This is a genomic window from Mammaliicoccus sp. J-M40 (genome assembly GCF_022386395.1).
GTDB lineage: Bacteria > Bacillota > Bacilli > Staphylococcales > Staphylococcaceae > Mammaliicoccus > Mammaliicoccus lentus.
This window is the reverse complement of record NZ_JAJNIQ010000001.1, coordinates 230,687-288,357: the sequence shown is the minus strand read 5'-3', so window position 1 is coordinate 288,357 and position 57,671 is coordinate 230,687. Positions and strand designations below refer to the sequence as shown.

Below are 57,671 nucleotides of genomic sequence, written 5' to 3'. Positions count from 1 at the left end.
TAGTGGATTTTCTGGGTCACCTTCTGGTGGTGGTACTATTTCAACGACTTTCTCTAATATTTCTTCTATACCAATATTAGCTTTCGCACTTGCAAGTACCGCATCACTCGCATCTAAACCAATAACATCTTCAACTTCTTGCTTTACCCGTTCCGGTTCAGCAGCAGGTAAATCGATTTTGTTTATTACTGGAATCAACTCTAAGTCATTGTCTAAAGCAAGATAAACGTTTGCTAAAGTTTGTGCTTCGATACCTTGAGCTGCATCTACGATAAGAATAGCCCCTTCACATGCAGCTAATGAACGTGATACTTCATAAGTAAAATCGACGTGTCCCGGTGTATCAATTAAATGTAGTATGTATGTTTCCCCATCTTTCGCTGTATAATTTAATTGAACAGCGTTTAATTTGATAGTTATACCACGTTCTCTTTCTAAATCCATTGAATCTAATAATTGAGACTTCATATCTCTCGTCTCAACACTTTTCGTATTTTCCAAAATTCTATCAGCTAATGTTGATTTTCCATGATCAATATGAGCAATAATAGAAAAGTTTCTTATTTTCTTTTGGCGCTCTAGGCGTTTCATTCTGTCCATTTGAACTCCAACTTTCTCGTTAATTTTACATCTTCAGATGTAAGTAGCATCTTTGATATGATACCTTCTTTATAGAATAAATGCAAACCAATTACCAAACTGTTCATAAAGTGTTAAGCTTTATAAGGAATATGTAAATAATGATTGCACTTAAGGCGTACATTTGATAAAATATTTTTTGTTGCAATCAAATTATTTGATCACGGACAACATATTTAGGAGGTGACTCTCATGCCAAACATTAAATCTGCAATTAAACGTGTTTCTGTAACTGAAAAGAAAGACGCTGCAAACATTTCACAAAAAAATGATATGCGTTCAGCTGTTAAATCTGCAAGAACTGCTATCGAAAATAATGCTGATAACAAAGGTGAATTAGTTTCATTAGCTATCAAAAAAGTTGATAAAGCTTCTAAAAAGAACTTAATTCATTCAAATAAAGCTAACAGAATTAAATCTAGCTTAATGTCTAAAGCTAACTAATTAACAAAAGCTACAGTTCATCTGTAGCTTTTTTATTTTTAAATTTTCAAGATAAACAACTCTAAAATTAAAACTTTATCCATGTATGAAGATTTTAATTCATAGTCAGTATCAGCACATATATCTATCGTCTTTAACAGTCTTTCTAAAGATAAATTTCTTATAATTCTTAAGGCTAATTTCACTCTATAAGGATGTACTCCTATTGTTTTAGCAATTTGTTGCTCACTGTAACTTTTGCCGGCTAATATTTTACATTGATAGTACAATCTATAATTACTTGTTATTAATGCTAACAACTTAATAGGCTCTTCTTTCAAATTTATTAAATCTTTTAGCAATTCAATAGACTTCTCTTTTTTTCCTTTTTGTATATACTCCGTTAATAAAAATACATTTTGTTCAAGAGAACGGCTAACTATTTCAGTAACATCTTTTTTATTAATAACTGGTTCATCACCAATAAATAAAATTAGTTTTTCTAATTCTGCATGTATAATATTAAATTGAATACCAGTTAACTCTAAAAATGCGACGAGTGCGTCTTCTTTAATGTCTTTATACTGCTCATTTAAATATGACTTAATCCATTGTTTCATTTCTTGTTCTGACATTTGCTCTATTTTATTTAGTGTTGCATTCTTTTTAACAGTTTTTACGAGTTTCTTTCTTTCGTCTAATTTTTCGTTACTTACATCAAAAACTACTAGCGTATCTCCATCATATTGCTCTATAAATTCAAGTAAAGCATCAGTACTATGGTTAATGCTATTATTCACTTTTTCACCTGTAAATAAGTAAGCATTTTTAATATGAACAACTTTCTTGTCTGAGAGGAAAGGTAAAGTTAACGCTTCTTCTATTGCATTAGAAATGGGTGTTTCGTATAAATCATATTTGGCGTAATTGAATTCATCACGCCCTTCTTTTAAATATTGATTGATAATTTCGTTAGATTTTTTCTCTATTAATGCATCTACTGCACCATAATTTAATACAATATTATCTTTCAAAATAAGTCTTCCTCTCTTATAAAGTTCTAATTAAGTATAGCATTTTTAAGCTTATTATCATATAATGAATGTAAGTATAGGAGGGAGTCATATGAACAGATTTGAAGGTGAAAATACTCAAGGGCGTAACAATGACGTTAAAGACTCTGGATTAGGTTTTATTGTAGGCTTCTTATTTTTAGCAGCGATTTATATCATTGCTCAAGTATTCAGCTTACTACCTAACTAATAGTACATATTTATATTTTTTAATCAAGGCTGGGACATAATAATGTCTCAGCCTGATTTATTGTAATCGTATAAACCATTAGTTGTTGATATCCCAGCTTTAGTCAATGTGATGGTTATTCCCCCTATATCTTGCGTGTTTAATATTTTACATTTATGGTTTTGAAGTTTTTTAATAGTTACTTTTTTAGGTAAGCCATATTTATTTCCTCTACCAGCACTTATAATACATAACCTAGGTTTCACTCGAGATAAAAATTCTTCAGTTGAACTCGTTGAACTACCATGATGTCCGACTTTTAAAATATCATATTGATGATCAATTTTATTTAAAACTGTTCGTTCATTATTCTGCGTTGCATCTCCTGTAGAAATTATCTTCTTATTGTAAACTTCTAATTCCGTTATGATTGAATTTTCATTTTTATCAGGATGACTTTTTGTATCTTGATTATAAAACCTATAAATCGCTTTACCTACTTTTATATTTTTCAACCCTACACTATCAATAATAGTTATTCCTTTTTGTTCAAGGCTACTAATTAGTAACTTCAATTCTTTGTTATCCCAAGTTCTTTTATTTATTATTAGATTTTTAATTTTTATTTTTTGGCTTAATTCTTCTAGTTCTCCCATATGATCTAAATGTGGATGTGATACAATTAAATAATCGATTTTTCGAATGCCTTTTTCATGAAGTTCAGGTATTAATACAGACTTTGTATAAGAAAGTTCATTATCTTTGATTTGCCAGTCTTTTTTATTTGATAACATTTTACCGCCTGTATCTATCATTACAATTTGATTTGTATCTTTATGATATGAAACCATTGCATCCCCTTGTCCCACATCCAAAAACCTTAATATCACTCTATCTTCTTTAAAATCATAAGTTACAGTTATAATAACTAATATAAAAATAATAATAGCTTTAAAAATTTTCTTTTTAAGAATATACATACTTATCATCACACAAATAATAAATATTAGAAAATACGATATATGAGAAAGATTCCTTACTACAATATCTTCTATATTGAAATTATTTATTATTTGTATAATATCAATAGTTATACTTAACATTAAATCTGTTAAATATATCAAAATATTAGGTACAAAGCCGATTGTTACATAGATAATCAAAAAAATCATAACTAGAGGGAATAATATTAATTCAAACCAAGGAATAAAAAAGAAGTTGGTTAATAAACCTAACCATTGAAAAGTATTAAAATGCATAATAAGAATAGGAAAAGTAGAAATTTGAGCTATTAAGTTAATACATATTAGTTTATAAATGAAATGAAATGTTTTAATAATGGGGATAGTAAGTAGTAAAAATGTAGAAACTAAATAAGATAATTGAAAACCTATGTCATAAATTATAAACGGTTTATACATGACAGACAAAATAAAGGTAATTAAAAGAATTTGTAGTGAATCAAGACGTGTAAACTTTTTAATCACAAGATATAACATTACAACAGCTACTGCTCTTATAACACTTGGACTTAATCCTGTTAATACTGCATATATAGGTAATAAAATAAAAATAATCAGTTCTGCCTGATGATATCTTAGCTTAAATTTCAACAATATATTAAACAAAAACACACTGAGTAAGGCAACATGTAAACCACTTACTGCATACAAGTGGTATATACCTAAATGTTTTAATTCTTCAATTCGTTCGCTAGATAAATACTTCGTTTCGCCTAAAGTCAATGCAATAATATCTTCAATATATTCTGAATTTAACTTTTTTAAATTTAAAATAAGATGTTCCCTATGAAACTGCAATTTTTCTAAAAGATTCAATTTACTATTAATACAAGATTTGAGAAACGGTTGTTTAATTTTAATGATGCCTTCAATATCTTGTTGGATAAGATATTCTTTATAGTTAAACTTCAAACTATTAGTATTAGGTAAAGGGTCACTATAATCATAATAAACTTCACATTTTTTAAATAAAGGTAAGTTATTAAGGATTTTATCTTTTTCTTCTTTAGATTTAATTGTGTAATAAACTTGATAAGTTTTACCTTTTTGTTGAGCAATTGATTTAAATAAATCACCGTCAATTACCATATCATCTTTAAATTCTATAAAATCATGTAACGGTGCTTTGTTACGCTTTTCATGATTAAACGAATCCAATTGTGGTAGTTGTATTGACGGTAAAATTAAATAACCAATTACGACAAAGATAATACCAAGTATCGCAATTCTATATGATTTCAATTTGATCATACAACTTAGTATGACTATACTTAAAAATATCATCCCGATATAAATATTAAAGACAATTAAAATACCTGATAATAAATATAAGGCTAAGTAGAAATACATAACGCTGCATAACCTATTATTTTAAATATTTCACAATATCTTCAGGATGGAAATCAATTCTTTCAAAATGAACACCTGATTGTTCTAATAACTGAATCGCATATGTATGATTGTGATAATCGTCTGCATAATAAATTTGTTTAATGCCAGCTTGTATTATAGATTTAGTACAGTTTAAACAAGGAAAGTGTGTTACATATATTGTTGCGTCTTCTGAAGATACACCCAATTTTGCGCACTGAATAATAGCGTTCATTTCAGCATGAATTGTTCTTATACAATGTCCGTCGACAACTAAACATCCATTATCAATACAATGTTCTTCACCTGAAACAGACCCATTGTATCCCCCTGCAATCACTCTATTATCTTTAACGATAGTTGCACCTACCGACAACCTTTCACATGTTGATCTTAGTGATAACAAATGGCTTTGAGCCATAAAATATTCCTTCCACTTGATTCTTTCCATATTAATCATCCAACCTTTCATATACTATTATTGTAAGTATTATGTTTATGAAATGCAATTTCAATTTAAAATGACATATTCTTTCAAAGATTCTACTGTTTTATCTCCAAATCCTTTTATCTTCTTCATATCGTCTATAGATTTAAAATCTCCTTTTGCTTCTCTATATTTTATAATTGCGTCGGCTTTACTTGGTCCTATCCCCGGTATTTTCTGTATTTGTTCTTTAGTTGCAGTATTAATATTTACTTCAACATTTTCATTTTGACTACTTTGCTTATTCAAATTTGAAGGTATTTGTTCACCTTTCATTGGAACATATATACTCATTTGATCTTTTAATTTCTCTGAAAGATTTAATTTAGATAAGTCAGCTTGCTCATTTATTTGTGCTTTCTTTAAAACATCATTTATTCTTTCTGAAGATTTCATTTCATATGTTTTTGGAAATTTAACAGCTCCTTTAACATCTACAATTACTTCTTTAATATTTTCTTTAGATGATATTTCTCTCCTATCTATTTCTTGCTTTGATTCTTTACTTTCTTCATTTTCAATCATTCCACTATTATTTTTATTTATAGTTTCTATTGGCTCTTCATCTGGTTCATTCATTCCAAAAATTAATTTCAGTATGATAATCAAAGCTATAAATCCAATTAAAATATAACGATAATATTGCGAAAAATACTCCTTAATCATTTTGATTTTATCCAAAAAAACACCTCCTACATATATAAACGTAAAAGGTGTCAAAAATTACTTATTCATTTTTTGAGCAACGATAAATTGTCTATCGCCTTGCTCACTATACGTATCTATATCAAAATCAGTGAATTTTGTTTTAATTTCAAATCCTGCTAGTTTTAATAATTCTTCGTATAAACTTATTTCAAAAGTACATTGGTAGTGCTCTTCATCAAATCGTTCGTATAAACCATCTTCGCGTTCTACGAAAAATGACATCTGATGATAAACGCTATTAGGTTCTTCTCCTGTTATAGCCTGCCAAATTAGCGTAAGGCGTTCTTCTTCATCGATATAATTTTGGTTATTAAATTGATGATTCATCTTATATATGCTATGGACATCAAAAATAAATATACCCTCGTCTTTTAAATATTTATCTATATAATTAAATACTTGTAATATATCTTCCGGTTCAGTCACATAGTTTAAACTATCACAAAATATAGTAATCATATCATATTGATTTGGTAGTTCTAAATCTCTCATATCTTGACAATACCAATTTATAGATGGATTACGAGACTCTGCTATTTCTAGCATTTCTTGACTAATGTCTACACCACTCACTTGACCATATTCAGTCAATTGCGAAGTTAATGTACCTGTTCCACAACCTATATCTAATATTTCATTTTCTGAGCTACTTATAAAATGCTCAACTATATATTTCCACTTATGATAAGGTTGATCAGCTGTCAACAAATCATAATAATCGCTCATTCTATTATAAGCCATTAAGACATAACCTCATTCAAGGTAATGATTGGTGCATCTTTGTATAATCTTTCCAAGTTATAATAATCTCTTTCTTCTCTATGGAATACATGTACGACTACATTACCTAAATCGATTAAAATCCATCTTGCTTCGTTAAAGCCTTCTAGTCTTTTGACATTAACTTCATTGATTTCCGCTTCGTCTTTAACATTTCTAGCGATAGCTTGTACTTGTTTATCACTATTACCATGACAAACTACAAAGTAATCAGCAACATCACTAATACCTTGCATATCGATTGCTATTATATCTTCTGCACGTTTATCATCACATGCAATTAAACTTTGTTTCATTAATTCATTCGAATTCATTTAATCATTCCTTTATTGTTCTGTATGCATATTATAATAATTTAAGCATTCAATTGTTTTTAAATGTACAGTTTTATCTTTACCAACTAAATGTAACACTGTTCGTTTAGATATTTCATAAATCGCTTTATCTAAATTTTTATCTTTAAACACGATATCTCTAATATCATCTACCCCAGGTTGCGTTCTTTTAGGTTCAATATAATCAGCGATAAAGATTATTTTCTCAGTTTTATTCATATGCGCTCTACCAGTAGTGTGGTTATATATCGCATAATATACTTCCTCATCATCAATTTCATATTCATCTTTTAATCTTGCAGCTGCCACTGGCCCATGTAAAATCTCAGATCCATAGCTTAATAAATCTTGACCTAAATCATACTTCGTTACACTTTGATACAACTCTGATAACTCTTCATATTTACATAAGTCATGTAGAATGCCTGCGAGCTCAACTTTTTTCGGATCTCCATCAAAAATTTCCGCCATTTTCTTACCAGTTTCTGCTACTCTTATTGAATGGTTATAACGTTTTGTGGGTAAAGTTTCTTCTACGAGTTTAACTGCTTTTTTAATCTTCATACAACCGTCCCCTTTTGATATATCTTTCAATTCTTGGTGTAACTAACATCTTGACTGAATGATGATTTTTACAACGATTTCGTATATCCGTCGAGCTTATATCCATCCTTGGGATATTTAGGGATAACATACCACTATCAACATTTTGTTTATCTACTTCTCTATTGACCACTACAAACGTAACCATTTCTCTCAATTTATCAATATTTCTCCATTTATCTAAATTTACATATTGATCTGTTCCGATGATTAAATAGATTTGATATTCTGGATATTCATTTTGAATTTCACTAATAGTATCAAAAGTATAACTTGTTCCTTGTCTGTTTATTTCTCTTTTATCAATTACGCCGAATTCTAAATCTTCAATTGCTAACTTTAGCATGTCAATTCTTTCATTTTCTAACAACTGAGATTCATTGTGGCTTTTTAAAGGTGATTGATAACTTGGTAAAAACACAAACTCATCTGGTTTAACAAATTGATAGGCTTCACTCGCAACTAACATATGGCCTACATGTATTGGATTGAATTGGCCACCGTATATCATGATTTTTTTCATTTTATTTAAGGTAATTCTATTTTTTTGTTTTCTTTAGATTCTTTATAAAGAATAATGATACTACCTATAAGTTGAACGAGTTCACTTTCAGTTTGTTCAGATATTGAATTTGCTACTTCTTTATGATCATCCATGTTGTTTTGTAAAATGTGTACTTTAATTAATTCTCTTTTTTCTAATGCCTCGTTTAATTGTTCTATCATGTTTTCACTTATTCCGCCTTTACCTATTTGGAATATTGGATCTAAGTGATGAGCTTCTTTTCTTAAATATCTCTTTTGTTTACCTGTTAACATATTTATCTCCTTTTAAGTTCTTCTATAACTTTATTTTTCATTGCTTTTATATCCGCAGTTTCACCTGTCCATATTTTAAAACTTTCTGCACCTTGGTATATAAACATATCTAAACCATTATATATAGTTAATCCTCTACTTTCACATGCTCGTAAAAGTGGTGTTTTGTCTGGGATATAAATAATATCACAGACTAAAGCATTTGCGTGAATTTCTTCTATAGGTATAATGAGTTCATCCGATGATTCATTCATACCAACTGGTGTCGTATTAATAATAATATCGAATTCGTTCAAAATAGGCTTTATTTTATCTAATTGATACTGATTAATATCTAAATTCCAATTTTCAAATCTTTCAAGACTGCGATTTGCTACAGAAATTTTCCTTTCAGTATACTTCATCATTTCAGCGACTATGCCTTTACTTGCACCGCCAGCACCTAGTACAAGTATATTTTTGCCTGCTATAGAACCATAATTATCTAGTAAACCTTTAACAAATCCAATACCATCTGTATTATAACCTGTCCATTTATCACCATCTATATGAACAGTATTAACAGCTCCTATATGCTCAGCATTTGTAGAAATTTCATCTAAGTATGGAATAATCGTTTCTTTATGTGGAATCGTAATATTAAATCCATCAAGTTCTTTTTCTTTTATGATATCTCTTATATGCTGCATATGTTTAGGGTCTATATCAAGTGCTATATATTCATCATCTCTTTCTAACGCTTCAAAGTTATTTAAATGCATAATTGGAGAAAGAGAATGTCCTATTGGATGTCCTATAACTGCAAATTTCATGTCGCTCACCTCTTATAAAATTGATTTTCTTGATGTAACCTCTACCTCTTTAGGTGCTATTACGTTTATTTCTGCGCCTTCGTCCACTGTAATAAAGCCTAACCCAGAAATCATAATATCACGTCTTTCATCTTTAACAAATATTTCATTGTTTTTCAAATTATTAAAATTAAAATTTTCTTTAGAATATGGTGGTTTTAATAATTCCCCAATTTGGCGTTCCCATAGATCATCAGCATTTTCTAGCTTTGTTCTATGAATATTCAAATCATTTGAAATGAAACAAGTTAATGAACGACGTCCACCTTTTTTATAATCAACTCTTACTAGCCCACCTAAGAATAAAGATTGTTCTTCATTCAATTGATAAACTTTAGGTTTAATTTCTTTTTTCGGCATTATTACTTTTAATTCTTTATCTGTAACATAATGAGTCATTTGATGACTTTGGATAATTCCAGGTGTATCGAACATATAAGAATCATCATCTAAAGGTATATCTATCATATCTAAAGTTGTACCTGGAAAATGACTTGTTGTGATAACATCTTTTTCTCCAACACTCTTTTCAATCAAACGATTTATAAGCGTAGATTTACCTACGTTTGTCGTACCTACAACAAAGACATCTTTTCTATCTCTGATTTCTTCTATTGTGCCTAATAGTTCATCAATTCCTTGATTTTTAGCGGCAGAAATAAGTACAACTTTGTCAGGATTTAAACCATAATCTTTCGCTCTTTGTCTCAGCCATATTTCTACTCTCTTTTTATTAATGGCTTTTGGTAAAATATCCATCTTGTTTGCAACTAAAATCACTTTTTTCTTTCCTACAATATCCTTTAGTCGATGTATCATTGAACCTTCCAAATCAAATACGTCCACTACGTTTACAATCAAACCATCTTCATTATGAAGTGATTTCAACATATTTAAAAAATCATCACTTGTTAAATCTACATCTTGTACTTCATTATAATTTTTTAGTCTGAAACACCTTTTACAAATTACATCTTCTTTATTCAAGCTGGATTTTGGAACGTAACCCGCTTCGTTCGGGTATTCTGATTGTAATGTTGCCCCACAACCAATACATTTTGCTGTTTCTGTCAAATTTATTCCTCCCAATTAATTAAACCTTTTCTTTTGAAACGATTTAATAATCTTCTTTCTATTAATCGATTAAATTTAGTAATTAAACCGTCTGTTTTTTTCACAGGAACAACCATAATTGTATATAAACCATTTCGGTTGCCTCCAAATACATCTGTTAACATTTGATCGCCTATTACAACCACTTCTGATTTTTGTACATTCATAAGATGAGAAGCTTGTCTAAACGCTTTACCTCTTGGCTTACGAGCTTTAAATATAAAATCAATGTTTAATGTTTTTGAAAATGATTCTACACGCTTTTGACCGTTATTAGAAACAATCGTTACAGTAATATCATTTTCTTTCATTCGTTCAAACCAATTTCTCACATCATCTGTTGGATCTTTAACATCCCAACCAACTAAAGTGTTATCTAAATCTGTAATAATAGCTTTAATGCCTTTACTTTTTAAATGCTCTGGACGAATATGATAAATTGATTCTACATATTCATTTGGTAAAAAATATTTTGTAAATATACCCATGTTTACACCTCTATATTATTTCTTATTCTAACATAAAAATAACTTAAATTTCTTTTACATAAAACAAAATAAAAGTGTTGCAAACCTTTAAAGATTTGCAACACTCAATATTATTCTGTAATTTCACGGTCAGAAGATTTTTCAACATCTGTATTCGCATAAATTACAAATCCAACAAGTGCTGTAGCAATGACAGCGATAGCCATTAATATTAACATTTTACTGCCTCCTTATGCCACTCTATTTAATAATAATTTTACAATTTTACTTGAGTTCACGCAAGCAACTTTTAAGAATTCATCAAAAGTCACATCTGATTCTTTATCAGCTAAATCTGAAACTGCTCTTGTTACTATAATCGGAACTTCATATTGATAACAAGTTTGCGCAATAGCGCCAGCTTCCATTTCAACGACACTAGCTGTAGGGAATGTTTCTTTTATTACTTTTCTTTGTTCTAAAGAACCAATAAAACTATCAGCTGTTGCAACTTCTCCAACAACTCCGTTTAATTCTAATTCTTCAATTGTTGAACGCGCACTTTTAATTAAATGATTTTCTATCGTATAAGATTCAGGCATACCAGGAACTTGTCCCATTTTATACCCAAATGCAGTAGCATTTACATCATGATAGTAAACTTTATTACTTATAATAATGTCACCTATATTTAAATTAGGATCAATAGCTCCAGCTGAACCAGTGTTAATAATTAGATCTGGTTTAAAATCATTAATCATTAAAGCGGTAGTAATTGCTGCGTTAACTTTACCAATACCACTTTGTGCAAGAACTATTTCTTTTCCTTCTAAATGTCCTTTATAGAATATAATATGTGCTTTTTTAATTGTTTCTTTATTTTCTATAGCGGATTTTAATATTTCAACTTCTTCTTCCATTGCTCCAATAATACCTATCATGTTAAATCACTCCATCATGTTCATTCTTATATATATTAACATAATAGACTTAATTATAGATATAAATTTAATTATTCCATAAATCTTGTAGACCTTGTAAAGATAAGACACCTGCTATCAATGTTGTTAATACAGCTATTACACCTATTACAAGCATCCAAGTTGGATGTCTATAATCTCCAACAATACTCTTTTTACGAGACGCTATTAAGATTGTTCCTAAAGTAACTGGTAATATTAATCCATTCATAGCACCTGCAATTATTAATAGCTTAACTGGTTTACCAATCGTTAAGAAAATAATAGAAGAAATTACAATAAATAATATAATTACTAAGTTTTTATGGTTTTTAATTGATGGATGTAGCGATTGTATAAAAGTAGTACTTGTATAAGCACAACCAATAACTGACGATAAAGCCGCTGCAAATAATACAACTCCAAAAACTTGTTTGCCAACTGGCCCTAGGACATGTTCAAATACCGATGCTGGAGGGTTATCTGGATTAAGTGTAAATCCAGTGACTACAACACCTAAAACAGCTAGAAATAAAAATGTTCTCATTACGCCTGTTGTTAAAATACCTGAAATTGCAGCTCTGTTAACAAAAGGAATGTAATGCTTACCAGTTATACCGGCCTCGAGTAATCTATGTGCTCCAGCAAATGTAATATAACCACCTACTGTACCACCAACTAATGTAATAATCGGTACTATCAGTTTGTTAATATCATCTGGCACTATCATTTTTTGAGCTGCTTCCATTACAGGCGGTTTTGTTAAAACCATAACATAAGCAACAATTGCTATCATTAGAACACCTAGTATTTGTGTAATAATGTCTACAACTTTCTGTGCATTTCTAACAATAAATATTAATATTGCTAATACACCAGTTATACCGGCACCTATCCGTACATCAATACCAAAAATTGCATTTAAACCTAGACCTGCACCTGCTACGTTACCAATGTTAAATGCAAGTCCACCAATAGCAATTAATACCGCAATAAATGTACCTAAACCTTTGAATACATCATTAGCAATATCTTGGCCGCCTTTACCGACTACTGTAATTACTCGCCATATATTAATTTGAGCACCTATGTCTATAATAATAGATGCTAAAATAGCAAAAGCAAAACTAGCCATAAACTGTTCTGTGAATACTGCCGTTTGTGTTAAAAATGCTGGGCCAATAGAAGATGTGGCCATCAAGAATACGGCACCCCATAGTATTCTACGATGTTTATTAGTATATTCAAATGGCTTGCTTAAATCATCATACCCCTTTTGTTCTTTCATGTACATTCCTCCTAGTTTAACGCTTTAATCTCAATACCTTCAGATTTAAATTGCTTTATTATTTCTTTTACAAAATTTAAAGCATGTTCACCATCACCATGAACACAAATTGTATCTGCTTCTATATCTATTTCTTTACCGTTTATAGATGTTACTTTCGATTCTTTTACCATTTTTAATACTTGATTAACCGCTTGTTGTGTATCGGTTATTAGAGCACCTTCTTTCTTTCTAGAAACCAACTGTGCATCGTCTTCATAAGCTCTATCAGCAAAAACTTCACTTTTATATTTAAGATCAAGACGCTTACAAGATTTAATAAGTTCACTGTTAGACAATCCTACGAGAAATAACTGGTCATCAAAGTCTTTTACAGCCTTAACAATAGCATCAGCTATCTTTGAATCCCTAGCACCCATTTGGTACAAAGCGCCATGAGGTTTTACATGATAAAGTTTTGTATCATGTATTTTACAAAATGCTGACAGTGCACCTAATTGATAAATAATCAAATCATATACTTCTTGCGGTGTTACATCAATATTTCTTCTTCCAAACCCTATTAAATCTTGGTAGCCCGGATGTGCACCGATATGAATATTATGTTGTTTAGCAATTTCAACTGTTTGATTCATAACATGTTGATCACCTGCGTGAAAACCACATGCTACGTTTGCTGAAGTTATTAAAGGTAATATCGTCTCATCATCACCTAATTTATAATTACCAAAACTTTCACCTAAATCACAATTTAAATCAACTTGCATGATTCCCATCTCCTTTATACTATTTTATGTTCATGTAAGAATTTAATTGTTATATCATTGTCTATGTATGGTTGATAACTTAAGACTCGATACAAGAAGTCTAATGTAGTAGGAAATCCTTCTATTACAGTTTCTTCAAGCGTACCTTTCATTTTTTCTATAGCTTCTTGACGATTAGCCCCTTTAACAAGTATTTTAGCAACTAATGAATCATAATAAGGCGGTATTTCATAGCCATTATATAACATGCTATCTATTCTTGTATTAAATCCATTAGGTAAGTGAAGCGCATTCACTTTACCAGCAGCCGGTCTAAATTTCTTCTCAGGATCCTCTGCATTAATTCGACATTCAATAACATGTCCAATAAAATTAATATCTTCTTGTTTGATTTTTAAATGTTCACCATTAGCCATTAATATCTGTTGTTTAATTAAATCAATATCAGTTAATAGTTCTGTGACAGTATGTTCTACTTGAATTCTTGTATTCATTTCTAAGAAATAATAACCATCATCTGTCAATAAAAATTCAATTGTTCCTGCCCCTTCATAATCACAAGCTAATGCAGCTTTTACAGCATCTTCATGTAGTGAATCTCGTGTGTCTTTGTCTAAGGCCGCACAAGGTGCTTCTTCTATTAATTTTTGGTTCTTTCTTTGTATAGAACAATCTCTTTCACCTAAATGGACAGCTTCTTTATGTTTACTTCCTAAAACTTGTACTTCCACATGTCTTGCTTTATCTATAAATGCTTCGATATATACTCGTTTATCATTAAAATATTTTTCACCTTCAGATTGTGCTTCTTTAAAATATTTTTCTACTTCGGTTTCATCATTTACGATTCGAATACCTTTACCACCACCACCGCTGGCAGCTTTAATCACAAATGGATAATTAATTTCTTTAGCTATATTTTTTGCATCAGCGACATCTGTAACTTCCCCAATAGATCCTGGGATAATTGGTACATCAGCATTATACATTGTTTCTCTAGCTTTAATTTTATCTCCCATCAAATCCATAGTGTTATAACTTGGACCTACAAATATAAGATTTTCTTCGTCTACTCTTTTTCTAAATGAAGTTGATTCAGATAAAAAGCCATAACCAGGATGTATTGCCTCAGCTTTACTCATTCTACATGCTTCTAAAATACGCTCGATATCCAAATAACTGTCTATAGATTGATTGGGTCCAATACAATACGCTTCATCTGCTAATTGTACATGTAAACTATCTTTATCTGCTTCTGAATAAATAGCTATGGTTGTGATGTTCATCATCCTACAAGTCCTGATAATTCTAACAGCAATTTCTCCTCTATTAGCTATTAATAAACGTTTAATCATTACAATTCCCCTTTTTTACTTTAATGTAAAGATTGTTTGTCCGTATTCAACTGGTTCTCCATGGTCAATATGTATTTCTTCAATAACGCCATCTTCATCACTCGTTATTTCATTAAGAACTTTCATCGATTCTATATATCCTACTACTTGTCCTTTGTTTACTTTATCTCCTATATTAACTAATGGATTAGATAACGTTTCTTCATCTTGAAGATAAAAAGTACCAATAATTTCAGCATTTATAGATTTTGGTTCAGATTCTTCATTAGTATTTTGTTTAGTTGTTTCTTTAGGTTGTTGTACTACTTCTGAATTATGAGAATTTAAATCTAATTCAACTTGAAACTGTTCTTCTTTATATTTCATATAAGGAATATCATTCGTTTTCATTAAATTGATTAATTGTTCTACTTTTTCTATACTCATTTTTATTTCCCCTTTATTAATTGTCCTAATTTTTTAGATTTAGGTCTAATAAAATCTAATGATTTGAATTTTTTAATCTTTATTAGGTCTAAATCACGTTTCACATTGTTTGAATATTCTTTGTATGATTCATTGGCTTCTTCGACTGAAATCCATTTAAATGTTATTTCATCATTTGCCTTTAATTGAGACAATCTTTCTCTGCCCACGAAACTAACTGTAGCTATCTTAGTGTAGCCACCTATTGTTTGTCTGTCGTTTAGAAGAATAATAGGTTGGCCATTGCTTGGTATTTGGACGCTACCAGGTGCAATTGGTTCAGATATAATATCCGCACTATCCAGATGTTCTAAGTTAGATTCTCCGATTATTCGATAGCCCATCCTATCTGACATATCCGAAATCTTATAAACTTGTTCTGTTAATAACCTTTTTGAAGCATCAGTAAACTGGTCGAATTGTAATCCTTTTATTATTGGTATAATATATTTTTCCTCGTCTTCTTCAACATTAAACTTATTACCTATGACGTCTTGGTTTAAATTTTTATCTTTAAAGCTTAAAGTGTCACCAGACTTTAATGTTCTACCTTTGTACCCACCTATACCACTACGTGTATGAGTTGATAAACTACCTAAAATAGGATCAATATTCAACAATTTATGAAATGCTAAGTATCCTCTTGTTCCTTTAGTGATTTGCTTAATATTTAAAACTTGACCTTTATCTACAAAAATTGCAGTATTTACCGGTACAGTTAAATCATCTAAATATATTTCAGCGTCATATGCGACAAATGTAATAATGTTTGATTCTGAAAATTTCAATGTCGGACCATTTAAAGTAACTTCTAACACAGCTGAATTTTCATTATCTACCAATGCAGTAGCTAATTTATAAAAATATTGATTCATAACGCCAGCAACTGAAAAACCATCTTTTTCATGTTTATACCTACCTAAATCTTGTACTGTTGTAAACAATCCAGGTTTTATTACTTTCATCTCACTTCACCAACTAACTGATTATAATCATACGTACCGTCTAATATCTCTTTCTCAATTTTGTTATAAGTTTCTTCGTCTATTGATTCAAAAGAAATATAGTCTCCAGCTTCATATAAAATCATTGGATTACGATTTAAATTAAATACATCTATAGGTGTCCTACCGATAATTTGCCATCCCCCTGGAGATTCTTTAGGGTATAAACCAGTTTGGTTATTAGCAATCCCAACAGATCCGGCTGCAATTTTCTTTCTCGGTGTTTCCTTTCTCGGTGTATGTATTTTCTTGTCTAATCCACCTAAAAATGGAAATCCTGGTAAAAATCCTATAGCATATATTAAATATTGCCCACCAGTGTGAATATTAATAACATCCTCTTTTGTTATATTTGCATGATCTGCAACTACATTTAAGTCCGGTCCATATTGCTCCCCATAAACAACTGGTAATGTAATGCACTTTTTAGATTGGTTAGATGATTTTTTAGTTTTTTCTATTTCGTTTAATTTCAAGTCTTCTAACAATTGCTCATATGTAAAATTCAAACCATCAAACTCAACCATAATAGAATTATACGAAGTTGTAACACTTAGTACACCTGGATGATTTAATTCTTCTAGTTGCATAGCTAAAAATGAAATTTTTTCTTTTACATCAGGATTAATTTCATTTTTATCATAAATCATGAAATGTGTTTCGCTAATCGCTTTTATATTCAATTTTACACCCCTTTTTATTAGCCATAATAATCAGACTATTTAAATTAATACTTCACTATAATAACATGAATTAAATCAAAACAAAAAGGCTGTTTATACATTTAATGGAAATGCGTAAACAGCCTTTTTATATTTTGTAAAAATATTTAGTCTATTTTTACTATTTTAACTTTCATTTCATTACCATTTGGTAATGGAACATTTACTTCTTGATTTAATTTTTTACCTATTAATGCTTTAGCAATTGGAGATTCGTTAGAAATTTTACCTTCAAATGGGTCTGCTTCAGCTGAACCTACTATTTTGTAGCTTTCTTCTTCGTCGCCTGGTATTTCTGTAAAAGTAACTGTTCTACCAATTTGAATTTCATTTTTAGCGCCATTATCTTCGATAATTTGAGCGTGACGAATCATATTTTCTATTTTTTGAATTTCTTGTTCAATAAAGCCTTGCTCATCTTTTGCTGCATCGTATTCTGAGTTCTCAGATAAGTCACCAAAGCTACGAGCAACTTTTATTTTTTCAACGACTTCTGGTCGTTTAACTGTTTTTAATTCTTCTAATTCTTGTTCTAATTTTTCAAAACCTTCCTGTGTCATAGGAAATTCTTTTTGTGTTTCCATTCTTCCATCTTCCTTTACTTTGTAATTATTTAGATATTTTGGACTAATGATTGAATCTTAGTCGTCATGATGTCTATTGCAACCTTATTACTACCACCTTCAGGGATAATGATGTCTGCATATTTTTTTGTAGGTTCTATAAATTGAATATGCATAGGTCTAACAACTGATAGGTATTGATCTATTACTGAATCCATTGTACGTCCACGCTCTTTAATATCTCTCGTTAAACGTCGAAGTATTCTAAGATCAGCGTCAGTATCAACATAAATCTTAACATCCATCAAATCTCTTAAATCTTCATTTTCTAAAGCGAATATACCTTCAAGTATAATTACGTCTTTAGGTTCGAACCTAATTGTCTTATCACTTCTAGTATGATTTGAATAATCATAAGTTGGAACTTCAATTACATTTCCCTCTTTAAGATTTTTTAAATCATTCACTAACCTTTCGTTATCGAAAGCAAATGGATGATCATAATTTGTCTTCAACCTATCTTCAAAAGACATATGTGATTGATCTTTATAATAGTAATCTTGTTCAATTAAAGCAACACTATATCCATCTAAATCTTTCATTATCTCGGATGTTACAGAAGTTTTCCCTGAACCAGAACCCCCTGCAATACCTATTATTGTTGTCTTTCCCATCAAACTAATCCCTTTCTCATCATATTATTTGGGTATATTGGATGATCCACTTTAATTTGTATTATTTGTAGTGGATGTCTCGCTGCATCTAATTCCACGCCATCTTCGTCATATATTTTATCAATAACTTGTGTGAAATTATCAATTTCAGGTCCAAAGAATTCAATTTTCTGACCAGGCTTAAAATAATTTCTTTGTTGAATAGTTGCAATTTGTGATTCTGGGTCATAGTCTATCACTAAACCACAAAAATCAAAAGGTGTTTTTTTATTTGCTTCGCGGCCAAACATTTGCTCTTCAAAATGAGGGACACCTTCAAAGAATGCTGGAGCTGTATCTCTATTAGCACATTTATCAAGTTCAACTAACCATTCTGGATCAATTTTAAAGTTCTCTGGATCTTCAGCGTAGCTATCGATAACTTTTCTATAAACGGATACAACTGTTGCGATATAGTGCATAGATTTCATACGACCTTCAATTTTTAAAGAATCAATACCGATGTCCATCATTTTAGGTATAGATTCGATTAATTTCAAGTCTTTTGGACTCATTGCAAACGGTGTAGTATCTTCACCGCCAAAATAAGGCTCTAATTCGCCATCTTCTTCAACTGTTATTAAATCATAATCCCAACGGCAACTTTGACAACAACCACCTCTATTTGAGTCTCTCGCTGTCATATGATTGCTTAATGTACATCTGCCAGAGTATGCAATACACATAGCACCGTGGATGAAAGTTTCTATTTCAATATCTACTTTTTCTTTCATTTCACGCATTTCTTCAGCACTAGTTTCACGAGCTAACACTACTCTTTCTAAGCCTTCTTCTTTCCAATATTGAACAGCGCGATAATTAGATAATGACTGTTGTGTACTTAAATGAATTTCTAAATTAGGCGCAACACGTTTACATGTTTCAATAATAAGTGGATCGGCAACTATTATGCCATGAGCACCTGTATTACTTAATCCTTTTAAGTAATCTTCCAAGCCTGGAATATTTTCATCATGAGCAAATATGTTTGTCGTAACGTATATTTTGGCACCATATTTATCAGCAAACTGAACACCTTCAGCTATCTCTTCCATAGTGAAATTATCAGCATTAGATCTCAACCCATATTCTTGTCCACCTAAAAAGACAGCGTCTGCACCATAATGGACAGCAATTTTTAATTTTTCTAAATTGCCTGCAGGTGCTAGTAATTCTGGTTTTTTCAATTTTGATTTACGACTAGCGCCAATAGGTTCTAATACTTTCATTTTAATCATTCCTTTAATCTAACTTAGTAAACTGTTTGTTTAAATAAGAAACCTTGATCCATTGGACGATGATCTTTTTGAACATCTTCAATAGGCTCTAATAACATAAATTTTTCATCTTCATACAATTCTGGGTCTTCGTTATATAAATCGATGGCTTGTCTATACTGCTCTGTAGCTACATTTATATATTCTTCTGTTTGTAAAACACCATCAATTTTTAAACTGTCAATATTTGCTTCTAATAGCTCTTCTAAATCTTCAATTAAACAAATATCATTAGGGCTCATAATATGCGTACCATTGCTATCTTCATAAATTGGATATTTATTACTTCGTGCTTCATCATACAATAGCATATCTTTATTTTCTTTTCTGTTTTCTATCTTCATTACTTTATCTTGATACATAAAGTAATTACCTAGCAGTTTACGTTTAGATTGGAACATACATGTCATTCCATGAACTTGCACTTCTATTTCCACATTGCTGTTTTTCTTTATTTCGATTACTTCTTCTATGCTTAGTTCACGTGCAAGAACTGCTCTATTAGCACCGCGTTCTCCCCAATAATTACATTGGAAATGATTTGTGACAATAGTTTCAGCATTCCAATTTAAAGGTATTGGGTTCTCTTGTTCTTTTACTGCCATCAATACTGCAGGATCTCCAAAAATAATGCGGTCAACGTTTAATTCATGTAATAAATCAATATATGCTTCTAGATCAGCTATATGTTCATTATGAAAAATAGCATTTACAGCTACATATGCTTTTTTACCATGTTCATGAATAATTTTAATAGCCTCACGTAATTCGGGTTCTTTAAATTCTCCTGCTAGTCTTAAGCCAAATTTTTCTTCACCAATGACAAACGCATCTGCACCTAATTCAATTAAAGTCTCAATGTGGTTGATTGACTTAGGCGTAACTAGTAATTCTGTCATACTTCTAACTCCTTTTTAGAAATAGCTATGCCATCTCCTACGTTCATTAAAGTTGTTTTATAGTCTTTGCGATTTATTAACCACTCATTATAATTTTTAACTTTTTTAACCATTTGTCTTACATTTCTACTTCTAACAATATCGATATCACTTACAAATCCATGATATAAAATATTATCAGTAATAATGACCCCATCATTTTTTAAAAATGGCTCATATAGCTCGAAAAACTTTTGTGATTGAGCCTTAGCTGCATCAATAAATATCATATCAAATTTAATTTCATTTGGAATGAATTTTTCTGCTTTTAAAGCATCAGCGAAAATGGGATGAACTTGATTTTCAAAACCATATTGTTTTATATTGCGAGCAGCTAGCTCATACATTTCTTCATTTCTTTCAATAGTCCAAACTTTAATATCGTTATGACATGAAGCGAAATGCATTGCACTATATCCAATAGCTGTACCAATTTCTAAAATATTTTTAGCTTCTTTTATTCTAATAATTTGTTTTACAAATTCGGTCGATATCTTATCCATAATTGGGACATTATGTTGAGCAGCATACGGTCTCAAATCATCAATTTGAGATGAGTTTTGAAATAACAATTGTTCAATATACTCTATATCTTTATCCATGTCATGACTTCCTTACACTTGAATATAATAAAAAACCCAACTAGTTTATATAACTAGTTAGTATGTCTCACTCATTTATTTATATGGTTTTATAAACATTAGATATTTTATCACATAATGACATAAATAGTAAGAGTAAATTTAAAACAAGAACGCTTATAATCAGTTTCAGCGTTCTTGCTTTAATATTTTATTTAGATTGGTTTTCTTTTTGTTCTTTTAAACTAGATGAGAATAATACTTTACCACTATTGTTTTTTGTAAAATAATAGTAATCCGTATCTGGTGGATTAATTGTTGTACTAGCTGTTTCTTCAGAAATATTGCTTATTGGTCCAATTGGAATACCCTTGTGTGTATAAGAGTTATATTTGGAGTCATTATTAAAGTCACTTTCTGACAAATCCTCATTTGGTTCTTTTCTAACTGCATATCTAACAGTCGCGTCAGAATCTAAAGCACTTTGCGGGTTATTTTCTATTCTGTTTATTAATAACGAAATATATCTTGATTTGTCAGTTATCTTCTTCATTTCCGACTCAACTATTGAAGATAATGTCATATATTCATGGAATGTAATTTCAGTTTCTTGGTAGTTTTTTGTTATCTTAAAAGCACCATTGTCTTTATATTTCTTAAATGTAGTGTCATAAGTATTCTTCAACATTTCATCTATAATATCATCTAATGATACATCACTTTCTGAATATTGATATGTATTCGGAGCTAAATACCCTTCTAAAGGATATCTAATATCTTTATTCATTATCTCGTCAGTTAACATGTCAGGATATTTTTTTTGGAATTTCTTTATGTAGTCTCTATCCCGCATTTTCTTCTTAAAAGTTTCTCTTGATATTGAAGTGTTCTCTTCTACTACTCCCGCTATTAGTTCAATTGTAGAACCTTCTTTTATTTCAAATTGAACAGCAGTTTTTAAATAAACTTTACCAGATTCTAAACTTTTCGCTATTTCTTTGAGCGTCATAGATGGCGAAAACTTATATTCACCTGCTTGAAAGCTAGAAATATTATTTAATTTTAAATAATATTTGAAAGTCGTAGCGTTTCTTATAATATTTTTATCTGCAAGTTGGTGACTTAACGTTTCAGTCGTAGTATTTGGATTAACAGTTATGATGATTTTTTCATTGCTGTCAGCATTTACTGGTCTCGTATTTACTCCTGCAACAATTAACCCTATTAAAACTGTTAGTATAAATAATAAGAAAAGGATGACTAAAATCGTTAAACTTATATACTTAGATAACAACCTTGCATCTTTATAAATACTATTTTTCTTCATAAGCCACTTTTACTCCTTAGATAAATAAATTGTCCCTAATGATTATATCACATTAGGGACAAAGTGTACTATTACAAGTGAAGTTTAGATATCATCCATTTCAGTGTTTACGATTTCTTCAATCATATCCCACTCTTCATCTGTTTCAACTGGTAATAATTTTCCGCCTTCACCGTCATCATTAGCTTCATTAATCATTGGAATCAGTTCAATTTCTTCGTCTTGGTCCGAACCTTCTTCTGCTAAGATGATATATTCTTTTTTGAATTCAGGATGGTAGAATTCTAACACTTTACGATAAAGAACTTCGTTATTATTCTCATCGATTAAAGTTAGTAATTCCTCTTCGTTATTAATTTCTAAATGTCCTTCATGATTTTGTTCACTCATTATTAATTCTCCTCTGTATGCGTTATTTAATAGAATCCAAATAACCTTGTAATATAAATACTGCAGCCATTTTATCTATTACTTTTTTTCTTTTTTTACGAGATACGTCCGCTTCAAGTAATGTTCGTTCAGCGCCGACAGTACTTAATCTTTCATCCCACAATTTCAACTTCAAATCAGGTCTTTTCTTCTCTAATAATTCTTTAAAGTAGATGGAAGCTTCACCACGTGGGCCGATTGAATTATTCATATTCTTAGGCAATCCAATAATGACAGTGTCAACATCATATTGATCTATAATTTTGATTAATTCATCAAAGCCAAAATCTTCTGTTTCTTCGTTAATTTGGAGTGTATCGATACCTTGAGCTGTCCATCCCATAGCGTCACTTACAGCTACACCTATAGTCTTACTTCCAACGTCTAAACCAATTATCCTCTTGTTAAGCATTGAATTCATTTTCTTGCTTTAAATAAGTTGATACTAGTTCTTCCATTATATCATCTCTGTCTAAGCGTCTTATTTGATTTCTAGCTTCATTGTGTCTAGGGATATACGCAGGATCACCAGAAAGTAAATATCCAACAATTTGATTTACTGGATTATATCCTCTTTCTTCTAAAGTGCGATAAACATTTTGTAGTACTGTTTTGACATCTTCTTTTGGAAATTCATCATAATTAAATTTCATTGTTTTATCAAAATTATTCATCTTTTTTTACACTCCTTAACTCCATTAACTTAGTATTAATTATATCATATTCCTTTAATACTTAAAATTATAGAGTTTTAATGTAGTTTTTAACAAACTGTAATGCTTCTGTTACTTTGGAAGGATCAGTACCGCCACCTTGTGCCATATCAGGACGACCGCCACCTTTACCATTTGTAATTTGAGCAGCTTCTTTAATGATATCTCCTGCTTTAACTTTATCTGTTAATGATTTTGGAACTGAAGCTACTAATGATACTTTTTCGCCGTTAACACTTGCTAACAACAATACGGTATCTTGCATTTTTGATTTATAGTCATCCATAATTGTTCTCAATACTTTTGGATTTTCTGCTTCAACTTGTGTAGACAATACTTTTATACCGTTAATTTCTTCTACACTTTCTTCAATATTACCTGTTTTTAAATCCGTAATAACTTTATTTTTATGTTGAAGTTCTTTTTCTAAGTCTTTAATTTGTTGTTGAATTTGATCAATTTTTTCTATTGTTCTATCTTGCTCTTTTACTTTAACATGACTCATTACATCGTTAAGAATTTGCTCTGTTTCTTTTAATGTTTCGTATGCTACCTTGCCAGTTACTGCTTCTATTCTTCTTACACCTGCACCAGTACCTGATTCTGAAACGATTTTAAACAATCCAATTTCGCTTGTGTTTTGGACATGTATACCACCACAAAGTTCAATAGAGAATGGCGACATATCTACAACGCGTACAATATCACCGTATTTTTCACCGAATAATGCCATTGCACCTTTTTCTTTAGCTTTATCGATAGACATTTCTTCAATTTGGACTGCAATGTTTTCCCAAATTTTTTCGTTCACTATTTGCTCTATTTGTTCTAATTCTTCAGCAGTTACTTGTCCAAAGTGAGAGAAATCAAATCTTAATCTTTCGCTTTCAACTAATGAACCAGCTTGGTTAACATGATTTCCTAATACTTCTTTTAATGCTGCATGTAATAAATGGGTAGCAGAATGATTTTTTGTAATACTTCTTCTTTCATCTTTATTTACAAATGAATCAACTGTAGTGCCTACATGAACTTGTCCAAATGTAACATGACCAGTGTGTAAGTTTTGACCATTTGGTGCTTTAGTAACTTCTGTCACTGCAATTTCGAATTGATCATGTCTAATGATTCCTGTATCGGCAACTTGTCCACCAGAAATTGCATAAAATGGCGTTTCTCTTAAAATAAATTGTATCGTTTCTCCACTTTCTGCTTCTTCACATATTTCACCGTTTAGAATAATATCTGTAATTTCTGTTTGTATTTCTGTTTTATCATAACCAACAAATGTGCTCGGTGTTGTTAATTTACTCAACACTTCATTTTGAACTTGCATAGATTGCGTTTTTTGACGAGCTGCTCTTGCTCTTTCTCTTTGCTGACGCATTTCATCCGCAAAGCCTTCTTCATCTATTGATATACCTTCTTGAGTTGTGATTTCTTCTGTTAACTCAATTGGGAAACCGTAAGTATCATAAAGTTTAAATGCATCTGAACCTGATAATATATGATTATTCTCTTTAGCTTTAAGCATCATCGTGTTAAGAATCGCAAGACCTTCTTCTAAAGTTTCATGGAAACGGTCTTCTTCTGATTTAACTACTTTCTTGATGAAATCACTTTGTTCTTTTACATTTGGATAGTATGGTTCCATTATTTCTGCAACAATATCAACTAGTTTATATAAGAATGGTTCATTAATTTTTAAACTTTGGCTAAAACGTACTGCTCTTCTTAATAACCTTCTTAATACGTATCCACGACCTTCGTTAGCAGGTAGTGCGCCATCACTAATAGCAAAACTAATCGTTCTAATATGATCAGAAATAACTTTGAATGCTGTATCTTGTTCTTTATTTTCTCGATATTTCAAACCACTAATAAGTTCTACTTGTTCAATAATTGGAATAAATAAATCAGTATCATAGTTTGTTGGAACATCTTGAGCAATAGATGTCATTCTTTCTAGACCCAATCCCGTATCAATATTTTGATTAGGTAATGGTGTATATGTGTGATCACTATTATGGTTAAACTCACTGAATACTAAATTCCAAACTTCTAAGTAACGCTCGTTTTCTCCACCTGGATACATTTCTTCTTCAGGATCTTCTTGTCCATATGTTTCACCGCGGTCATAAAAGATTTCAGTATTAGGTCCAGACGGTCCTTCACCTATATCCCAAAAGTTACCTTCGATTCTAATAATTCTACTCTCTTCCAAACCAATCATGTCACGCCACAAATCATAAGCTTCTGTATCTTCTGGATGTATCGTAACGTACAGTTTTTCAGGATCCATAGCCATCCAACGTTCGCTTGTTAAAAACTCCCATGCATATTGAATAGCTTCTTTTTTGAAATAGTTACCAATTGAGAAATTACCTAACATTTCAAAGAATGTATGATGTCTTGCCGTAAACCCTACATTTTCAATATCGTTTGTACGAATTGCCTTTTGAGCGTTAACAATTTTAGGATTTTTAGGTATTTCACGGCCATCGAAATACTTCTTCAATGTCGCAACCCCAGAATTTATCCATAATAACGTATCATCATCGATAGGTACTAAAGGTGCTGAGGGTTCAACCATATGCCCTTTTTCTACGAAGAAATCAATGTACATCTGTCTTATTTCACTAGCTTTTAAATTTTTCATTCAAATCACTCCTCAAAATAAATAAAAAACGCCCATCCCTAAAAAAGGGACGAACGTATCGCGGTACCACCCTAGTTATGACACAATGTCATCACTTTAAGTTTATTTGATTATAGTTCAAAGAAGCAGCGTTCAATAAATAATGTCATGTTTTTCACCAACCAACATGTCTCTCTAAGCGATTATTTATTTACTCCTCTTCTTTTTGTATTCTATTTGATTATAAGCAGAGTTATTTTGTATGTCAATTATTTCATGAAGTCATAAGGTGTTTTATTTTGCATGTTTATCATTGGATCAACTTCATACATATTTTCTTCAGTCAGTATCAAATTTTTGATTTCAGTTGGTTCCTCTGTATCATCATTACTAAAATACAGTTTAAGTTTTGTATCGAAAGACGTCATACGTCCATTTCCTAATGTTTTAATACCTTGATTAAAAGCATTTTCCTCACCACAGACAACTAAAGACTGTTTTGCTCTTGTTAAACCAGTATATAAAATGTTTTTCTGTAACATTCTAAAGTATTGTCTAACAATAGGCATGATAACAATCGGAAATTCCGAGCCTTGTGATTTATGAATTGAACAACAATATGCATGTGTAACCTCTGATAAATCTTGTTTCGTGTAAGTTATTTCATTTCCCTCATAATCAACGATAATAACATCTTTCCCTAAAGCATTTTCTTCAGCTTTATATACGCCTATAACAACACCAATATCACCATTAAACACGTTATCGTCCGGTCTATTAATAAGCTGTAGTACTTTATCCTGTTCACGATACTCTACTTCACCGTATTGTAAAAACCTTGTTTCTTCAGTTTTAGGATTTAAAATGTCTTGAAGTAATTGATTTAACTTATTGATACCTGCTGGACCACGATATATTGGCGCAAGAACTTGAATATCTTGCATATTATATCCTTTTTTAACTGCACCTTGAACAACTTTTTCAACCACTGAAGCAATTTGGTTACTGTTACAACTGATAAATGAGCGGTCATGATGTTTTTCATTAATAGAAACTGGAATATTATTTTTTATTTTATGTGCTAAATCAATGATTGATGAACCTTCTTGTTGCCTATATACTTCTGTTAAGTTCACACGTGGAATGACTTTTGAATCAATTAAATCTTTGAATATTTGACCAGGCCCAACTGAAGGTAATTGATCTTCATCACCTACAAAAATAATTTGCGCATAATCAGGTACTGCTCTTAAAAATTGGTACATTAACCATGTATCAACCATAGACATTTCATCCAATATAATTAAATGAGCATGTATATCATTATCTAATACATCATCAGGTTGAGTATCTTTACTCCAACCTATCAATCTATGGATAGTCATGGCTTCTAAACCAGTTGATTCACTTAATCTTTTAGCTGCTCTTCCTGTTGGAGCTGCTAAAACTATTGGAAAATCAGTTCCTTCTTGATAATCATCATAATCCAAACTAACGCCATGAATTTCAGAATATAGCTCACATATTCCTCTTATAACAGTCGTCTTTCCTGTACCAGGACCACCTGTTAATAACATCATTTTATTATTGATGGCTGTTTCGAGTGCATTCTTCTGCCCTTCAGCATAAGAAACGTCATTCATGTCTTCTATTTCACCAATATGAAGTTGTAAATCACTTTTTTCAATTTCTTTTAAATCTTCTTGGTGTTGATACAATCTATGCATAATTTGAACACTTTTAGCTTCTGAGTAATATAAAGATGGCATGAAACAATTATTGTCTTCTATTATAATTTTACTTTCTTCACTCATCTCAACGATAACATCATTAATTTGCTCTTTTGCTACAACTTCAGGTTGGTTATGATTTAATAATTCATATGCACCATTGATTAAAATATCAATCGGTAAAAATGTATGACCGTTTTGTAACGATTGCTGATCTAAATAGTAATTCACACCCGCCACAACACGTTCATTATGGTCTTTTGAAATACCAATTTGTTCAGCGATTTGGTCTGCTCTTTGAAAACCAATACCATTTATATCCATAACTAATCGATAAGGAGACTGTTTTATGATGTTCATTGTTTCTTCTTTATACGTTTGATAAATACTCATGGCTAGTTTAGGTCCAAACCCTAATTCATTTAACTTTATCATGATGCGTTCTATCGCTTGATTTTCTCTTATAGATTCTACTATAGTACTACGTTTTTGTTTGTTTAATTTAGGTATTCCTTCTAATACATCTGGATCATCCAATATTTTTTGTAGTGCATTTTCACCCAATTTATTGACGATTGTCTCTGCAGTTTTCTTACCTATTCCTTTAAATAAATCACTGGACAAATAATGAATGACACCTTGTTTCGTTTGAGGTAATTCTTTCTCGAAAGTGTCAGCTTGAAGTTGCTTTCCATATTTAGGATGTTCAATAACCTTACCTTTAAAAAGATAAGTTTCACCTTCTACAATTTGAGGAAAGTACCCTACTATAGTGACTTCATGGTCAAAATCTTCATTTGAATCCATCACATCAACTTTTATAACAGTGTAATAGTTATCACTATTTTGAAATAATATTCTAATAACTTCACCTTTAACATGTGAAAGATCAAATAAAGATAAATTTTCCAATGCTAGTCCTCCTCTGACATTTGTTCAAACATTTTAATTGCGTGTCCACTTAATAAATGGTCCGGTTGTATCTCTACTGCTTTATTGAAGTATTGTAACGCTTCTTCAGCATCTTCATTTTTCATATATTTTGCTAATCCTAAATTATATAATGCATCCACATGTTGTGGATCTTTTTCAAGCACATTTTCTAATTGGATTATGGCTTCTCCAAACATTTCTACTTGGCAAAGTGTTAAACCATATTGAAAAGCTATTTCTAAATCATCTGGTTTTAGTTCATGAGCTCTCATAACGTATGGCATTGCTTCAGTATGTGCTCCTAATTCGTTAAAACACATGCCTAACATAAAGTTAGTATCTGAATCATTTAAACCTTTTTGAATAGCAAATTGATATAGTTTAACAGCTTCATCAAATCTTTGTTGATTGTAATATAAATTCGCTAAACTATAATATGCACCACCGTGCTCTTCATTTATAGTAATAGCTTTTTGGAAGAATTTTTCTGCTTTTTCTAGTTCATCCGCTTCTGCCAAAATAGTACCCGCATTAATGTAATTCGTCACTTCATTTGGATTCTCTTCTATATTTTCAAATAAACATTTGAGTGCTTCATCAAATTTTTTATTTTCTATTAATTCTACGATTTCATTTTCGTTATGCATGATTTAACTCCTTTAAAATTATCATTGACTACCATTATAACAAAATTAAAAAGAGGTGTATCTTAAAAGATATCACCTCTAAAAATTTTATACCATATAGTCTAATTGCTTTTCAGTTTTATATACTTCATCAATTGTAGCGCCACCTAAACAAACTTCACCATCATATAATACGACAGCTTGTCCAGGTGTAATTGCTCTTACTGGTTCTTCAAAAATGACTTTAATTTGGTTATCTGAAATTTTTTCTACTGTAACATTTGTATCTTTTTGTCTATATCTAAATTTTGCAGAACACTGAATTGGTGTGCTGAAATCTAATTCATTGATGAAAGAAATATCAGAAGCGATTAAGTAATCACTATATAAAGCTTCATGGTGAAAGCCTTGTTCAACATATAACACATTATCTTTAAGGTTTTTACCTACAACAAACCATGGATCTCCGTCTCCGCCAATTCCTAGACCATGTCTTTGTCCAATTGTATAATACATTAAACCAGTATGTTCTCCCATATCTACGCCATCAAGTGTTTGCATTTTACCATTTTGAGCAGGTAAATATTGAGATAAAAATGTTTTAAAGTTTTTTTCGCCGATAAAACAAATCCCCGTAGAATCTTTCTTTTTAGCAGTTGCTAAATCTTGTTCTTCTGCAATTTTTCGTACTTCACTTTTTTCTAATTCTCCTAATGGGAACATAACTTTAGAAAGTTGTTCTTCTGTTAATTGGTTTAAGAAATAAGTTTGGTCCTTATTATTGTCTACGCCTCTAAGCATTTCTACTTTATCACCATCGCGTCTTACACGAGCATAATGACCTGTAGCAACATAATCTGCTCCAAGTTTTAAAGCATGATTTAAAAATGCTTTGAATTTAATTTCTTTATTACACATAACATCAGGGTTTGGTGTTCTTCCTTTTTTATACTCATCTAAGAAATACGTAAACACTTTATCCCAATATTCTTTTTCAAAATTTACTGCATAATAAGGAATATCTAATTGGTTACATACTGCAATAACATCATTATAGTCTTCAGTAGCTGTACAGACACCATTTTCATCAGTGTCATCCCAATTTTTCATAAATATGCCTACAACATCATAACCTTGTTCTTTTAATATATGCGCAGTTACAGAACTATCTACGCCCCCGCTCATACCTACGACTACACGGGTAGATTGATTATTCATTTTCTTCCTCCTTAAATTGATGATATATTTTCATAATTGCACTTACAATATAGTTAATCTCTTCTTCAGTTGTCTCTAATCCAAAACTAAATCTTACAGATTTTTTCGTTCTATCTTCATTGCCAAACATCGCTTGTAGTACATGAGATGGTAGTGTAGATCCAGCTGTACAAGCAGAACCACTTGAAACATAAATATTAGACATATCCAATAACGTAAGCATTGTTTCAACTTCTATAAATGGAAAGTATAAATTCGTTATATGGCCGGTTGTATCTGTCATACTCCCATTAAGTTCAAATGGTATCGCATTTTGTTGTAATCCTACGATTAAATTTTGCTTTAAATTCATTAAGTGTACATTGTGATAATCCATATTTTCATTAGCTTCAATTATAGCCGTTGCCATTCCACAAATATAAGGAACATTCTCAGTACCTGCTCTTCTCTTTAGTTCTTGTTCTCCACCTTGAATAAATGTATTAAACTGAATATCCTTTTTAACAAGCAAAGCACCTATACCTTTTGGACCACCAAATTTATGAGCTGTAATACTTAGCATATCCATAGGCATTTCATTAAAATCAATAGGCATATGTCCAATTGATTGAACAGCATCGACATGGAATGTAATTTCTTGTCCTTCAATTATTTCGGCAATCTCATATAAAGGTTGAACAGTTCCAACTTCATTATTAACAAGCATAATTGAAATTAAAGTTGTATCTGGTCTAATGCTCTCTTTTAAATGTTCTAAATCTACAACACCATTTGGATGAACATCTAAATAAGTGACTTCAAATCCTTCACGCTCAAGTTCTTCAAAGACATGCAATACAGAATGATGCTCTATACTGCTTGTGATAATATGCTTTCCTTGATTTTCTTTTTTTCTCGCAACGCCTTTTATTGCCGTATTGTTTGCTTCTGTCGCACCACTTGTAAATATAATTTCATTTGGTTGAGACCCTAAAACAGATGCAATGTCTCTTCTCGCTTGATCTAAATATTTCCTCCCATCTCTACCTATAGAATGTATAGAAGATGGATTTCCATAATGCTCTGATAATATTTCTGTTATTTTTTCAGTAACAATAGGTTTTACTGGCGTTGTCGCTGCATAATCTGCATATACTTTCATCTTGAACGTCCTTTCTTAGTTTTCAATGTCACTATTCTAGCACCATTTTATAAAATTGACTAGAAGTCTGTTTCTTTATTTCTTTCATCTGTATATTGCTCTAATATTTTTAACTCATCCTTCATCGATTCAGCATCAATAGGTGTATTAATAGATACATTTTCATGAATGAGCTTACAGTTTTCAATCTTCCAAACTTGGTCTCTTATTTCATCTTTAAAAATTTCATCATGCGACACAATAATTACTGCACCATTAAAACTTTGGATTAATTGTATGATTTTCTCTTGCATACCAATATCAAAATAATTAGTTGGTTCATCTAAAATTAAGATGTGTGGGTTAGAAAAATATAATTTTACAAATTGTAACCTGCATTTTTCTCCCATTGATAACTGACGAACTTTATCATTCATCCTGCTCTTATCAAAATAAAAACTCGCTAAAATAGTCCTCGCGTCTGTTATCGTCATATTCTCAATATCCATAACTTCTTCTAATACCGAGTTATTTGGGTTTAAATTTTGAAAATCTTGCGAGAAGTATCCTATGTCTAAGTCTGGGTGCTTTTTGACAGCTCCACTCATTGGTAATAAGTTACCTAAAATTAATTGTATCAATGTAGATTTACCGGACCCATTTTTACCTTCTATAATTACAGTTTGATTTCTCTTTATTTCAAAATAAGTGTCTTTAAAAATTTCTCGACTCTTATATGAAAATGAAACATTTTCGAATCTTACTAAATAATGTGATTTAAATTCATTATTTTCTATAGAAAAGGATTTATTTTCTTCTAACGGATTATCAGATTTTGATTCTTCTAATTTACGATTTAACTGATGTTCTTTTGATTTAAATCTTTTAGCTAATTTACTTAATTGTTTTTGAGCATATGGACTACGAACAGAAGCTTTCTGAGCAGCGCTTTGATACCATTCTTTGTATTTCTTAATACTTTCTTCTATTGCTTTTTGTTCTTTCTGTTCTTTTTCATATTTTAATTTTTCTGTTTCAATTTCAATATCTTTTTGATTTTTATAATCATCATAATGGCCTGAATACCGAGTTGCACCATCTTTTGTGAGTTCTAAAATAGCATCTGGTGTTTCATTTAAGAACTCTCTATCATGCGAAACGAATAGAATAGCTCTTTGTTCTGATTTAAAAGCTTTTATTAACCACACTTTCATCTCTTTATCCATATGGTTAGTTGGTTCGTCTATTAATAATAATGGTGCATCTGATAAAATAACTTTTAAAAATGCGACTTTAGTTTGCTCACCACCACTTAAAGTGCCTATCTTTTGCTCAAAATGCGTTGATGATAATCCTAATTTATTTCCTTCAATAATAATGTTATTTTCAACGTTATATCCGTCTAATTCTATATAACTATTTAAAGAATCAATGTCAGATAAATCTTTTCTCAATTCAACTAACTTTGGATATGCAGACATGACATAATCCATAACATCAATATCATCATGTTTACTTAAATCTTGTTCCATCATAGCTGTATCAATCAATTCATTTTTATGAATATGATGTAATAGCGTAGATTTACCAATACCATTAACACCGATAAGGGCTAAATGCTCATGGTCTTCGATATGAAATGACAAACGTTTTATAAGCTGTTTATTCTCAATTTCTAATGGTTTTTCTTCAAATAAAAATAGCATAATGTTGCCTCCCGATCCATGTATTACACATACAAGGACGCACCATTACACTATTCTCAGTAATGGTGGCTTACAATATTTAGACATATTTATCCAATCATCATTGTGTAATACAATGGTATTTTTACGTAATCAAATTAAGTGCGTAAAAATTATTGGATGTCCATGTCTAATATTGATGCCACCTTTCGCTAAATTTTCATATAGTATAACGAGAAGTTTTACATTAGTCAACTTTTAATGAGCAATTTCATAGAGCGCCTTCTTTACTATTGTTATACTTCGATTATATAAATAAGTAAGGAGAATTAAACATGCAATCACATTTCCCAATTTCTGCTTTGAATCTTGTTCCTTTAAGAAAAGGAGAATCAGAGCAAGAAGCGATTCAAAATATGGTACAACTTGCACAACATGTAGAAAAATTAGGTTACGAACGTTATTGGATAGCTGAACATCATAATGCACCTAATTTAGTAAGTTCTGCAACTGCTTTATTAATACAACATACTTTAGAACATACAGATTCAATCATGGTAGGTTCAGGTGGTATCATGCTTCCTAACCACGCTCCACTAGTCGTAGCAGAACAATTTGGTACAATGGCTACTATGTTTCCAAACCGCCTTAATTTAGGACTTGGTCGCGCTCCCGGCACTGATATGATGACTGCTTCTGCACTAAGACGTGATTCACATAAAGGTGTATATACATTCGGAGATGACATTAAACAATTATTAAAATATTTCGGTCCTGAAGAAGATCAATCATATGTAAGACCTTACCCTGGTGTAGATACAAATATCCCTATATACGTGTTAGGTTCATCAACAGATTCTGCACACTTAGCAGCTCGCCTTGGTCTACCTTATGTGTTTGCAGCTCATTTTGCACCACAACAAATGGCACAAGCTATAGAAATTTATCGTGATTTATTCGAACCATCTGAGTATTTAGATAAACCACGTGTGACAGTATGTTTAAATGTGATAATAGGAGAAACAGATGAAGAAGCAACATATTTATCATCCACTATGCATTTAATGTTCTTAGGTATTGTTAGAAATTCACGTTTACCATTACAACCACCAACAGATCAATTAGAAAACATTTGGTCACCTCAAGAAAAATATATGGCACAAGATAAAACAAACACTTCATTTATAGGTAGTGAAGAAACAGTTAAAAAACAATTTTTAGCATTCCAAGAAAAATATAAAGTAGATGAAATTATGGCAGTTAGTTATATTTATGATTTAGATAAACAGTATAAATCATTTGAATCATTCAAAAAAGTAGTAGACGAAATATACAGTGAGTAAATTAGATATAAAAACACACAGTCCGAGACATTTTTAAATGTCTCGGACTGTGTGTTTATGTTCTATTTTAAATTATTATTAATATATTCTTGTACACTTGAATTGAATAGGACTCCACTGTTATGTTCACCTGTAACGCCACCATAATGAATACCAATCAATTCTTTATTAGCGTTAAATATAGGTGAACCTGAGTTACCACCGTATGTGCTTAAATCATATGTAATGCTACTGCCTGAAGCGGATAATACATTACCTTTACTTTCCCATAAAGTAGCTAATGGCTTGTCACCAGGATAACCTGTAACTGTAATTGGATCACCTTTTTTCACAGATGATGTATCTACTGGACTTGAAGGTTGAACTACATCACCAATAGACTGTCCTTTACTATTCTTACCAACATGGACTACAGCTAAATCTTCTCCATCTGGAGCAGTTGTGTAATCAGTAGCTGTGAAAGTACCAAACGGGTAATTTCCTTCGCCATTTGCTCCTGGTGAGAATTTCAATTGAGATGCATCACCATTCGTAAAGTCTACTACATGTTTATTTGTTAAAATTGTATTTTTACCTACTACAACCCCAGATGCTATAGACGTACCGCCTATATCAGCAAATGCAACAGATTGGTAATGTCCAGAAGTCGTGTCTGTTATTTGCGTGCGGTCATTCTTAGGTAATATGACTCTTGGTTGTTTTGGTTCATTATGTGCATTTGCTTCTAATGGTGCACTAACTAAACCAACCATAATAACGGAGACTAAGGCCAACATAAATATTTTTAATCTATTCATTTAAAACACTCCTTTGTTGTAATGTACAATTATTTTAATATGAAATTAATATTCTAGGATAAAAATACCCTACTTTGATATTATTTATACCCAACTGTTAACTTTTATAGCAGTTTTTTACAGTTGGGCACTGAAATCGTACACTTAGGCATAAAAAAAGAGATTGAACGCTCGCGTTCAATCTCAATTTTTTTTAAATATAGAACATATAACCTTCTAATTCATCTTGGTTTGTATAGTTCGCTAAATATTCTAAAGTCGTATTATCCAGCACTTCTTTAACAGCGTCACGTATTCTTATCCATAACTGTTGTTGAGCTGGAGGTTCATCTTCTATTCCTTCGACTGGTGTAATTGGTCCTTCTAATAACCTTATAACATCCCCAGCAGTGATTTCAGATGGTGATTTTTGTAATTCATATCCCCCTTTTGCACCTCTGACACTTTTAATAAGACCAGCATTTCTTAATGGCCCTACCAATTGTTCTAAATATAAATCACTTAAATTATTTTCTTCGGCGATAGACTTCAATGATGTACATCCTTGACCATAACGCTTGGTCAACGATATCATTAGTGTTAAGCCATATCGTCCCTTAGTTGAAATTTTCATGTACTACACCTCTTGTTTTCTTTAAAAAGTATTGTTTAACTTATTTTATCATTTTTTTGACAGTTTGAGTAATTAGAAAGGTTGATCACAGATGAAAAACGAACCGTTAGCATATAGAATGCGTCCAAAAACGATAGATGATGTCATTAGTCAAGATCATTTAGTTGGACCTAAAGCCATTATTAGACGAATGGTAGAAACTAAAAGATTAACGTCTATGATTTTTTATGGCCCCCCAGGAATAGGAAAAACAAGCATTGCACAAGCTATTGCAGGTAGTACACAATATAAGTTTAGACAGCTTAACGCTGTTACAAACACGAAAAAAGATATGCAACTTGTCGTAGAAGAAGCTAAAATTTCTGGACAAGTTATATTACTGTTAGATGAGATTCACAGATTAGATAAAGCGAAGCAAGACTTTTTATTACCTCACTTAGAATCGGGCAAAATAGTTTTAATTGGTGCAACCACTTCAAATCCATATCATGCTATTAATCCAGCGATTAGAAGTAGAGCTCAAATTTTCGAATTATATCCGCTAGAAGAGGAAGACATTATAGAAGCTTTAAATCGTGCATTAAACGATGAAGAAAATGGATTATTATCATATCAACCTGAAGTAGATGAAGAAGCAATCGCTTATTTCGCACAAGCTAGTTATGGTGATGTAAGGAGCGCTTTGAATGCATTAGAACTAGCTGTATTAAGCGCAGATATCGAAAATGATACTCGACACGTTACGGTTGAAGACGCAAAAACATGTATACAAAAAAGCGCTTTTCAACATGACAAAGATGGTGATCAACACTACGATGTCATGAGCGCATTCCAAAAATCTATTAGAGGTAGTGATGTAGATGCTGCACTACATTACTTAGCACGACTTATAGAAGCTGGAGACTTACCTACCATAGCTAGGCGTTTATTAGTTATTAGCTATGAAGATATTGGTTTAGCTTCACCAGGCGCTGCAGCAAGAACATTATCAGCAATTGAGGCAAGTGAACGATTAGGATTTCCCGAAGCACGTATTCCATTAAGTCAGGCAGTTATAGAACTGTGCCTCTCTCCTAAATCTAACTCAGCTATTACCTCAATAGATTCAGCATTATCAGATATTAAAAATGGTAAAGCAGGTCTTGTGCCAAAACATTTAAAAGATGGACACTATCAAGGTGCCAAAGATTTAGGTAACGCAATAGGCTATAAATATCCTCATAACTATGAAAATAGTTATGTAAAACAACAATATTTACCTGATACATTAAAGCATAAACAATACTACCAACCAAAATTAACGTCCAAAGCAGAACAACAATTTGCAGAAGTCTACAAAAATTTAAAAAACAAAAACTAATTTATAATAAAGTCATCTAGAATATAAACGGAGTCAACATTATACAAAATCGCAGGAAATATCACTCTAACAGGCTTGTTTATCATCACTAGCTCGTTAGAAAATGTAACGAGCTTGTCATATGTTTCTTGCACGTTAGCGCTATGTATCGTATATATTTAGGGTGAAATTACATTGAAATGATGATGGATATTGCGCTAACGGGCTTGAATACAACCTCTAGCTCGTTAGAAAATGTAACGAGCTTGTCTTATATTTCTTGCACGTTAGAGCAGCGTATCATATATATTTAGGGTAAAATTACATTGAAATAATGATGGATATTGAGCTAACGGGCTTGTTTACAATCTCTAGCTCGTTAGAGAATGTAACGATCTTGTCATATGTTTCTTGCACGTTAGAGAATCCATTATTCTCTTATTCATTATAAACAATAAGCTACACGTGCTTATATAATAAAAACAGGCTGGGACATATAAATGTCTCAGCCTGTTGTTTTTACTTATCTTTAACTCTCTTAACATGAATATCTTTTAGTATGTCATTCACTACATAACTTGCACAAATCAATCCTACTGTACTTGGTACAAAAGCATTTGAAGATGGTGGCATTTGTGCTTTTCTAACTTTAGCATTTTTATCTCCGACGACTTCATTAACATCTTCTCTTATTACAATAGGACTTTCATCACTAAATACTACATTTATTCCTTTATGAATTCCCATTTTTCTAAGTTTAAGACGAATAATTTTTGCCATTGGATCAGTATGTGTTTTTGAAATATCAGCAATTTCAAATCTAGTAGGATCTGTTTTATTTGCAGCCCCCATACTTGAAATCACGTTGATGTTTCTTTCTAAACATTCTTTCATAAGATGTATTTTGTACATAATTGTATCACTAGCATCTAAAAAATAATCTATATCGTATTCATTAAATAATGCTTCGTATGTTTCTTCTGTATAAAACATATGTAATGAAGTGACTTTGCAATCTGGGTTGATTAATCTAATGCGTTCTTCCATTAAATCAACTTTAGATTGTCCAATTGTTGTAGTAAGTGCATGTAATTGTCTATTCACATTTGTAATATCTACATCATCTTTATCGATTAAAATTATATGTCCTATATTCGTTCTTGCTAGTGCTTCAGCAGCAAAAGAACCAACGCCGCCTACTCCTAGTACAACAACTGTTTTACTTTTAAGTAAATCTAATCCTTCTTTACCAATCGCTAACTCATTTCTTGAGAATTGATGTTTAGTCATATTTTTAACTCCTTTACACAAAAATACGCAAGACATAGAGTCTTGCGTACCGATAGAATCCAATTGTGCCGTAATATTGCGTGCTAGATCATTTTGGCCTGCTAAATACAGGTGGGTGCCCTGTTTCTTATTTTGCATGTCCTCCTTAAGAGGCGTATGCGCTATTAAGAAAACCCATTAGGCTCCCTTGATCGAAAGTGTTAGGTCAAAATACATAAAGCGTATCACGAACACTTCAGATGTCTACCTTATAAATTTATTTTATCATAATTCTTTTAAATAACAAGTATTTATACTTTTGTTATTCTTCGTCTAAATCTAATTGTAAATGTAATTCTTGTAATTGACTATTTGATACTTTGCTTGGTGCGTCAGTTAATAAACAAGATGCGCTTGCTGTTTTAGGGAAAGCAATTGTATCGCGTAAATTAGTTCTACCAGCCAATAACATAACAAGTCTATCCAACCCTAAAGCAATTCCACCATGTGGAGGTGCTCCATATTTAAACGCTTCTATTAAGAAACCGAATTGTTCTTGAGCCTCCTCATCTGTAAATCCTAAAGCTTTAAACATTTTTTCTTGTAAGTCAGATTTGTGGATTCTGATTGAACCCCCACCTAATTCAAACCCATTTAATACAATGTCATATGCATTTGCTTCAACATTTGTAGGATCTGTTTCTAACATATCTTCGTGTTCTTTTTTAGGAGCAGTGAATGGATGATGGGCAGCAACATAACGGTTAGTATCTTCATCATATTCAAATAATGGCCAATCTGTAACCCATAAGAAGTTATATTGATTAGGATCTATTAAGCCACGTTCTTTACCAAGTTTATTTCTTAATTGAGCTAAACTAGCTGCAACAACATCTTTTTTATCTGCAACAAATAGAATTAAATCACCAGATTTTGCTTCTGTTTCTTTTAATAATTCTTCTGTGTGTGATTCATTAAAGAATTTGCTAATTGGACCGTTTAATCCTTCATCAGTTACTTTAACCCAAGCTAAACCTTTAGCTCCGTATATACTTGCAAATGATTGTAATTGATCAATATCTTTTCTTGAATAGTCGTCTGCTCCATTTTCAACAACTATCGCTTTAACTTCCCCACCGTTTTCAACAGCGCCTTTAAATACTTTGAATTCCATTTGTGAAGCTAATTGTGATAAATTGATTAATTCCATACCGAAACGTGTATCTGGTTTATCAATACCATATCTCTCCATTGCTTCAGCGTAAGTCATACGAGGGAATGGTGTCGTAATATCGATTCCTTTAACGTCTTTCATAATACGTTTCATTAAACCTTCGTTCATTGTCATAACATCTTCTTGATCAACGAAACTCATTTCGATATCTATTTGAGTAAACTCAGGCTGTCTATCAGCTCTTAAATCTTCATCTCTGAAACATTTAACGATTTGATAATACTTATCAAAACCGCCTATCATTAATAACTGTTTAAAAATTTGTGGTGATTGAGGTAATGCATAAAATTCACCATCATGGACACGTGATGGAACTAGGTAGTCTCTAGCCCCTTCTGGTGTTGATTTCGTTAAAACAGGTGTTTCAACCTCAAAGAAATCTCCTTCATCTAAGTAGTTTCTAACAGATCGTGTAATTTGATGTCTCATTTTAAATGTTTGAGCTAAACTTTCTCTACGTAAATCTATATATCTATATTTAAGACGAACATTTTCATCTATATCATTTACATCTGTAATTGAGAAAGGTGGTGTTTCAGATTCATTTAATATTTCTATACTTGAAACTTGCACTTCTACTTTACCAGTTTTAATTTTATCATTAACTGATTTTTCATCTCTTTTAGTTACTTGACCTTTAACTTGTATAACATATTCAGAACGAACTTTATCAGCAATTTTTAAAGCTTCTTCTGAAAAATCTGGGTTAAAAACAATTTGTACTACGCCTTCACGGTCACGTAAGTCTATAAAAATAAGTCCGCCAAGGTCACGTCTTTTTTGTACCCATCCGTTTAAAGTTACTGTCTGTCCAATATATTCTTCTGTTACACTTCCACAATAAGTTGTTCTTTTATTCATTATGATTCCACCTTTAAATAATTCTCTAATTCTGAAAATGCTACTGGTTCAGTTTCGCCAGTTTTCATATTTTTTACTTCTACTTGCTCTTTTTGTAATTCATCTTCACCAATAACAATTGTATAAGTTGCATTTAATCTGTCGGCTTGTTTCATTTGGCCTTTTAATTTTCTACTTAAGTAATCTTTGTCACAACTAATACCTGCTAATCTTAGTTTATTAAGTAATTCTACTGAATAATGATCAGCTTGCTCTCCCATAGTAGCGATGAATAAATCTATAGAGTCTTCTTGTTCTATTTCAATGCCTTCCGCCTCTAGAGCGAGCAATAGTCTTTCAATACTTAAAGCAAATCCTATACCTGTTTCTTTTGGACCATCTAATAATTCTAATAATCCATTATAACGTCCACCGCCACATAGAGTTGTAATAGCTCCGAATCCTTCTGCATTGCTCATTACTTCAAATGCAGTGTGCGTATAATAATCTAAACCACGTACTAAATTGCTATCAATTTCATATTCAATACCAATTTCATCTAATAGTGTTTTAACTTCTTCGAAATAACTTTTTGAATAATCATTCAAGTATTCAGTAATTTTCGGCGCATTTTTTACAGCTTCTTTATCTCGATCAACTTTACAATCTAGAATGCGCATTGGATTTGTATAAAGTCTGTTTTGACAATCTTGACAAAATGTATCAATGACTGGCTCAAAATGTTCTTGTAATGCTTTAGAATAATCTGCTCTTGATTCAGCATCGCCAATACTGTTAATAACTAGTTTTAAGTTTTTCAAACCGAATGACTGATAAATGTGTACAAGCATTGCAATAATTTCAACATCGATTGCAGGATTTTCTGATCCAATTGCTTCTACTCCAAATTGAACGAATTGACGATAACGTCCTTTTTGTTTTCTTTCGTATCTAAACATAGGACCAGTATAATATAATTTTACAGGCTGATTCGCATTACCTTGCATTTTATTTTCTATGAAACTTCTCACTACACTAGCAGTACCCTCAGGTCTCAATGTGAGACTTCTATCACCTTTATCTTTAAATGTGTACATTTCTTTCTGTACGACATCAGTTGAATCTCCAACACCTCTACTAAATAAATCCGTGCTTTCAAATATAGGTGTTCTAATTTCTTTATAATTATAAATTTTCATCAGTTCGTGTAATTTGTTTTCAATATACTGCCATTTATAACTATCTTTCGGCAAAATATCTTGTGTGCCACGTGGTATATTTATCATTTAATTTCCTCCTTAAAATTAAAAAAGTCCCTTGTATGCTTAATAAACATACAAGGGACGAAGATTCCGTGTTGCCACCCTAATTAGTATTCTTTAAAAAGAATACTCACTTAACAACATTGTAACGGATGTCAATCGATCTTACTTTCATAAGATTCCCTCTTCTTGTGTTCAAAAGTATACGTGGCATCTTTATAACTTTCAGCACATGTTATAATCTCTGTGTTCAGCCTAAAGTGTATACTATTCAAGAATAAACGGTAAGTTTATATTTAGTAATTTATATTAATAGTAACCCCATACTTAATTTCAGTCAACATTTAATTTGAAAAGTAAACTTTCAAACCATCTACAATACCAGTTTCAATTATGTGTCTGTATTTGCGATCAACGATTAAGTTTTCATCAGTTGGGTTGCTTATATATCCAAGTTCTAATAATACAGCAGGTGACTTAGCTTGTCTAATAACTTGGAAGTTTTCATTTCTTACCCCTCTATCAGACAAGATAGACTTTTGATTGATTGAAGTGTGTAAAGTTTTTGCGAAATCTTTATGACTTTCATGATGATAATAAACTGTTAAACCATGTGGATTAGAAGATTCAAGTGCGTCATTATGCATGCTTATGAATACATCTCCATCAGCTTGTCTATCTTTTAATTTAACGTACTCATCTTTTGAACGTGTTAATTTTACTTTAGCACCTTCATCTTTTAACATTTTTTCCAATTCTTTAGCAGTTTTTAACGTCATTACTTTTTCTGTTACGTCTTTGTGTTTGGAGCTTGCCGCGCCTTGATCACTTCCACCATGCCCTGGATCAAGTACAATGGTTTTATCCTTTAATGGTTTTTGGACTGGATCCACATCTTCTTTAATATCTAAATTTGTATGCCAACCAGCAATCCAACCCTTTTCATTGTCACTATTAATGACTTCAAACCATTTACCTTCTCTATCTATGATTTCAAACTTATCTCCATCTTTAACATCAAATATAATTGGATAAAATGCAGCTGGACCGGTTCTCAGTTCACCATCTTCTATCATAGAAAGTGACTTAGGTTCTTCATCTTCTTGTGTTAAGAGTTTAATAATAATAATAATTAATGCTAATAATATTAATCCCGCGATAATAATCGGTATTGGCTTTAGTTTCTTTTTTTTAAACCATAAGCTTATTCGGTTCATTGAATAATACCATCCTTGCTTTCGAAAATAATCGTTATTGGACCATCATTAACAAGTGATATATCCATATGTGCACCAAATTCACCACTTTTGACAGGTATACCATAAGAAGCTAATTGTTCATTAAAATATCTATATATATTGTTAGCTTCGGTTGGTTCTTTAGCATTCGTAAACCCAGGTCTATTTCCTTTTTTTACTGAAGCATATATTGTGAATTGTGAAATAGATAGTATTTCCCCATCAACTTGATGTATATCTAAATTCATTTTACCTTGGTCATCTTCAAAAATTCGAGTTTTGGCGATTTTTTTAGCAATAGTGTCAGCATCTTTATACGTTGACTCTTCACCAACTCCTACTAGCAATAAAAAACCTTGTTTAATTTCATTTTGAATATTTTCAGATGTCACTTTAGCTTGACTTACTTTTTGTAAAACAACTTTCAAAATATCACCTCTTAATTCCATACACGGGTAACTGTATAGATATCGCCTAATTGTTTTATTTTATCAACAATTCGATAAACGTCATTAACGTTTTTAACCATAACACTTATGTTTATAACAGCATTTTTATCTATATCAGCTTTACCTGAAACTTTTACTAATTGTACTTTAATTGAATTTACAACTTGCAAGACTTCATTTAACAAGCCATTTCGATCGTATCCTGTAATTTCCAGATCAACTTGGTAACTTTTTTGTTCATTTGTATTTTTAACCCATTCTACATCGATTAATCTCTCGGTTTCATTAATAATATTAGGGCAATCTTTTCTATGTACTTTTACCCCGTGTCCTTTTGTAATGTAACCGATGATATCATCACCAGGGATAGGGTTACAGCACTTCGATAATTTGATTAGCATATTGTCCAAGCCTTCTACATAGACACCTGTTTCAGTACGTATATCATTTTTAATCGGCATAGACTTACTGACTTCTTGAACTTGGTTTAATGACTGTTTTTTACGTTCTATTCTAATTTTTTCAGATAATCTATTAACAGCTTGTAACGCGGTGATGCCTCCAAATCCTACTGCTGCATATAAATCATCTTCGTTCGAAAAATTATATTTCTCATTTACATTTTTGATATTCTCAGAAGTTAATACTTCATCTACGTTGAAACCTTGTTCTTTAATTTCAGCTTCAATCATAAACTTGCCTTTTTCAATGTTTGCAGATCTATCTTGTTTCTTAAAGAAACTGCGAATTTTGCTTTTAGCACTTGAAGAACGCACAATTTTCAACCAATCTCGACTCGGTCCATATGAATGTTTACTCGTTCTAATTTCAACTATATCTCCAGTAGATAATTTATAATCAATCGGCACGATTTTACCGTTTACTTTTGCTCCTATCATCTTATTCCCCACTTCACTGTGGACAGAGTAAGCAAAGTCTATTGGTACAGCACCATAAGGAAGTTCTACAACATCACTTTCTGGCGTAAAGACGTAAACTTTATCACTTTGTAAATCATATTTTAATGATTCCATAAATTCTTCAGCGTCTGGAGATGTGTTATCTGTTTCAGCTATCTCTTGTAACCAACTCATTTTTTGTAAATATTCTTCAGATTTATTGCTTAAGTTTTTACCTTCTTTATAAGCCCAATGAGCAGCAACACCGTGTTCCGCTATTTCATGCATCTCATAAGTTCTGATTTGAATTTCTAAAGGATCGCCATTTGGTCCAACTACCGTTGTATGCAATGATTGATACATATTTTGTTTTGGCATAGCTATATAGTCTTTAAATCTGCCAGGCATAGGTTTCCAAAGTGTGTGCACTAAGCCCAATACAGCATAACAATCTTTAATAGATGGCACTATGACTCTAATAGCTAATAAATCAAATATTTGTTCAAATTGCTTTTTCTGTTTAACCATTTTTCTATAGATGCTATATATATGTTTAGGTCGTCCGCTTATGTCGCCAGAAATATCCATAACTTCCATTTCTGATTCAATATCTTTAACAGCATTAGCAATATATGTTTCACGTTCACTTCTTTTTTTCTTCATAAGATTAACTATTCTGAAATATTGAACGCTATCTATATATCTTAAAGAAATATCCTCCAGTTCCCATTTAATCGTATTAATACCTAATCTATGAGCTAAAGGTGCGTATATTTCTAATGTTTCTTTTGCTATTCTTTTTTGCTTTTCTTTTGGCATGGCTTTTAAAGTTCTGACGTTATGAAGCCTATCTGCTAATTTCACAAGTATAACTCTTACGTCCTTAGCGATTGCTATAAATAGTTTACGATGGTTTTCAGCTTGCTGCGTTTCTTTTGATTTATATTTTACTTTTTTAAGTTTTGTCACACCATCTACTATAATTGCAACTTCTTCATTAAACATTTCAACCAAATCATCGTAAGTATAAGGTGTATCCTCAATTACATCATGTAAAAATCCAGCAACAATTGTTGGGCCATCTAACTTCATTTCAGTCAAAATACCTGCAACTTGTATTGGATGCATAATATAAGGTAAATTATTTTTTCTAATTTGGCCTTGATGTGCTTTAAAAGCTAAATCGTAACTTTTTTCAACTAATTGGTAAGCTTCTTCGGATAAGTAGCTTTTAGCTTTATATAAAACATCATCAGCACTATAAGGATATTCTTTATTCATAGGGACACCACCTCATCACAAATTTCTCTTTAATATTACTATTATAGCAATTAATATAAGTAATATGCCACATATAATTATTATATTTAATCTAAAAATAAAATAGTCACAAAAGTGACTATTTTATTTTAGTATTTATATACTATTCATCATATGAAATTAAAGATACAACATCGTATCCTTTTAGTTTATCTATTCCGTGTAAATATTTCAATTCTATTAAGAAAGCAATACCTACTACAATACCACCTAGTGATTCCACCAAATGGATAGCAGCTTCTATTGTACCGCCTGTTGCTAATAAATCATCAGTAATAAGCACACGTTGACCAGGTTTAATTGCGTCTCTATGCATTGTTAAAACGTTAGAGCCATATTCTAAATCATATTCATAACGAATAACTTCACGAGGTAATTTACCTTCTTTACGAACAGGTGCAAAACCAATTCCCATAGCATAAGACACAGGGCACCCTATAATGAATCCTCTTGCTTCAGGTCCAACTACTACATCTACTTGTTTGTTTTTAGCATAACTTACAATTTGGTCAGTTGCATATTTATATGCTTCCCCATTGTCCATAATTGTTGTAATATCTTTAAAATTAACCCCTTCTTTTGGCCAATCTTGTACTTCTGAAACATATTGTTTTAAATCCATTAAACTTCCTCCTCAACGTTGCCTATCAATGACTGAATCCATTTGATTAAAGATTGACTATCATTATATAACAATGTCTTTTCAATTTCTATTTGTCTTTTCTTCTCTTGATACAACGGCGCACTTTGAATGCTATTCTTTTCCGCTTCTTTATTCACTTTTATTATACCATCATTTATTGTAATAAAGTCTAATTCATAAAAGCAATTTAGTATGAATTTTAATTGATCAGGTTTAATTTTCAAAAATTGACAAAGTTGCATACCTTCAGTTTGAATATTTGTTTCTGCTTTACTGAGTAATGCTTTATATGTTTCTTTAAATTTTTGTTCATTAGGTAAACCTTCAAAGTATGAATTAGATTGACCTTTAAAAACTAAATAATATTTATCTGCATTAACTTGATTTAAAGTTGTTTTTAAATCATCTAAATCTTTTGGTAAATCTCTAAGCACACACGCTTCAACATTTCTTTCATATCCTTCTCCATAGAACACATATCTATCATTTAGTTTTTCTTCTGTTGAATTAACTACAAACAAAGCGTCTTTTTGATTAATTTTCAATAAGTCTTGTTTATTTTTACTTCTATAATCGAATACTGTATGTTCATTACCTAACTCTAAATCTTTTATGATTATTTGTGGAGATTGGTGTCCATTCCATTCGTTTACATTTAAGCTGCCTGCTATATTAATAGTTGTTTCATTTGTTATGTCGTGTTGAAGATGTCCGAAATTCCAATGAAGTGCTGCAATATTTTTGTCGGTTAATGTAAGTTTTAAATGTTTTTCACTTTGTCCAATACCTTTCACCGAATTAACCTGCACATTTTTCACTGCAAATAATGGTGCAGAAATATCAGTTCCAAAAGGTCGTAACCTCTCTAAGTCAAAAATATTTTCAACTGAAATGTCAGATACTTGAATTTCTGAATCCACAGTTAATTGCGGTAATAGTGGTTTACCTTCTGTTAACTTATACATTTCATCATTTAAAGCTTTTTTTAATGATTCTATAGCATCAATATCTAACGTCATACCTGCTGCCATATGATGACCACCAAACTTTTGTATAAGTTCAGAGTTATTTTGAAGAAATTCAAACATAGATACTTGTTCAATACTTCTAGCTGATCCTTTAGCATGATTTTGCTCTATATCCACATTTAACACGATAGTTGGTAAATGATATTGTTCAACAATTCTTGATGCTACTATTCCGAGAACACCCTCGTTCCAATCTTCTTTTGCTAAAACTAAAAATTGTGCGTTGGTGTCAATTTGTTCTTGAGCGAGCACAAGAGCTTCTTCTGTAATAGTTTCAACTATTGCTTTTCTTTCAGTATTAAAATGATCCACTTCTTCAGCAAGAAATGTCGCTTCATCGCTGTCTTCACACATCAATAATTCACATGCTAATCTAGCATCATCCAGACGACCAACCGCATTTAATCTTGGGCCAATTATAAATCCTACAGTTTGTTCACTGACTTCATCAGTGTAATCTGCGACTTCTAATAGTGCTTTAATACCTGGGGAAGGTTTTTCATTTAAAATGTTTAAACCTCTCTTGACCATATATCTATTCTCATCAGTTAAACTCACTAAATCTGCAATAGTACCGATTGCTACAAGTCCAAGAAAATAATCGGGCAAGTCCGCCTTAAGTGCTTTACATAATTTATAAGAAACCCCTACACCTGCTAAATATTCAAATGGATAGTCGAAGTCAGGGTGCATAGGATGGACGATAGCATATGCATTAGGTTTTGTAATACCAAATTCGTGATGATCTGTTACGATAACGTCTATCCCTAATTCATTAGCAATATCTATTTCATGATGCCCTTGAACACCATTGTCTACTGTAATGATTAAAGTAACGTCTTCATCATGAGCATTTCGAAATGCCCCTTCACTTGGACCATATCCTTCTGTAAATCTATTCGGAATATACCAACCGACTTGAGCTCCAAGTGATTCTAATGTTTTTACGAGAATTGTTGTTGATGTCACACCATCAGCATCATAATCACCATATACTAATATTTTCTCACTATTTTCTATAGCTTTATGTATTCTTGAAACAGCTTTCTCCATATCACTTAACAACATAGGATCATGAAAAAGTTCTTCTTTAGAAAGTAAATGTTCGATATCAGTTTGTGTTGTATAACCTTTAGAAACTAATGCTTTTTCTAATAGCGGGGAAATATTAAATTTTTTAATTATTTGCTTGTCTATTTCTATAGTTTGTCTAGGTATAGACCATTGATAACGTGCTTTAGTCATAACAAATCTCCTCATTTCTACTCAAAACATTATACATGAAAAATTAATGATTCTCTACTAAACAAATTAAGCATATCAAAATAAATATTTTTTGCATAGAATTGATAAACTTCAACTGCATAAAAAAGCACTTATCAAAGCAGACACATAAAGTGTAGCTTTGATAAGTGCTCATGAATTTTAAACGAGTATTTTTTCGTCGTTTGATTTTTTCTCTTCGTAGACAACTAATTTGCCGTCATCAGAATTTTTAAGTTGTTTCTTTTTCAACATGCCCCATAGCGGAACTGCCACGAACACAGATGAGAACACACCTGAAATCAGTCCTATAAGTAATGCTAATGAGAAGTTGAATATACTTGATGATCCAAAGATTAATAGTCCAATTACAACTATTACAACGGTTAACACTGTATTAATTGATCTCGTCATCGTTTGTCTAATAGATGAATTTACAATCATATCAATTGTTTCTGGGTCTTTTATAACTTTGATTTTACGTAAGTTTTCACGAACCCTATCAAATGTAACGATTGTATCGTTTATGGAATAACCGATTATCGTTAATACAGCAGCAATAAATGTAATATCTACTTCTAATCTAAATAAGCTAAACACTGTTACAATCATGAACACATCGTGTAGAAGTGCTAATACTGCAGTAGTTCCCATTCGCCATTCGAATCTAAATGTAACATAAATGACGATACCAAGCGCTGCAATGCCTAAAGCTTTCAATGCGTTTACTGCGAGCTCTTGGCCAACTACAGGAGATACTGTACTAACATTAGGGTCATGACCTAAAGTATCTTTAAAATCAGATTTAACTTTTTTTATCTCCGATTTATCTAAAGCATCTTTAAACTGTACAGTAGCCATTTTATTACCCGAACCGCTTGTCGTAACTTGAGAAGGTTCTAATCCCATATCTTTAAATTGTTTAGATACTTGTTCAGTTTTTATTGCATTATCAGATTGTAAATCAACTCTTGTACCACTTGTGAAGTCGATACCGAGATTTAATTTAAATATAGATATTATAATCGCACCAACAATAATAGTTATGATACTAAATGTTAAGAGCGGTTTTGCAAGTTTAACAAAATTAACTTTATCATAAGGTGTGCTTAAATCATGCACATCTAATTTTTCGCTAATATCATGTCTTGATTTTTTAGATACGCCGAACCAAGTATACTTTTTGTTAAAGTAATTTGAGTTAATCAAGATTGATAACAGTAATCTTGTTAAGAAGACTGATGCTACGAAACTCATCAGAATAGATAGTAATAACATTGTTGCGAAACCTTTAACGGAACTTTCACCAAATACAAATAATACTAATGCAGCTAATATTGTCGTTAAGTTAGCATCTAGTATTGTAACAAATGATGAACCCGAACCTTTTTTGAAGGCTTGTTTCAATGTCCTTCCGATTCTTAACTCATCCTTTATCCGTTCATACATAATAATATTCGCGTCTACAGCCATACCTACACCTAACACCAGAGCAGCTAGACCAGGTAGAGTAAGAACACCTGAAATAAAGTTGAATGCTAATAATGTTAAATAAACATAAGTGCTTAATGTAACAACAGCAACAACACCAGGTAATCTATAGTAGATTAACATGAATAAAAATACGATACCTACACCAATTGTAGAGGCAAAAATCGTTTCATCTAAAGCATCTTGACCAAACTGAGCACCTACTGAAGTAGAATAAACTTCATCTAATTTAACTGGTAAAGAACCTGAATTTAATAAGTCAGCGATTTGTTTTGCTTCTTTAACGCCTTCTTCACCTTTAAATCCGCCTGATATTTCTACATTTTCAGAATTGATAGGCTGACTAACTGTCGCTGCAGAAATATACTTAGGCTCTTTGCCTTCTTGTTCTTTCTTAGCTTCTTTTTCGTAGCTATCTCCATTTTCGTAATCCATCCAAATAACCATTAGGTTTGGATTCATTTTAGATACTTTTTCAGTTACTTCTTTAAATTTTTCTGCATCTTTTAATTTAAGTGTAACTGCTACTTCGTTTGTATTATCTTTAAAACCTTGTTTAGCGCCACCTTGTACTAAATCTTTACCTGATAATAGTACATTATCTTTAGCATCTCTAATTGTTAAGTTAGCTTGAGTCGAAAGTACTTCACGAGCCTCGTTTTGATCTTTAATACCCGCTAATTGTACTCTTATTCTATTGCCTTCCTCAACTTGAATCTTCGGTTCAGAAACACCCAATACGTTAACACGTGATTCCAAAGTTTTGGCGGTCGATTTAACAGCGTCTTTATCTATTTTGTCACCTTTATCTAAAGGATTGACTTGATAAAGAACTTCAAATCCACCTTGTAAGTCTAGACCTAAATTTACATTCTTCGTTATATTTTTACCGGTTGACCCTATTAAAGTAAAAATCAACACCGAGAGAAGTAAAAAGGCTATAATTCTACTACGCTTTTTCACGATAACACCTCTTACTTTTTTTAGTTCACTATATATGTTATAGCATACATTACCAGTTTTTGAATAGTCATAACGTACATGTATCAAAAAAAGACATGGATAACCATGTCTTTAACGTTAAATATATTAAACTAATTCCATCAAAATGTAAACTTTTTTATGAAGGGTCTACTTGTTTGATAGCAGGTTTTTCAAAAGTAATTTCTTGGCCTTTGTCATTTACAGTAACAACAACGATTGATTCGTCAACTGCTCTAACTGTACCTTTAATTCCACCAATTGAAGTAACTTTTTGACCTACTTCTAAGCGGTTTAATAATTCGCGATGCTCTTTTGCTCTTTTTTGTTGTGGTCTAATCATTAAGAACCAAACAAGTGCAAATATCAAAATAATTGGTAATAATTGTACTAATACTTCCATAATCATACTCCTTTAAAAGTTTTTGGGGTTATCTACATTTAGTCCATATTGTTCGAAAAATTCATCTTTGAAATCAAGTAATCGATCTTCTCTTATTGCTTGGCGAACATTCTCCATCAATTTTAACAAGAAATACAAATTATGATATGTAGTAAGACGAATTCCAAATGTTTCATCTGCTTTAATCAGATGACGCAAATAAGCTTTAGTATAGTTTCTACATGTGTAACAATCACATTCAGGATCTAATGGTGATAAATCTGTTTGATATTTCGCATTTTTTATCACTACTCTACCTTGTGAAGTCATACATGTACCATTTCTAGCTATACGTGTTGGTAAAACACAATCAAACATATCGATACCTCTAATTGAGCATTCGATTAATGCATCAGGTGAGCCAACGCCCATTAAATATCTTGGTTTATTAAATGGCATTAACGGTGTCGTATGTTCAACCATTCTGTACATCACAGGTTTCGGTTCTCCAACTGATAAACCGCCAATCGCATAACCAGGAAAATCAAGTGAAACTAAATCTTTAGCACTCTGCTCTCTAAGATCGTTGTATTCCCCACCTTGGATTATACCAAATAGAGCTTGATCTTCAGGACGTTTATGAGCTTCAAGACATCTTTCAGCCCATCTAGACGTTCTTTCAATTGATTTCTTTACATAATCATACTCAGATGGCATAGGAGGACACTCATCAAACGCCATCATAATGTCTGAACCAAGATCGTTTTGAATATGCGTTGCCTTTTCTGGACTTAAAAACAATTTAGAACCATTTAAATGATGTCTAAAATGCACACCTTCTTCTTCAATCTTTCTCATATCACTTAAACTGAATACTTGAAAGCCTCCTGAATCAGTTAATATTGGTCCATCCCAATTCATAAACTTATGTAATCCACCCACCTTAGAAATGATATCACTTCCAGGTTGTAACCACAAATGATAGGTATTGCTTAAAATGATTTTCGCTTCCATTTGTTTAAGTTCTTCTGGACTCATCGTTTTTACAGTTGCTTTTGTACCAACTGGCATGAACATTGGTGTCTCAAATGAACCATGTGGTGTATGAACGATTCCCAATCTTGCACCAGACTGTTTACAAGTTTTAATATGCTCATATGTTACTGCAGGCATGTCTTTTTCTCCTTCACTATATAATAATCATTGCATCCCCAAAACTAAAGAATCTATATTCAGATTCAACAGCATGACGATAAGCATTTAAAATATTTTCGCGCGATGACAGCGCTGAAACTAACATGATTAAAGTAGATTTTGGTAAATGGAAATTTGTAATTAAGCCATCAATCGCTTTAAATTCATACCCAGGATATATAAAGATATCTGTCCAGCCACTTTCGGCTATGAATTTATCATTCCTACTTCGTATTGTTTCTAACGTTCTTGTTGAAGTAGTACCAACTGAAATAATTTTTTTACCATCGGCTTTAACTTTATTTAATAATTCAGCAGTATCTTCAGACATTTGATAATACTCTGAATGCATTTCATGTTCGTCGATATTATCTACACTTACCGGTCTGAATGTACCTAATCCTACGTGTAAAGTTATAAATGCAACATGTACACCTCTATCTCTAATTTCTTGTAATAGATTTTTAGTGAAATGTAGTCCTGCAGTTGGTGCTGCAGCTGATCCAACAGCTTTAGCATAAACAGTTTGATATCGGTCTTGATCATCTAGTCTTTCTTTAATGTAAGGAGGTAATGGCATTTCACCAAGTTCATCCAAACGTTCTTGTAAAATGCCTTCATACGAAAGTTTCATAATTCTACCACCTTGGTCTAACTCTTTAACACAAGTAGCAATTATTTTACCTTCCCCAAAAGATACACTTTGATTTATCTTTATACGTTTTGCAGGTTTGATAAGTACTTCCCATTCGTCATTCTCTTGTTGTGTTAGCATTAACATTTCAACTTTCGCACCAGTTTCTTCTTTAATTCCAAACAATCTAGCAGGCATGACTTTTGTATCATTTAGTACTAAACAATCTCCCGGTGATAACTGATGTATAACATCTTTAAATGTTAAATCTTCTAATTCACCTGTAACTTTATCGCATTTTAGTAGTCGACTACTTTCTCTATTAAGCAATGGTGTTTGAGCGATCAAAGACTCAGGTAAATCAAAATCAAAATCTTCAATATTCACAGGCTTTGCCTCTTTCCTCATTCTAATATTATTTCTTTATCTCAAAATGGTCATAACTCACTGCAGTTGCTTTTCTACCACGAGGCGTTCGTTCTATAAAGCCTTTTTGAATGAGATATGGTTCGTACACATCTTCTAATGTAATACGTTCTTCCCCAATGGTAGCAGCAATTGCATCTAGGCCAACTGGTCCACCTTTATAATTATTCAATATACAGTGCATAATTTTATAGTCAATATGGTCTAACCCTTCTTTATCAACTTGTAATAAATCTAATGCATGTTTAGTTGTACCAATTGTTATTGAATCGTCACCTTCAACTTGAGCAAAATCTCTCACTCTTCTTAACAATCGGTTAGCAATTCTTGGTGTCCCTCTGCTTCGTTTTGATAACTCATTTGTACTTTGGTCATCTATTTCAACATTAAAGACTTCAGCAGTACGTTTAATGATTTCTTTTAAACTTCCATCATCATAATATTCTAAACGTAAATGAACGCCAAATCGATCTCTTAAAGGAGCTGATAGACTTCCTACTCTAGTCGTAGCACCCACTAATGTAAATGGCGGTAAATCAATTCTAATACTTCTTGCTTCTTCACCTTTACCAACTACTATGTCTAAGAAAAAGTCTTCCATAGCTGGGTATAAAACTTCTTCTACTACACGACTCAAACGATGTATTTCATCTATAAATAGCACATCACCGGGTTGTAAAGCTGATAAAATCGCAGCTAAATCTCCTGGTCTTTCTATAGAGGGTCCACTAGCTGTACGTAAATTAACGTCCATCTCATTAGAAATGATGTTAGCAAGAGTCGTTTTACCTAAACCTGGAGGACCATATAACAAACAATGATCAAGAGGTTCTTCTCTTAATTTCGCAGCTTTAATAAAAATATCTAAATTAGATTTAATATTATGTTGACCTATATACTGATTCAATGTGTCCGGTCTTAATGATAATTCATTTTGCAAATCTTCTTCAAGTTCATGTTCATCAACTACACGATCATCCAAAAAATCACCTCATTTATTGAATAAGTAGTGCTAAAGCCCTTTTAACACATGCATCTACAGTATCGAATGTTTCTTTTTCTAAAGATTTTTTAACCTTAGTAATTTCACGTTTAGAATAACCTAATGCTTCTAACGCTAATACCGCTTCTTCTAATACATCATTTTTACTTTCGTCAGCTTGAGCAAAGAGCTCTGATTCTTCGGTAATAGTTAATTTACCTTTTAAATCTAATATAATTTGTCTAGCTGTTTTCTTTCCTATACCAGGGAATTTTGTTAAATATGCTTCATTTTCATTCTCAATAGCAATTTTAACTTCATTCGGTGTACTGGCTGCTAATATTGCTAGTGCAGATTTAGGACCAATACCGGTAACTTTAATAAGATTTAAAAACATGTCTTTCTCTTCTAAATCTATAAAACCATATAATAGATGCGCGTCTTCACGTACAATTAGTTGTGTAAAGACTTGCGCCTCTTCTTCTAATTGAGATTGAAAACGATATGAATTTGGTGTTTGTATTTCATAACCTATACCGTTATTTTCAACTACTATATGTGTTGGATATAATTGAGAAATTTTACCTTTTATATATGCATACATTAGATAACTCCCTTTACATGCTCATTCCAATAACTTCAACTTCATCTACGTGTGGACTTTCTTTAATAGCATCCATCAATTCTTCTAGAGATAATTCTATATTAGAGGCATTTAATGAAATCGTTATAGTAGCTCTGTCTTTCATAGGTAAACTTTGATGAATCGTTAAAACAGACCCTTTTAATTCAGCAATTTTATTTAATACAAAAGCAAGCATACCTACTTCATCTTGAACATACAAAATTAAAGTTAAATTTCGTGTTTGTTCCTCTAATCTATCTATAGGGAAAATCGTATCCTTATATTTATAAAATGCACTTCTAGAAAGATTAAACTCTTTCACTGCATCATAAATAGTCAAATTGTTATTTTTCATGAGCGCATTTTTTACTTTTATAGTTTTTTGAACAGATTCTGGCAATACATCTTCCCTAATTAAATAAAACTTCTTTGTTGATTCATTTGATTTTTTCAATTAGAACACGCCCTATTCGACAAATTCAAATTCTCCACCTAATATTCTTACAATATCACCATTAGAAGCGCCTTTTTCTCTCAAGGCATCATCGATACCCATTGATCTCATCTGTCTAGCAAAACGTCTAACAGCTGCATCACGATTGAAGTCAGTCATCATGAATAATCTTTCAATTGAATCACCTGTAACAACATAAGCTCCATCGTCATCACGAGAAATAACAAAATGGTCTCTTGATTTTTCATGTTTATAGACAACTCTATGAATACCTGTTTCTTCTTCTATACTATCGAAATCTACACCTTCAGTTTCATCGAGTAAGTCAGCGATTTGATATAATAATTGATCAACATTTTCGCGTGTAACTGTACTAATAGGAACAATTTTTACATCTTCCTCAAGCTGTTCTTTAAACATCTCTAATTGTGCTTCTGAATCTGGTAAGTCCATCTTATTTGCAACAACTATCTGCGGTCTTCTTGATAAGTTTTCATTGTAAGATTCCAACTCTTGATTAATTGTAACATAATCTTCATAAGGGTCTCTGCCTTCCATTCCACTCATATCAATAATGTGAACTATCACTCTCGTACGTTCAACATGACGTAAAAATTGATGACCTAGACCTACACCTTCTGAGGCTCCTTCAATTAAACCAGGTAAATCTGCCATTACAAATCCTCTGCCGTCTTTAGTTTGTACAACACCTAAATTAGGCTTAATAGTTGTGAAATGATAAGCACCTATTTTAGGTTTAGCTTTAGATACAATTGATAGGAGTGTCGATTTTCCTACGCTTGGGTAACCTACTAAACCTACATCAGCCATTAATTTCAATTCTAGAATAACTTCAATTTCTTCTCCAGGCTCACCATTTTCACAAAAGTCTGGTGCTGGGTTACTCGGTGATGCAAACCTTGAATTGCCTCGACCACCACGGCCACCTTTTGCTACTGTAGCACGTTGTCCATGCTCTACTAAATCGGCTAGTACTTCTTCATTTTCTACTTTTTTTATAATTGTGCCAGGTGGAACTTTTAATACTAAATCA

General features: G+C 31.6%; 57 protein-coding genes, 1 other RNA gene and 1 other annotated feature (2 of these 59 running past the window's edge). Of the genes, 4 read left to right on the top strand and 54 right to left on the bottom strand.

Annotated elements, in window-relative coordinates; all coding sequences use genetic code 11:
• A protein-coding gene (lepA, locus tag LQ688_RS01535; protein WP_016998555.1) for a translation elongation factor 4 crosses the window boundary here: on the bottom strand, positions 1–600 show its 5' portion. Its footprint begins 1,224 nt before the window's first position; 600 of the gene's 1,824 nt are visible here — the first part of the coding sequence; its start codon is at positions 598–600; its stop codon lies off the left edge, out of view.
• Between the two features lie 231 nt (positions 601–831).
• On the opposite strand from lepA, the gene rpsT reads away from it, so the two are divergent.
• Entirely contained in the window at positions 832–1,083 is a 252-nt protein-coding gene (rpsT, locus tag LQ688_RS01530; protein WP_064204513.1) for a 30S ribosomal protein S20, read from the top strand.
• A gap of 38 nt (positions 1,084–1,121) precedes the next feature.
• Here the strand turns inward: rpsT and holA are convergent, their stop codons facing one another.
• Positions 1,122–2,096 (bottom strand): DNA polymerase III subunit delta, encoded by a 975-nt coding sequence (gene holA / locus LQ688_RS01525; protein ID WP_016998553.1) that lies wholly within the window; start codon positions 2,094–2,096, stop codon positions 1,122–1,124.
• A 91-nt stretch (positions 2,097–2,187) separates the two neighbouring features.
• On the opposite strand from holA, the gene LQ688_RS01520 reads away from it, so the two are divergent.
• Positions 2,188–2,325, top strand: coding sequence for a YqzM family protein (locus tag LQ688_RS01520; RefSeq protein WP_016998552.1), 138 nt, complete (start codon positions 2,188–2,190; stop codon positions 2,323–2,325).
• Positions 2,326–2,372: 47 nt separating this feature from the next.
• On the opposite strand, the gene LQ688_RS01515 is transcribed toward LQ688_RS01520, so the two are convergent.
• From LQ688_RS01515 to sal(B), 33 genes are all read right to left on the bottom strand, one after another.
• Complete coding sequence (locus tag LQ688_RS01515) at positions 2,373–4,577, bottom strand: DNA internalization-related competence protein ComEC/Rec2 (protein ID WP_239752591.1); 2,205 nt, start codon at positions 4,575–4,577, stop codon at positions 2,373–2,375.
• Between the two features lie 115 nt (positions 4,578–4,692).
• A complete protein-coding gene (locus tag LQ688_RS01510; RefSeq protein ID WP_026023586.1) occupies positions 4,693–5,148 on the bottom strand; it encodes a ComE operon protein 2 in 456 nt (151 codons plus the stop codon).
• Between the two features lie 60 nt (positions 5,149–5,208).
• Positions 5,209–5,850, bottom strand: coding sequence for a helix-hairpin-helix domain-containing protein (locus LQ688_RS01505; protein WP_037539188.1), 642 nt, complete (start codon positions 5,848–5,850; stop codon positions 5,209–5,211).
• A 57-nt stretch (positions 5,851–5,907) separates the two neighbouring features.
• Positions 5,908–6,633: a class I SAM-dependent DNA methyltransferase gene (locus LQ688_RS01500; RefSeq protein ID WP_070045616.1), complete on the bottom strand. Its 726-nt coding sequence runs from the start codon at positions 6,631–6,633 to the stop codon at positions 5,908–5,910.
• On the bottom strand, positions 6,633–6,986 hold the full coding sequence (rsfS, locus tag LQ688_RS01495; RefSeq protein ID WP_016998547.1) for a ribosome silencing factor: 354 nt from the start codon (positions 6,984–6,986) through the stop codon (positions 6,633–6,635). The genes LQ688_RS01500 and rsfS overlap by 1 nt, the downstream gene beginning before the upstream one ends.
• A 12-nt stretch (positions 6,987–6,998) precedes the next feature.
• On the bottom strand, positions 6,999–7,571 hold the full coding sequence (yqeK, locus tag LQ688_RS01490) for a bis(5'-nucleosyl)-tetraphosphatase (symmetrical) YqeK (protein ID WP_016998546.1): 573 nt from the start codon (positions 7,569–7,571) through the stop codon (positions 6,999–7,001).
• Positions 7,561–8,133, bottom strand: coding sequence for a nicotinate (nicotinamide) nucleotide adenylyltransferase (gene nadD / locus LQ688_RS01485; RefSeq protein ID WP_239752560.1), 573 nt, complete (start codon positions 8,131–8,133; stop codon positions 7,561–7,563). The genes yqeK and nadD overlap by 11 nt, the downstream gene beginning before the upstream one ends.
• Before the next feature lie 5 nt (positions 8,134–8,138).
• Positions 8,139–8,429, bottom strand: a complete 291-nt coding sequence (gene yhbY / locus LQ688_RS01480) for a ribosome assembly RNA-binding protein YhbY (protein ID WP_016998544.1) — start codon at positions 8,427–8,429, stop codon at positions 8,139–8,141.
• 2 nt (positions 8,430–8,431) lie between these two features.
• Positions 8,432–9,241 carry a shikimate dehydrogenase gene (aroE, locus tag LQ688_RS01475; protein ID WP_016998542.1) on the bottom strand — a complete coding sequence of 270 codons (810 nt, stop codon included), beginning with the start codon at positions 9,239–9,241 and terminating at the stop codon, positions 8,432–8,434.
• A gap of 12 nt (positions 9,242–9,253) precedes the next feature.
• The gene (gene yqeH, locus LQ688_RS01470) at positions 9,254–10,354 is read right to left on the bottom strand and encodes a ribosome biogenesis GTPase YqeH (RefSeq protein WP_239752559.1); all 1,101 of its coding nucleotides are present in this window, start codon (positions 10,352–10,354) and stop codon (positions 9,254–9,256) included.
• Positions 10,355–10,356: 2 nt separating this feature from the next.
• Positions 10,357–10,881 carry a YqeG family HAD IIIA-type phosphatase gene (locus LQ688_RS01465; protein ID WP_016998538.1) on the bottom strand — a complete coding sequence of 175 codons (525 nt, stop codon included), beginning with the start codon at positions 10,879–10,881 and terminating at the stop codon, positions 10,357–10,359.
• Between the two features lie 230 nt (positions 10,882–11,111).
• Positions 11,112–11,801, bottom strand: coding sequence for a 5'-methylthioadenosine/adenosylhomocysteine nucleosidase (locus tag LQ688_RS01460; protein ID WP_239752558.1), 690 nt, complete (start codon positions 11,799–11,801; stop codon positions 11,112–11,114).
• Between the two features lie 67 nt (positions 11,802–11,868).
• Positions 11,869–13,107: an NRAMP family divalent metal transporter gene (locus LQ688_RS01455; protein ID WP_016998532.1), complete on the bottom strand. Its 1,239-nt coding sequence runs from the start codon at positions 13,105–13,107 to the stop codon at positions 11,869–11,871.
• An 11-nt stretch (positions 13,108–13,118) separates the two neighbouring features.
• Entirely contained in the window at positions 13,119–13,874 is a 756-nt protein-coding gene (pxpA, locus tag LQ688_RS01450) for a 5-oxoprolinase subunit PxpA (protein WP_237687870.1), read from the bottom strand.
• A gap of 14 nt (positions 13,875–13,888) precedes the next feature.
• Positions 13,889–15,229, bottom strand: coding sequence for an acetyl-CoA carboxylase biotin carboxylase subunit (locus LQ688_RS01445; protein WP_239752557.1), 1,341 nt, complete (start codon positions 15,227–15,229; stop codon positions 13,889–13,891).
• 15 nt (positions 15,230–15,244) lie between these two features.
• Positions 15,245–15,655: an acetyl-CoA carboxylase biotin carboxyl carrier protein gene (locus LQ688_RS01440; protein WP_064211028.1), complete on the bottom strand. Its 411-nt coding sequence runs from the start codon at positions 15,653–15,655 to the stop codon at positions 15,245–15,247.
• A gap of 2 nt (positions 15,656–15,657) precedes the next feature.
• Positions 15,658–16,659: a 5-oxoprolinase subunit C family protein gene (locus LQ688_RS01435; protein ID WP_218688393.1), complete on the bottom strand. Its 1,002-nt coding sequence runs from the start codon at positions 16,657–16,659 to the stop codon at positions 15,658–15,660.
• Positions 16,656–17,381, bottom strand: coding sequence for a 5-oxoprolinase subunit PxpB (gene pxpB / locus LQ688_RS01430; RefSeq protein ID WP_082894574.1), 726 nt, complete (start codon positions 17,379–17,381; stop codon positions 16,656–16,658). Before pxpB ends, LQ688_RS01435 begins: the two co-directional genes overlap by 4 nt.
• A 146-nt stretch (positions 17,382–17,527) precedes the next feature.
• Positions 17,528–18,004 carry a transcription elongation factor GreA gene (gene greA, locus LQ688_RS01425; protein ID WP_016998523.1) on the bottom strand — a complete coding sequence of 159 codons (477 nt, stop codon included), beginning with the start codon at positions 18,002–18,004 and terminating at the stop codon, positions 17,528–17,530.
• Between the two features lie 29 nt (positions 18,005–18,033).
• The gene (gene udk, locus LQ688_RS01420) at positions 18,034–18,657 is read right to left on the bottom strand and encodes a uridine kinase (RefSeq protein WP_016998522.1); all 624 of its coding nucleotides are present in this window, start codon (positions 18,655–18,657) and stop codon (positions 18,034–18,036) included.
• Positions 18,657–19,925, bottom strand: coding sequence for a peptidase U32 family protein (locus LQ688_RS01415; protein ID WP_070045751.1), 1,269 nt, complete (start codon positions 19,923–19,925; stop codon positions 18,657–18,659). The genes udk and LQ688_RS01415 overlap by 1 nt, the downstream gene beginning before the upstream one ends.
• A gap of 23 nt (positions 19,926–19,948) precedes the next feature.
• On the bottom strand, positions 19,949–20,872 hold the full coding sequence (locus tag LQ688_RS01410; RefSeq protein WP_239752556.1) for a peptidase U32 family protein: 924 nt from the start codon (positions 20,870–20,872) through the stop codon (positions 19,949–19,951).
• Positions 20,869–21,513 (bottom strand): O-methyltransferase, encoded by a 645-nt coding sequence (locus LQ688_RS01405; RefSeq protein ID WP_064204508.1) that lies wholly within the window; start codon positions 21,511–21,513, stop codon positions 20,869–20,871. The genes LQ688_RS01410 and LQ688_RS01405 overlap by 4 nt, the downstream gene beginning before the upstream one ends.
• Positions 21,514–21,703: 190 nt before the next feature.
• Positions 21,704–22,819 (bottom strand): endolytic transglycosylase MltG, encoded by a 1,116-nt coding sequence (gene mltG, locus LQ688_RS01400; RefSeq protein WP_070045748.1) that lies wholly within the window; start codon positions 22,817–22,819, stop codon positions 21,704–21,706.
• A gap of 84 nt (positions 22,820–22,903) precedes the next feature.
• Positions 22,904–23,209: a DUF1292 domain-containing protein gene (locus tag LQ688_RS01395; protein ID WP_016998517.1), complete on the bottom strand. Its 306-nt coding sequence runs from the start codon at positions 23,207–23,209 to the stop codon at positions 22,904–22,906.
• Positions 23,210–23,231: 22 nt separating this feature from the next.
• Positions 23,232–23,660: a Holliday junction resolvase RuvX gene (gene ruvX / locus LQ688_RS01390; RefSeq protein ID WP_016998516.1), complete on the bottom strand. Its 429-nt coding sequence runs from the start codon at positions 23,658–23,660 to the stop codon at positions 23,232–23,234.
• Positions 23,653–23,922 carry an IreB family regulatory phosphoprotein gene (locus LQ688_RS01385; RefSeq protein WP_016998515.1) on the bottom strand — a complete coding sequence of 90 codons (270 nt, stop codon included), beginning with the start codon at positions 23,920–23,922 and terminating at the stop codon, positions 23,653–23,655. The genes ruvX and LQ688_RS01385 overlap by 8 nt, the downstream gene beginning before the upstream one ends.
• A gap of 67 nt (positions 23,923–23,989) precedes the next feature.
• Positions 23,990–26,620, bottom strand: coding sequence for an alanine--tRNA ligase (gene alaS, locus LQ688_RS01380; protein ID WP_239752555.1), 2,631 nt, complete (start codon positions 26,618–26,620; stop codon positions 23,990–23,992).
• A 42-nt stretch (positions 26,621–26,662) separates the two neighbouring features.
• Positions 26,663–26,830, bottom strand: a binding site (T-box leader).
• Positions 26,831–26,868: 38 nt separating this feature from the next.
• Entirely contained in the window at positions 26,869–29,241 is a 2,373-nt protein-coding gene (gene recD2 / locus LQ688_RS01375) for an SF1B family DNA helicase RecD2 (protein WP_239752554.1), read from the bottom strand.
• A 2-nt stretch (positions 29,242–29,243) separates the two neighbouring features.
• Entirely contained in the window at positions 29,244–29,909 is a 666-nt protein-coding gene (locus LQ688_RS01370) for a tetratricopeptide repeat protein (protein WP_016998512.1), read from the bottom strand.
• An 87-nt stretch (positions 29,910–29,996) separates the two neighbouring features.
• Positions 29,997–31,106 (bottom strand): tRNA 2-thiouridine(34) synthase MnmA, encoded by a 1,110-nt coding sequence (mnmA, locus tag LQ688_RS01365; protein WP_070045745.1) that lies wholly within the window; start codon positions 31,104–31,106, stop codon positions 29,997–29,999.
• Complete coding sequence (locus LQ688_RS01360; protein WP_239752553.1) at positions 31,099–32,247, bottom strand: cysteine desulfurase family protein; 1,149 nt, start codon at positions 32,245–32,247, stop codon at positions 31,099–31,101. The genes mnmA and LQ688_RS01360 overlap by 8 nt, the downstream gene beginning before the upstream one ends.
• 59 nt (positions 32,248–32,306) lie before the next feature.
• Positions 32,307–33,932, bottom strand: coding sequence for an ABC-F type ribosomal protection protein Sal(B) (gene sal(B), locus LQ688_RS01355; protein WP_239752552.1), 1,626 nt, complete (start codon positions 33,930–33,932; stop codon positions 32,307–32,309).
• Between the two features lie 314 nt (positions 33,933–34,246).
• Here sal(B) and LQ688_RS01350 point away from each other — a divergent pair, with 314 nt between their 5' ends.
• Positions 34,247–35,254: an LLM class flavin-dependent oxidoreductase gene (locus LQ688_RS01350; protein ID WP_016998508.1), complete on the top strand. Its 1,008-nt coding sequence runs from the start codon at positions 34,247–34,249 to the stop codon at positions 35,252–35,254.
• 62 nt (positions 35,255–35,316) lie between these two features.
• On the opposite strand, the gene LQ688_RS01345 is transcribed toward LQ688_RS01350, so the two are convergent.
• Entirely contained in the window at positions 35,317–36,051 is a 735-nt protein-coding gene (locus LQ688_RS01345; protein WP_016999256.1) for a trypsin-like serine peptidase, read from the bottom strand.
• Positions 36,052–36,244: 193 nt separating this feature from the next.
• Positions 36,245–36,664, bottom strand: a complete 420-nt coding sequence (cymR, locus tag LQ688_RS01340) for a cysteine metabolism transcriptional regulator CymR (protein ID WP_016999257.1) — start codon at positions 36,662–36,664, stop codon at positions 36,245–36,247.
• Between the two features lie 91 nt (positions 36,665–36,755).
• Between cymR and LQ688_RS01335 the strand changes: the two genes are divergently transcribed.
• Positions 36,756–38,024: a replication-associated recombination protein A gene (locus LQ688_RS01335; RefSeq protein ID WP_135031078.1), complete on the top strand. Its 1,269-nt coding sequence runs from the start codon at positions 36,756–36,758 to the stop codon at positions 38,022–38,024.
• A 498-nt stretch (positions 38,025–38,522) separates the two neighbouring features.
• On the opposite strand, the gene LQ688_RS01330 is transcribed toward LQ688_RS01335, so the two are convergent.
• From LQ688_RS01330 to obgE, 17 genes are all read right to left on the bottom strand, one after another.
• Entirely contained in the window at positions 38,523–39,293 is a 771-nt protein-coding gene (locus LQ688_RS01330; protein WP_016999259.1) for a tRNA threonylcarbamoyladenosine dehydratase, read from the bottom strand.
• Between the two features lie 52 nt (positions 39,294–39,345).
• Positions 39,346–39,538, bottom strand: a non-coding RNA gene (gene ssrS / locus LQ688_RS01325) — 6S RNA.
• A 56-nt stretch (positions 39,539–39,594) separates the two neighbouring features.
• The gene (gene aspS / locus LQ688_RS01320) at positions 39,595–41,367 is read right to left on the bottom strand and encodes an aspartate--tRNA ligase (RefSeq protein WP_016999260.1); all 1,773 of its coding nucleotides are present in this window, start codon (positions 41,365–41,367) and stop codon (positions 39,595–39,597) included.
• Positions 41,367–42,632, bottom strand: a complete 1,266-nt coding sequence (gene hisS, locus LQ688_RS01315) for a histidine--tRNA ligase (protein WP_239752551.1) — start codon at positions 42,630–42,632, stop codon at positions 41,367–41,369. The genes aspS and hisS overlap by 1 nt, the downstream gene beginning before the upstream one ends.
• Before the next feature lie 320 nt (positions 42,633–42,952).
• Entirely contained in the window at positions 42,953–43,825 is an 873-nt protein-coding gene (locus LQ688_RS01310; RefSeq protein WP_239752549.1) for an N-acetylmuramoyl-L-alanine amidase family protein, read from the bottom strand.
• Positions 43,822–44,274: a D-aminoacyl-tRNA deacylase gene (dtd, locus tag LQ688_RS01305; protein ID WP_239752548.1), complete on the bottom strand. Its 453-nt coding sequence runs from the start codon at positions 44,272–44,274 to the stop codon at positions 43,822–43,824. The genes LQ688_RS01310 and dtd overlap by 4 nt, the downstream gene beginning before the upstream one ends.
• Positions 44,275–44,285: 11 nt before the next feature.
• A complete protein-coding gene (locus tag LQ688_RS01300; RefSeq protein WP_239752547.1) occupies positions 44,286–46,475 on the bottom strand; it encodes a RelA/SpoT family protein in 2,190 nt (729 codons plus the stop codon).
• 142 nt (positions 46,476–46,617) lie between these two features.
• Entirely contained in the window at positions 46,618–47,136 is a 519-nt protein-coding gene (locus tag LQ688_RS01295) for an adenine phosphoribosyltransferase (protein ID WP_064204324.1), read from the bottom strand.
• On the bottom strand, positions 47,136–49,430 hold the full coding sequence (gene recJ / locus LQ688_RS01290) for a single-stranded-DNA-specific exonuclease RecJ (RefSeq protein ID WP_239752546.1): 2,295 nt from the start codon (positions 49,428–49,430) through the stop codon (positions 47,136–47,138). The genes LQ688_RS01295 and recJ overlap by 1 nt, the downstream gene beginning before the upstream one ends.
• Positions 49,431–49,610: 180 nt before the next feature.
• Entirely contained in the window at positions 49,611–51,902 is a 2,292-nt protein-coding gene (gene secDF, locus LQ688_RS01285) for a protein translocase subunit SecDF (protein WP_239752545.1), read from the bottom strand.
• A gap of 157 nt (positions 51,903–52,059) precedes the next feature.
• Complete coding sequence (yajC, locus tag LQ688_RS01280) at positions 52,060–52,323, bottom strand: preprotein translocase subunit YajC (RefSeq protein ID WP_016999267.1); 264 nt, start codon at positions 52,321–52,323, stop codon at positions 52,060–52,062.
• A 12-nt stretch (positions 52,324–52,335) separates the two neighbouring features.
• The gene (gene tgt, locus LQ688_RS01275; RefSeq protein ID WP_016999268.1) at positions 52,336–53,475 is read right to left on the bottom strand and encodes a tRNA guanosine(34) transglycosylase Tgt; all 1,140 of its coding nucleotides are present in this window, start codon (positions 53,473–53,475) and stop codon (positions 52,336–52,338) included.
• A 16-nt stretch (positions 53,476–53,491) separates the two neighbouring features.
• A complete protein-coding gene (gene queA, locus LQ688_RS01270; protein WP_064211068.1) occupies positions 53,492–54,517 on the bottom strand; it encodes a tRNA preQ1(34) S-adenosylmethionine ribosyltransferase-isomerase QueA in 1,026 nt (341 codons plus the stop codon).
• 28 nt (positions 54,518–54,545) lie between these two features.
• Positions 54,546–55,538 carry a Holliday junction branch migration DNA helicase RuvB gene (gene ruvB, locus LQ688_RS01265; protein WP_016999270.1) on the bottom strand — a complete coding sequence of 331 codons (993 nt, stop codon included), beginning with the start codon at positions 55,536–55,538 and terminating at the stop codon, positions 54,546–54,548.
• 13 nt (positions 55,539–55,551) lie between these two features.
• On the bottom strand, positions 55,552–56,142 hold the full coding sequence (ruvA, locus tag LQ688_RS01260) for a Holliday junction branch migration protein RuvA (protein WP_064211069.1): 591 nt from the start codon (positions 56,140–56,142) through the stop codon (positions 55,552–55,554).
• A 13-nt stretch (positions 56,143–56,155) separates the two neighbouring features.
• Positions 56,156–56,617 carry an ACT domain-containing protein gene (locus LQ688_RS01255; protein WP_064211070.1) on the bottom strand — a complete coding sequence of 154 codons (462 nt, stop codon included), beginning with the start codon at positions 56,615–56,617 and terminating at the stop codon, positions 56,156–56,158.
• A gap of 12 nt (positions 56,618–56,629) precedes the next feature.
• Positions 56,630–57,671, bottom strand: partial view of a GTPase ObgE gene (gene obgE, locus LQ688_RS01250; protein ID WP_239752544.1) — the 3' portion only. The gene runs 248 nt beyond the window's last position; only the last 1,042 of its 1,290 coding nucleotides appear in the window; the start codon falls outside the window, past its right edge — the gene reads right to left on this strand; its stop codon occupies positions 56,630–56,632.

Excerpts from the sequence above, each read along its gene's own strand:
- rpsT (WP_064204513.1), top strand. The coding sequence starts at position 832 with ATGCCAAACATTAAATCTGCAATTAAACGTGTTTCTGTAACTGAAAAG.
- LQ688_RS01520 (WP_016998552.1), top strand. The coding sequence starts at position 2,188 with ATGAACAGATTTGAAGGTGAAAATACTCAAGGGCGTAACAATGACGTT.
- LQ688_RS01515 (WP_239752591.1), bottom strand. The coding sequence starts at position 4,577 with ATGATCAAATTGAAATCATATAGAATTGCGATACTTGGTATTATCTTT.
- LQ688_RS01510 (WP_026023586.1), bottom strand. The coding sequence starts at position 5,148 with ATGGAAAGAATCAAGTGGAAGGAATATTTTATGGCTCAAAGCCATTTG.
- LQ688_RS01505 (WP_037539188.1), bottom strand. The coding sequence starts at position 5,850 with ATGATTAAGGAGTATTTTTCGCAATATTATCGTTATATTTTAATTGGA.
- LQ688_RS01500 (WP_070045616.1), bottom strand. The coding sequence starts at position 6,633 with ATGGCTTATAATAGAATGAGCGATTATTATGATTTGTTGACAGCTGAT.
- rsfS (WP_016998547.1), bottom strand. The coding sequence starts at position 6,986 with ATGAATTCGAATGAATTAATGAAACAAAGTTTAATTGCATGTGATGAT.
- yqeK (WP_016998546.1), bottom strand. The coding sequence starts at position 7,571 with ATGAAGATTAAAAAAGCAGTTAAACTCGTAGAAGAAACTTTACCCACA.
- nadD (WP_239752560.1), bottom strand. The coding sequence starts at position 8,133 with ATGAAAAAAATCATGATATACGGTGGCCAATTCAATCCAATACATGTA.
- yhbY (WP_016998544.1), bottom strand. The coding sequence starts at position 8,429 with ATGTTAACAGGTAAACAAAAGAGATATTTAAGAAAAGAAGCTCATCAC.
- aroE (WP_016998542.1), bottom strand. The coding sequence starts at position 9,241 with ATGAAATTTGCAGTTATAGGACATCCAATAGGACATTCTCTTTCTCCA.
- LQ688_RS01465 (WP_016998538.1), bottom strand. The coding sequence starts at position 10,881 with ATGGGTATATTTACAAAATATTTTTTACCAAATGAATATGTAGAATCA.
- LQ688_RS01460 (WP_239752558.1), bottom strand. The coding sequence starts at position 11,801 with ATGATAGGTATTATTGGAGCAATGGAAGAAGAAGTTGAAATATTAAAA.
- LQ688_RS01455 (WP_016998532.1), bottom strand. The coding sequence starts at position 13,107 with ATGAAAGAACAAAAGGGGTATGATGATTTAAGCAAGCCATTTGAATAT.
- pxpA (WP_237687870.1), bottom strand. The coding sequence starts at position 13,874 with ATGCAAGTTGATTTAAATTGTGATTTAGGTGAAAGTTTTGGTAATTAT.
- LQ688_RS01445 (WP_239752557.1), bottom strand. The coding sequence starts at position 15,229 with ATGATTAAACGTTTATTAATAGCTAATAGAGGAGAAATTGCTGTTAGA.
- LQ688_RS01440 (WP_064211028.1), bottom strand. The coding sequence starts at position 15,655 with ATGAGTATAGAAAAAGTAGAACAATTAATCAATTTAATGAAAACGAAT.
- LQ688_RS01435 (WP_218688393.1), bottom strand. The coding sequence starts at position 16,659 with ATGAAAGTAATAAAACCTGGATTGTTTACAACAGTACAAGATTTAGGT.
- greA (WP_016998523.1), bottom strand. The coding sequence starts at position 18,004 with ATGGAAACACAAAAAGAATTTCCTATGACACAGGAAGGTTTTGAAAAA.
- udk (WP_016998522.1), bottom strand. The coding sequence starts at position 18,657 with ATGGGAAAGACAACAATAATAGGTATTGCAGGGGGTTCTGGTTCAGGG.
- LQ688_RS01415 (WP_070045751.1), bottom strand. The coding sequence starts at position 19,925 with ATGAAAGTATTAGAACCTATTGGCGCTAGTCGTAAATCAAAATTGAAA.
- LQ688_RS01410 (WP_239752556.1), bottom strand. The coding sequence starts at position 20,872 with ATGACAGAATTACTAGTTACGCCTAAGTCAATCAACCACATTGAGACT.
- LQ688_RS01405 (WP_064204508.1), bottom strand. The coding sequence starts at position 21,513 with ATGGATAAAGATATAGAGTATATTGAACAATTGTTATTTCAAAACTCA.
- mltG (WP_070045748.1), bottom strand. The coding sequence starts at position 22,819 with ATGAAGAAAAATAGTATTTATAAAGATGCAAGGTTGTTATCTAAGTAT.
- LQ688_RS01395 (WP_016998517.1), bottom strand. The coding sequence starts at position 23,209 with ATGAGTGAACAAAATCATGAAGGACATTTAGAAATTAATAACGAAGAG.
- ruvX (WP_016998516.1), bottom strand. The coding sequence starts at position 23,660 with ATGCTTAACAAGAGGATAATTGGTTTAGACGTTGGAAGTAAGACTATA.
- LQ688_RS01385 (WP_016998515.1), bottom strand. The coding sequence starts at position 23,922 with ATGAATAATTTTGATAAAACAATGAAATTTAATTATGATGAATTTCCA.
- alaS (WP_239752555.1), bottom strand. The coding sequence starts at position 26,620 with ATGAAAAATTTAAAAGCTAGTGAAATAAGACAGATGTACATTGATTTC.
- LQ688_RS01370 (WP_016998512.1), bottom strand. The coding sequence starts at position 29,909 with ATGCATAACGAAAATGAAATCGTAGAATTAATAGAAAATAAAAAATTT.
- mnmA (WP_070045745.1), bottom strand. The coding sequence starts at position 31,106 with ATGAATAATCAATCTACCCGTGTAGTCGTAGGTATGAGCGGGGGCGTA.
- LQ688_RS01360 (WP_239752553.1), bottom strand. The coding sequence starts at position 32,247 with ATGAAAGTATATGCAGATTATGCAGCGACAACGCCAGTAAAACCTATT.
- LQ688_RS01350 (WP_016998508.1), top strand. The coding sequence starts at position 34,247 with ATGCAATCACATTTCCCAATTTCTGCTTTGAATCTTGTTCCTTTAAGA.
- LQ688_RS01345 (WP_016999256.1), bottom strand. The coding sequence starts at position 36,051 with ATGAATAGATTAAAAATATTTATGTTGGCCTTAGTCTCCGTTATTATG.
- cymR (WP_016999257.1), bottom strand. The coding sequence starts at position 36,664 with ATGAAAATTTCAACTAAGGGACGATATGGCTTAACACTAATGATATCG.
- LQ688_RS01335 (WP_135031078.1), top strand. The coding sequence starts at position 36,756 with ATGAAAAACGAACCGTTAGCATATAGAATGCGTCCAAAAACGATAGAT.
- LQ688_RS01330 (WP_016999259.1), bottom strand. The coding sequence starts at position 39,293 with ATGACTAAACATCAATTCTCAAGAAATGAGTTAGCGATTGGTAAAGAA.
- aspS (WP_016999260.1), bottom strand. The coding sequence starts at position 41,367 with ATGAATAAAAGAACAACTTATTGTGGAAGTGTAACAGAAGAATATATT.
- hisS (WP_239752551.1), bottom strand. The coding sequence starts at position 42,632 with ATGATAAATATACCACGTGGCACACAAGATATTTTGCCGAAAGATAGT.
- LQ688_RS01310 (WP_239752549.1), bottom strand. The coding sequence starts at position 43,825 with ATGAACCGAATAAGCTTATGGTTTAAAAAAAAGAAACTAAAGCCAATA.
- LQ688_RS01300 (WP_239752547.1), bottom strand. The coding sequence starts at position 46,475 with ATGAATAAAGAATATCCTTATAGTGCTGATGATGTTTTATATAAAGCT.
- LQ688_RS01295 (WP_064204324.1), bottom strand. The coding sequence starts at position 47,136 with ATGGATTTAAAACAATATGTTTCAGAAGTACAAGATTGGCCAAAAGAA.
- recJ (WP_239752546.1), bottom strand. The coding sequence starts at position 49,430 with ATGACTAAAGCACGTTATCAATGGTCTATACCTAGACAAACTATAGAA.
- yajC (WP_016999267.1), bottom strand. The coding sequence starts at position 52,323 with ATGGAAGTATTAGTACAATTATTACCAATTATTTTGATATTTGCACTT.
- tgt (WP_016999268.1), bottom strand. The coding sequence starts at position 53,475 with ATGCCTGCAGTAACATATGAGCATATTAAAACTTGTAAACAGTCTGGT.
- ruvA (WP_064211069.1), bottom strand. The coding sequence starts at position 56,142 with ATGTATGCATATATAAAAGGTAAAATTTCTCAATTATATCCAACACAT.